This window comes from Chlorogloeopsis sp. ULAP01 (assembly GCF_030381805.1).
In the GTDB taxonomy this organism is placed as follows: Bacteria; Cyanobacteriota; Cyanobacteriia; order Cyanobacteriales; family Nostocaceae; genus Chlorogloeopsis.
This window is the reverse complement of record NZ_JAUDRH010000017.1, coordinates 173,015-230,685: the sequence shown is the minus strand read 5'-3', so window position 1 is coordinate 230,685 and position 57,671 is coordinate 173,015. Positions and strand designations below refer to the sequence as shown.

General features: G+C 42.8%; 48 protein-coding genes and 4 pseudogenes (2 of these 52 running past the window's edge). 32 read left to right on the top strand and 20 right to left on the bottom strand.

Annotation, left to right across the window (positions count from 1 at the left end; genetic code table 11):
- The 6 genes from QUB80_RS29295 to QUB80_RS29270 all read left to right on the top strand — a co-directional run.
- Positions 1–908 carry the 3' portion of an alpha/beta fold hydrolase gene (locus QUB80_RS29295; RefSeq protein WP_289792969.1) on the top strand. It extends 1 nt beyond the left edge of the window, so the window shows 908 of its 909 coding nt (coding positions 2–909); its start codon straddles the left edge of the window (only 2 of its three bases are visible, at positions 1–2); its stop codon occupies positions 906–908.
- A gap of 152 nt (positions 909–1,060) precedes the next feature.
- On the top strand, positions 1,061–2,032 hold the full coding sequence (locus tag QUB80_RS29290; RefSeq protein WP_289792968.1) for a CobW family GTP-binding protein: 972 nt from the start codon (positions 1,061–1,063) through the stop codon (positions 2,030–2,032).
- Between the two features lie 70 nt (positions 2,033–2,102).
- Complete coding sequence (locus QUB80_RS29285; RefSeq protein ID WP_289792967.1) at positions 2,103–3,152, top strand: WD40 repeat domain-containing protein; 1,050 nt, start codon at positions 2,103–2,105, stop codon at positions 3,150–3,152.
- A gap of 158 nt (positions 3,153–3,310) precedes the next feature.
- Positions 3,311–3,586 (top strand): hypothetical protein, encoded by a 276-nt coding sequence (locus QUB80_RS29280; RefSeq protein ID WP_289792966.1) that lies wholly within the window; start codon positions 3,311–3,313, stop codon positions 3,584–3,586.
- 283 nt (positions 3,587–3,869) lie between these two features.
- Complete coding sequence (locus tag QUB80_RS29275; RefSeq protein ID WP_289792965.1) at positions 3,870–4,877, top strand: metal ABC transporter solute-binding protein, Zn/Mn family; 1,008 nt, start codon at positions 3,870–3,872, stop codon at positions 4,875–4,877.
- Between the two features lie 60 nt (positions 4,878–4,937).
- Positions 4,938–5,267 (top strand): HNH endonuclease, encoded by a 330-nt coding sequence (locus tag QUB80_RS29270; RefSeq protein ID WP_289792964.1) that lies wholly within the window; start codon positions 4,938–4,940, stop codon positions 5,265–5,267.
- A 168-nt stretch (positions 5,268–5,435) separates the two neighbouring features.
- Here the strand turns inward: QUB80_RS29270 and QUB80_RS29265 are convergent, their stop codons facing one another.
- From QUB80_RS29265 to QUB80_RS29255, 3 genes are all read right to left on the bottom strand, one after another.
- Positions 5,436–6,275 carry a class I SAM-dependent methyltransferase gene (locus QUB80_RS29265; protein ID WP_289792963.1) on the bottom strand — a complete coding sequence of 280 codons (840 nt, stop codon included), beginning with the start codon at positions 6,273–6,275 and terminating at the stop codon, positions 5,436–5,438.
- A 302-nt stretch (positions 6,276–6,577) separates the two neighbouring features.
- Positions 6,578–6,742 carry a hypothetical protein gene (locus QUB80_RS29260; protein WP_289792962.1) on the bottom strand — a complete coding sequence of 55 codons (165 nt, stop codon included), beginning with the start codon at positions 6,740–6,742 and terminating at the stop codon, positions 6,578–6,580.
- Complete coding sequence (locus QUB80_RS29255) at positions 6,735–6,959, bottom strand: hypothetical protein (RefSeq protein WP_289792961.1); 225 nt, start codon at positions 6,957–6,959, stop codon at positions 6,735–6,737. The genes QUB80_RS29260 and QUB80_RS29255 overlap by 8 nt, the downstream gene beginning before the upstream one ends.
- A gap of 64 nt (positions 6,960–7,023) precedes the next feature.
- Here QUB80_RS29255 and atpH point away from each other — a divergent pair.
- The 5 genes and pseudogenes from atpH to QUB80_RS29230 form a co-directional block, all read left to right on the top strand.
- A pseudogene (gene atpH / locus QUB80_RS29250) lies at positions 7,024–7,338 on the top strand (ATP synthase F1 subunit delta); the annotation flags it as partial.
- Between the two features lie 113 nt (positions 7,339–7,451).
- Entirely contained in the window at positions 7,452–8,138 is a 687-nt protein-coding gene (locus QUB80_RS29245) for a hypothetical protein (protein WP_289792960.1), read from the top strand.
- Positions 8,139–8,280: 142 nt separating this feature from the next.
- Positions 8,281–8,871, top strand: a complete 591-nt coding sequence (locus tag QUB80_RS29240) for an AAA family ATPase (protein ID WP_289792959.1) — start codon at positions 8,281–8,283, stop codon at positions 8,869–8,871.
- Between the two features lie 62 nt (positions 8,872–8,933).
- Positions 8,934–9,311 (top strand): annotated as a pseudogene (locus QUB80_RS29235) (DUF433 domain-containing protein).
- The gene (locus QUB80_RS29230) at positions 9,308–9,460 is read left to right on the top strand and encodes a hypothetical protein (RefSeq protein WP_289792958.1); all 153 of its coding nucleotides are present in this window, start codon (positions 9,308–9,310) and stop codon (positions 9,458–9,460) included. The pseudogene QUB80_RS29235 and the gene QUB80_RS29230 overlap by 4 nt, the downstream one beginning before the upstream one ends.
- Before the next feature lie 669 nt (positions 9,461–10,129).
- Here the strand turns inward: QUB80_RS29230 and QUB80_RS29225 are convergent.
- From QUB80_RS29225 to QUB80_RS29205, 5 genes are all read right to left on the bottom strand, one after another.
- The gene (locus tag QUB80_RS29225; protein WP_289792957.1) at positions 10,130–10,330 is read right to left on the bottom strand and encodes a photosystem I reaction center subunit VIII; all 201 of its coding nucleotides are present in this window, start codon (positions 10,328–10,330) and stop codon (positions 10,130–10,132) included.
- A 62-nt stretch (positions 10,331–10,392) separates the two neighbouring features.
- Complete coding sequence (locus QUB80_RS29220) at positions 10,393–10,929, bottom strand: photosystem I reaction center subunit XI (protein ID WP_289792956.1); 537 nt, start codon at positions 10,927–10,929, stop codon at positions 10,393–10,395.
- Positions 10,930–11,210: 281 nt separating this feature from the next.
- Positions 11,211–13,436 (bottom strand): photosystem I core protein PsaB, encoded by a 2,226-nt coding sequence (gene psaB / locus QUB80_RS29215; protein WP_289792955.1) that lies wholly within the window; start codon positions 13,434–13,436, stop codon positions 11,211–11,213.
- A 92-nt stretch (positions 13,437–13,528) separates the two neighbouring features.
- Positions 13,529–15,895: a photosystem I core protein PsaA gene (psaA, locus tag QUB80_RS29210; protein WP_289792954.1), complete on the bottom strand. Its 2,367-nt coding sequence runs from the start codon at positions 15,893–15,895 to the stop codon at positions 13,529–13,531.
- A gap of 184 nt (positions 15,896–16,079) precedes the next feature.
- On the bottom strand, positions 16,080–16,463 hold the full coding sequence (locus QUB80_RS29205) for a response regulator (RefSeq protein ID WP_289792953.1): 384 nt from the start codon (positions 16,461–16,463) through the stop codon (positions 16,080–16,082).
- Positions 16,464–16,865: 402 nt separating this feature from the next.
- Between QUB80_RS29205 and QUB80_RS29200 the strand changes: the two genes are divergently transcribed.
- Positions 16,866–18,341 (top strand): GH1 family beta-glucosidase, encoded by a 1,476-nt coding sequence (locus QUB80_RS29200; RefSeq protein ID WP_289792952.1) that lies wholly within the window; start codon positions 16,866–16,868, stop codon positions 18,339–18,341.
- 61 nt (positions 18,342–18,402) lie between these two features.
- Here QUB80_RS29200 and QUB80_RS29195 read toward each other — a convergent pair whose 3' ends face one another.
- The 4 genes from QUB80_RS29195 to QUB80_RS29180 form a co-directional block, all read right to left on the bottom strand.
- On the bottom strand, positions 18,403–18,834 hold the full coding sequence (locus QUB80_RS29195) for a response regulator (protein WP_289792951.1): 432 nt from the start codon (positions 18,832–18,834) through the stop codon (positions 18,403–18,405).
- Between the two features lies 1 nt (position 18,835).
- On the bottom strand, positions 18,836–20,017 hold the full coding sequence (locus QUB80_RS29190; protein ID WP_289792950.1) for an RNA-guided endonuclease InsQ/TnpB family protein: 1,182 nt from the start codon (positions 20,015–20,017) through the stop codon (positions 18,836–18,838).
- 92 nt (positions 20,018–20,109) lie between these two features.
- Positions 20,110–22,776, bottom strand: coding sequence for an ATP-binding protein (locus tag QUB80_RS29185; RefSeq protein WP_289792985.1), 2,667 nt, complete (start codon positions 22,774–22,776; stop codon positions 20,110–20,112).
- Complete coding sequence (locus QUB80_RS29180) at positions 22,763–23,926, bottom strand: response regulator (protein WP_289792949.1); 1,164 nt, start codon at positions 23,924–23,926, stop codon at positions 22,763–22,765. Before QUB80_RS29180 ends, QUB80_RS29185 begins: the two co-directional genes overlap by 14 nt.
- A gap of 936 nt (positions 23,927–24,862) precedes the next feature.
- Between QUB80_RS29180 and QUB80_RS29175 the strand changes: the two genes are divergently transcribed.
- From QUB80_RS29175 to psbC, 9 genes are all read left to right on the top strand, one after another.
- On the top strand, positions 24,863–25,993 hold the full coding sequence (locus QUB80_RS29175) for a photosynthetic reaction center family protein (RefSeq protein WP_289792948.1): 1,131 nt from the start codon (positions 24,863–24,865) through the stop codon (positions 25,991–25,993).
- Between the two features lie 30 nt (positions 25,994–26,023).
- Positions 26,024–27,109: a photosystem II q(b) protein gene (psbA, locus tag QUB80_RS29170; RefSeq protein ID WP_289792947.1), complete on the top strand. Its 1,086-nt coding sequence runs from the start codon at positions 26,024–26,026 to the stop codon at positions 27,107–27,109.
- Between the two features lie 252 nt (positions 27,110–27,361).
- Positions 27,362–27,838, top strand: coding sequence for an allophycocyanin subunit alpha-B (gene apcD, locus QUB80_RS29165; protein WP_289792946.1), 477 nt, complete (start codon positions 27,362–27,364; stop codon positions 27,836–27,838).
- A 124-nt stretch (positions 27,839–27,962) separates the two neighbouring features.
- The gene (gene apcB / locus QUB80_RS29160) at positions 27,963–28,448 is read left to right on the top strand and encodes an allophycocyanin subunit beta (RefSeq protein ID WP_289792945.1); all 486 of its coding nucleotides are present in this window, start codon (positions 27,963–27,965) and stop codon (positions 28,446–28,448) included.
- A 142-nt stretch (positions 28,449–28,590) separates the two neighbouring features.
- Positions 28,591–29,070, top strand: coding sequence for an allophycocyanin subunit alpha-B (apcD, locus tag QUB80_RS29155; protein WP_289792944.1), 480 nt, complete (start codon positions 28,591–28,593; stop codon positions 29,068–29,070).
- A gap of 70 nt (positions 29,071–29,140) precedes the next feature.
- Positions 29,141–31,414: a phycobilisome rod-core linker polypeptide gene (locus QUB80_RS29150; RefSeq protein ID WP_289792943.1), complete on the top strand. Its 2,274-nt coding sequence runs from the start codon at positions 29,141–29,143 to the stop codon at positions 31,412–31,414.
- Positions 31,415–31,566: 152 nt separating this feature from the next.
- Entirely contained in the window at positions 31,567–32,088 is a 522-nt protein-coding gene (apcD, locus tag QUB80_RS29145; RefSeq protein ID WP_289792942.1) for an allophycocyanin subunit alpha-B, read from the top strand.
- 123 nt (positions 32,089–32,211) lie between these two features.
- A complete protein-coding gene (psbD, locus tag QUB80_RS29140) occupies positions 32,212–33,273 on the top strand; it encodes a photosystem II D2 protein (photosystem q(a) protein) (RefSeq protein WP_289792941.1) in 1,062 nt (353 codons plus the stop codon).
- A complete protein-coding gene (gene psbC / locus QUB80_RS29135; RefSeq protein ID WP_289792940.1) occupies positions 33,257–34,681 on the top strand; it encodes a photosystem II reaction center protein CP43 in 1,425 nt (474 codons plus the stop codon). Before psbD ends, psbC begins: the two co-directional genes overlap by 17 nt.
- A gap of 18 nt (positions 34,682–34,699) precedes the next feature.
- Here the strand turns inward: psbC and QUB80_RS29130 are convergent, their stop codons facing one another.
- Positions 34,700–34,867 carry a hypothetical protein gene (locus tag QUB80_RS29130; protein WP_289792939.1) on the bottom strand — a complete coding sequence of 56 codons (168 nt, stop codon included), beginning with the start codon at positions 34,865–34,867 and terminating at the stop codon, positions 34,700–34,702.
- Positions 34,868–35,046: 179 nt separating this feature from the next.
- Here QUB80_RS29130 and psbB point away from each other — a divergent pair, with 179 nt between their 5' ends.
- From psbB to QUB80_RS29080, 10 genes and pseudogenes are all read left to right on the top strand, one after another.
- Positions 35,047–36,579, top strand: coding sequence for a photosystem II chlorophyll-binding protein CP47 (gene psbB / locus QUB80_RS29125; RefSeq protein WP_289792984.1), 1,533 nt, complete (start codon positions 35,047–35,049; stop codon positions 36,577–36,579).
- 91 nt (positions 36,580–36,670) lie between these two features.
- A complete protein-coding gene (gene psbH, locus QUB80_RS29120) occupies positions 36,671–36,877 on the top strand; it encodes a photosystem II reaction center phosphoprotein PsbH (protein WP_289792938.1) in 207 nt (68 codons plus the stop codon).
- Positions 36,878–37,112: 235 nt separating this feature from the next.
- Positions 37,113–37,592 (top strand): Photosystem I reaction center subunit III, encoded by a 480-nt coding sequence (locus QUB80_RS29115; protein WP_289792937.1) that lies wholly within the window; start codon positions 37,113–37,115, stop codon positions 37,590–37,592.
- Between the two features lie 141 nt (positions 37,593–37,733).
- Positions 37,734–37,880, top strand: coding sequence for a photosystem I reaction center subunit IX (locus tag QUB80_RS29110; protein WP_289792936.1), 147 nt, complete (start codon positions 37,734–37,736; stop codon positions 37,878–37,880).
- A gap of 268 nt (positions 37,881–38,148) precedes the next feature.
- Positions 38,149–38,727 (top strand): annotated as a pseudogene (locus QUB80_RS29105) (transposase); the annotation flags it as partial.
- Between the two features lie 105 nt (positions 38,728–38,832).
- Positions 38,833–39,620: pseudogene (locus QUB80_RS29100) on the top strand (transposase family protein); the annotation flags it as partial.
- Between the two features lie 246 nt (positions 39,621–39,866).
- Positions 39,867–40,118: a UPF0175 family protein gene (locus QUB80_RS29095; RefSeq protein ID WP_289792935.1), complete on the top strand. Its 252-nt coding sequence runs from the start codon at positions 39,867–39,869 to the stop codon at positions 40,116–40,118.
- A 53-nt stretch (positions 40,119–40,171) separates the two neighbouring features.
- Positions 40,172–40,657 carry a GNAT family N-acetyltransferase gene (locus tag QUB80_RS29090; RefSeq protein ID WP_289792934.1) on the top strand — a complete coding sequence of 162 codons (486 nt, stop codon included), beginning with the start codon at positions 40,172–40,174 and terminating at the stop codon, positions 40,655–40,657.
- 9 nt (positions 40,658–40,666) lie between these two features.
- Positions 40,667–40,972 (top strand): IS1096 element passenger TnpR family protein, encoded by a 306-nt coding sequence (locus QUB80_RS29085; RefSeq protein WP_289792933.1) that lies wholly within the window; start codon positions 40,667–40,669, stop codon positions 40,970–40,972.
- Between the two features lie 148 nt (positions 40,973–41,120).
- The gene (locus QUB80_RS29080; RefSeq protein WP_289792932.1) at positions 41,121–41,438 is read left to right on the top strand and encodes a hypothetical protein; all 318 of its coding nucleotides are present in this window, start codon (positions 41,121–41,123) and stop codon (positions 41,436–41,438) included.
- 387 nt (positions 41,439–41,825) lie between these two features.
- On the opposite strand, the gene QUB80_RS29075 is transcribed toward QUB80_RS29080, so the two are convergent.
- From QUB80_RS29075 to QUB80_RS29060, 4 genes are all read right to left on the bottom strand, one after another.
- Positions 41,826–43,265, bottom strand: coding sequence for a beta-barrel domain-containing protein (locus QUB80_RS29075; protein ID WP_502875337.1), 1,440 nt, complete (start codon positions 43,263–43,265; stop codon positions 41,826–41,828).
- 395 nt (positions 43,266–43,660) lie between these two features.
- Positions 43,661–46,408, bottom strand: a complete 2,748-nt coding sequence (locus QUB80_RS29070) for a peptidase domain-containing ABC transporter (RefSeq protein WP_289792983.1) — start codon at positions 46,406–46,408, stop codon at positions 43,661–43,663.
- On the bottom strand, positions 46,360–46,872 hold the full coding sequence (locus tag QUB80_RS29065) for a cyclic nucleotide-binding domain-containing protein (protein WP_289792930.1): 513 nt from the start codon (positions 46,870–46,872) through the stop codon (positions 46,360–46,362). Before QUB80_RS29065 ends, QUB80_RS29070 begins: the two co-directional genes overlap by 49 nt.
- Positions 46,869–47,648, bottom strand: a complete 780-nt coding sequence (locus tag QUB80_RS29060) for a peptidylprolyl isomerase (RefSeq protein ID WP_289792929.1) — start codon at positions 47,646–47,648, stop codon at positions 46,869–46,871. Before QUB80_RS29060 ends, QUB80_RS29065 begins: the two co-directional genes overlap by 4 nt.
- A 381-nt stretch (positions 47,649–48,029) precedes the next feature.
- Here QUB80_RS29060 and QUB80_RS29055 point away from each other — a divergent pair, with 381 nt between their 5' ends.
- Positions 48,030–49,307 (top strand): glycosyltransferase family 2 protein, encoded by a 1,278-nt coding sequence (locus QUB80_RS29055; protein ID WP_289792928.1) that lies wholly within the window; start codon positions 48,030–48,032, stop codon positions 49,305–49,307.
- Here QUB80_RS29055 and QUB80_RS29050 read toward each other — a convergent pair.
- The 3 genes from QUB80_RS29050 to QUB80_RS29040 form a co-directional block, all read right to left on the bottom strand.
- Complete coding sequence (locus QUB80_RS29050; protein ID WP_289792927.1) at positions 49,304–50,083, bottom strand: glycosyltransferase; 780 nt, start codon at positions 50,081–50,083, stop codon at positions 49,304–49,306. The two genes, QUB80_RS29055 and QUB80_RS29050, sit on opposite strands and share 4 nt — an antisense overlap.
- A gap of 213 nt (positions 50,084–50,296) precedes the next feature.
- A complete protein-coding gene (locus QUB80_RS29045; RefSeq protein ID WP_289792926.1) occupies positions 50,297–51,010 on the bottom strand; it encodes a hypothetical protein in 714 nt (237 codons plus the stop codon).
- Positions 51,011–51,124: 114 nt separating this feature from the next.
- Positions 51,125–57,671, bottom strand: the 3' end of a protein-coding gene (locus tag QUB80_RS29040) for an FG-GAP-like repeat-containing protein (protein ID WP_289792925.1). The gene runs 8,225 nt beyond the window's last position; only the last 6,547 of its 14,772 coding nucleotides appear in the window; its start codon lies off the right edge, out of view; it ends in the stop codon at positions 51,125–51,127.

The following is a 57,671-nucleotide window of genomic DNA, read 5'->3' as shown; positions in this document are numbered from 1 at the left end:
TGTCTACCAATTTATTATCAACTCCTACAAATTTCGGTTTAGGCGGAGAAGTAAAAGAACTCTCTTGGAACTGGAAAAACCAGCAATTGCGAATTGCGTATGAAACTCTTGGCAGTGGTTCGCCACTACTGCTGCTGCCAGCTTTCAGCACAGTTTCCACACGAGAGGAAATGAGCGGAATTGCAAAGCTACTAGCTCCCTACTTTCAAGTAGTAGCAGTAGATTGGCCCGGATTTGGCGACTCTTCGCGTTTGCCTGTCAGTTATGACCCTAATTTATATCAGAATTTTCTAGAAAATTTTGTTACCTCTGTATTTAATACCCCGATCGCAATAGTTGCTGCTGGGCATAGTGCAGCTTATGTTCTGAAACTAGCCAAAGAAAATCCAACCGCAATTTCACGTATAGTTTTAGTAGCACCAACTTGGCGTGGCCCTTTACCGACAATGGGAGCTAATCGGCAGTTAGCTGGAATTTTTAGGGAAATAGTGCGATCGCCTATCCTCGGTCAAATCCTCTATAAGCTCAACACCGTACCATCTTTTTTAAGTTTTATGTACCGTCGTCACGTTTACGTTGACGCAAATAAGCTTACTCCTAGTTTCATCGAACACAAGTGGCAAAATACCCAACAGCCAGGAGGTAGATTTGCCCCTGCTGCCTTCGTAACAGGTTCTCTTGATGCCGTACACAACCAAACTGATTTTCTGGCACTAGTTCGGGATTTGTCTGTGCCATTGATGGTAGTAATTGGAGAATCTTCTCCGACTAAATCACGTGCTGACATGGATGCTTTAGCAGCTTTAAATGGAGTACAAGCAGCAGTTGTTCCTGGTTCCTTAGGAATGCATGAAGAATACCCACAAGCTGTAGCAGAGGTAATATTACCCTTTTTAGTCAATAGTTAGTGGTTAGTAGTTCTCCCCAGCCCCTCTGCTTTATTGTCCCTTTTTATCCGTTATATTCTTTAAATCATTTGTTGCCCTGCTTTTCTCTATCTGGGCATCAGTGGTTAAATTGGAAGTGATTATCATTTTGAAACGCAAGAGGCATCTGGGATATGGTCAGTGCTGCGACAATAGACGTAGTTCCAGTAACAGTTCTCACCGGCTATCTGGGAGCAGGAAAAACTACTCTGCTCAATCGCATTCTCACCTACGAACACGGTAAGAAAGTTGCTGTGATCGTGAATGAATTTGGGGAAGTAGGTATCGATAATCAATTGGTTATCGATACGGATGAAGAAATTTTTGAGATGAACAACGGCTGTATTTGCTGTACGGTGCGGGGTGATTTAATTCGCATTATCGGCAATTTGATGAAACGCCGGAATAAATTTGACCATTTAGTAATTGAAACTACTGGACTAGCAGATCCTGCACCTGTGATTCAAACATTCTTTGTTGATGAAGATATGCGGGACAAGATAGAGCTAGATGCGGTAGTTACGGTTGTGGATGCCAAGCATATCTGGGAGCATTGGGAAGCGGAGGAAGCACAAGAACAGATTGCTTTTGCCGATGTAATCCTACTAAATAAAACGGATTTGGTGACACCAGACGTGCTAGATGAGTTAGAAAGGCGGATTCGCTCAATGAATGCGATGGCAAAAATCCATCGCACTCGTAACTCTGAGGTAGAAATGGATGCTCTTTTAGGCGTGAAAGCCTTTGATTTGGATCGTGCTTTGGAAATCGATCCAAATTTCTTGAAGGAAGACGCCCACGAACATGATGAAACTGTATTTTCTGTGGCTTTAGTAGAACAAGGGGCATTAGATGGAGAGAAATTAAACAGTTGGTTAGGGGAACTACTGCGAACCCAGGGGCCTGATATTTTCCGTATGAAAGGAATTTTGAACATTGATGGAGAAGACGATCGCTTTGTTTTCCAAGGAGTGCATATGATCTTTGAAGGTAAACCCGATCGCCCTTGGAAAGCAAACGAAACCCGGAAAAACGAATTGGTGTTCATAGGGCGTAATCTTGATGAAGCCAAACTTAGAGAAGATTTTCTCGCCTGTATGGCGTAAACGAAGATAAAAAGTAAAAAGGCTTAAGCCTTTTTACTTTTTTTCTCAACATTTTAAATTTTTAATTGTTATGAATCCCTCTACTATTGACTCTAAAGAGTTTAAACAGTTATTTTCAACGACACTTTCAGATTACATCACAGCGATCGCTTGGTCACCACAAGGTAAAACTTTAGCAGCCGCTTCTGCTTTTGGAGAAGTTGTACTATGTGAAAATGAAAAGCTGACTACCCTGCAAGTTGGTAATGATGTATCTTTCAACTGCCTTGCCTTTTCCTATGATGGGCAGTTCTTAGCTGTTGGTGGGCAAGACGGACGAGTGAAAATATGGCGAAAAGGTCAATTAATCAGCACTTTAGGAAATGCTACCGCTTGGATTGACAAACTGACTTGGCACCCTACCAGCAACCAGCTAGCTTTTAGTTTGGGGCGCTACGTCCAAGTTTGGGATGCTGATTTTCGTGAGATTGTTGTTACCCTAAATTTTGAGTCGTCTTCGGCATTGGGTATTGACTGGTCTAGCGACGGGGAGTACCTTGCTATTTGCGGTCATCGAGGAGTAAAGGTATGGAATAGCCAAGATTGGTATGAGGAACCGTACATACTAGATATACCTTCTGCTTGTATTACTATGGCTTGGTCGCCAGATGGCAAGTATCTCGCTTCTGCTAATATGGATCGCACGCTGACTGTTGTTGAAACTCAGCTCTTAATCTCTGGCAAAGAACCTCAGCCTTGGGTAATGCGGGGTTTTCCTGGAAAAATTCGCCATATTGCATGGTCAAACATTAGTAACCAAAACAATGCGCCTCTTTTAGCCTGCTGTAGTGTTGATGGTATTATCGTGTGGGAAAAGTCGCCTGATGAATCACTGGGTTGGGAAGCAACGGTGTTAACTAATCATGTAGATGTAATTAATGCGATCGCTTTTGCACCCAACAGCTTGCTGCTTGCTTCTGCTGGTGCTGATGGCTGGATTTGTTTGTGGCAACAAGCCAAGCAAGTATTGCAAATTCTCACAGGCGCCTCTGAAGGCTTTTCTTGTCTAGCATGGCATCCCCAAGGCAACCAAATTGCCGCAGGTGCTGAAAATGGTGAATTGATAATTTGGTCAAAGTAAATGTATAGCAGGGAACAGTAAAAATTCCACTTTTATTCTTGACGATGAAACTTGTTTCATCGAGACAGCCTTTTTTAAACTAGCGGGAACAACAGCAACTAATGACCAATCAGTAATAATTGGGTATGCTGTAATGCTATAGTGTCTTTTTTTCAACTATGAAAATAATCAAACTAATTTTGCTGGCTTTTCCTGTAGTCACTGCCTCTATACTGCTAATTGCCAGTCCCGCAGTTGCATCAGGTTTCCAATCTACAACTGTTACACCCCATGTCACCTTGAGTTCAACACAACCAATTCACCAATTAGTTGCGTCCAAGGTGTCTAGTGATTCCAAATCAATCATGGATCAACTCGGTTGTAATTGTGCTAGTTGTGTTAGAGCTAAACTCCAAATGGAAGGTCAACTGACACTTAAAAGCTTTTTATATTAACCCTAATCGAGAGTGCTTTTAAACTTTTCTATAAAAAAGGTGAGGAGTTACTTTTTAGTTAACTCCTCATTTTCTCATTTTCAATATTTATTGCTAAATTCATTTATTAATAATCACCAATTTTTCTCATAGTCTAAATTTTGATTCGGAATAAATAGTAATATTTATAAAATATCCTACTACTAAACAATAATATATCTATTAATAAGCAAATTTGGCTTTCAGGCAACGCCCACTATTTTTTCTACCCCTAACTCCTAATTCAACTGTTAATCGGGGTTTTATGTCAAAAACATTACAACATAACCAACTTCTACGTCTGATATTCATTACTTTAACTGCTGGATGTGTTGGCTGTAGTAATGTCAGTAATTTGCTCAACACTTCTTCTACAACTACTGTTACCTCGGATGAATTAAACAGTAATTTACCTAGAGTTGTTGCAACTACTAGTGTTCTCTGTGATTTAATCAAACAGGTGGCAGCACAGACTGTAGCTCTTACCTGCTTAATTCCTCCTGAGATTAATCCTCATCTTTATCAACCAAAAACGGAAGACCGTCAAGCTCTCAATGAAGCAAATATTATTTTCTTTAATGGATATAATTTTGAACCAAATTTATTCAAAGTTATAAAAGCAAGTAAAAATGGTGCAGCAAAAATCGCAGTTGCTCAACGTGCTGTCCCCAAACCATTGCAATATAGAAAAGATGGAAGAATAGTACCCGATCCTCATGTTTGGCACAATCCCAAAAATGGGATGAGGATGGTAGAAGTAATTAGCGCTAATCTTAGTAAAGTGTCTCCTGAGCATACATCTATCTACAAAAGTAACACTCAAAAAATCAAACAAGAACTAACACAACTGGATACCTGGATTAAATCGAGAATAGCTAGTATTCCTCCCAAAAACCGTGAGTTAATTACTGTCCACAACACAATGGGTTATTATGCAAAAGCTTATAATCTTTCATGGACAAGTGTTTTGCAAAGTGTTAATAATCAAGAACAAATTCCAGCTACGAGAGTTAAAACACTAGTTCAAACTATTAAACAAGCAAGAGTGCCACGAATTTTTATAGAGACTACAACCAATCCTAGTATATTGAACCCTGTTACTCAAAAAGCAAAAGTAAAAGTCTCTAAAAGGCAATTATTTGCTGATAATTTAGGAGAATTAGGAACTGATGGAGATACCTATCAAAAAATGCTTACTGCTAACACCCGCACAATTGTAGAAGGGCTAGGCGGAACATATCTCATTTTTGAACCACATACAGTCAAAAATTAAATCATAAATTTTAAATCAAATCTAAAATTTATGTAATATCAAATTGGCATAGCAAGTTTTGTGTCAAAATTCTGGAATAGCCTATTAATCAATAGTTTTAATCCAAAATTTAAAATTGGTATGACTTGTGAATTATGTGAAAGAGAAGTGAAATGCCTGACTGTTCATCACTTGATTCCTAGACAGAAAAAAGGTCATCATGGGCCGAAAATAAATATATGTTCTGCCTGTCATAGGCAAATTCACAATTTGTTTGATAATACCCGTCTGGCACAAGAGTTAAATTCAGTAGAAAAGTTAAAAAATGAACCAAAAATGCAGAAATTTATAGCTTGGGTAAGGAAGCAAAATCCTGATAAACGTGTCAAGGTTAATCGCCATAAAGGATAAATATTAAAGCTTATATAGTTTCATTGTTTGTAATACTACAGAATTATTCTGTATATATAATTTGTGCATAAACATCTAGGAAATTTTTGTATAAGATTCTATTAAGGGGCGACTATTAATCTAGAACTCAGCAGTAGAAAACTTTGCCAGCCTGCTCCAAAAGACTTTTTAGTTGGTTGGTATAGGATGTAAGCCTAATTGAGCAATAGCGTAAAGATGACTCCCAGTAATTCGATTAAACAATATTGACAACAAACCCTTAGTTCCACCAATTTCACTCATAATAGAAAATTCATCTATTAACTCAAACCGCTCACTCCATTCAATAACTTCCTGAATATTGCTTATTCCCCATCTAAACTTGGCAGACGTTTTATGAATATACTTTGACTTATTTGCAACTCTAACTAGTAAAGGATGAACATAATCAAAAATAATTTGTGTTTGTGTCATAAAATGCTTTGCAACCATTTGGAAAAAATTTTTAACTTCTGTCGGTTCAATAAAGTTGAGAACACCCTCGCAAATAATAATTACTGGCTCATTAATAGACCAAAAAACTATATTTAACCACTTTGGATCAGTCAAGGAACATCCGTACAAATGGTAGCGATTATTCTGCGGAAGAAGAGTAGACTTAACCTTAATTACTTCTGATAAATCAATATCGAACCACTTCAAATGACCATTATCTACCCGATAAAACTGTGTCGATAAACCCGCTCCTAAGCTAATTACTGTTGCATCTGGATAAGCATCCAAGAACAGCCGCAATTGTCGGTCAAAAATACGTCCTCGAACAATATTTTTTCGGAGTGAATCTGTATCAAGCGGCAAAGTGGAGAAATCAATATTTAATTTAGGCAAAATGTCTTCTGCGATCGCGTCTTGAAATTGGAGATCTGGGAAAAGAGTAGATGCCTGCGCGCGTGCTATAAACGGAATTAAAAGCGTTTCTGATACGCCTTGTAAACAAGACACGTCAATATAATCACCTGTCTTGCCCATAAAATCTCACTCATACTTATTGCAACGTAACGATTCTAGCTGAAATTTCACAAACAATTACAGACTTGAACTACACCCACCAATAAGCTCAAAATTAGCACTCGCCCCCACAAAAATGGAGCCAGTTAGCTACAATTCATCTTTTATATTATATTTGGGCAACCTATGTGTAACATAGATTACAGGCGAAAATGATTCTCTTACACCCAACATATATAAGCAAACTTTGTGCGTAAGTTCTGACTGGATTAAGCCCCCAAACAGCGATCAATTGCCCAAAATATCAGATAACTCTTGCTACTCTAAGGATCTACTTGTTTAGTTTCAGTAGGCGGATGTTTAATCTCTCCCTCACTGTAACCTAGTTCATACATACTCGCAGCTTGAGAATCTTGTTCTGGTGGCACTTTAGGTTTTCCAGCCCAAGCATCAGATTTCCCTAAGTTAAACCAATCTTCGTCAGTCATTCCAGAGCCAAATGTATTCTGTGTTGTTTGGTTCATAGTCAGCATCCCTACTTTTGTTAAACACGTTAGTTTCTTGCACAACTATCGGGAACGCTACGCTGGCAGTTATTAAGTTACGCGATCGCCAGCCTATCTCGGAAGTATGTATAAATGTATTCATGACTGTATTAACTTTACGGATACAGTGGAGATTGGCTGGGTGTTTGGCAGCGCTCATAATTTACGATAATTGCACTACTGTTTAACAAAATTCTTATACCGTTGGTAAGAACAAGAGAATTAATTTTTTAATGCTTTTAGTAGATCGTTGCCGGATCTTGTGGTTACAAGGTATTTGCCAAGAATACCAACGTTTGTTACGTGAATTAAACCAGATCGTACTAGCTGAAGCGATCGCCACCATTGAACTCACGGAAAAACAACAGCAGGCGATCGCCGAAAAAGTCAAAGAAATGACAGGGGCTAAACAAGTTGAACTCAAAACCCGTATTGATCCAAATATACTTGGTGGTCTCGTCGTTAAAGTTGGCTCTCAAGTGATAGATATTAGTCTGAGAGAGCAACTTCGTCGCCTTGCAAATTCTTTGATGAAATAATGCTGAACCGTTTGCGGTTACAGAGCAACTCGGTTTTAGATCCTTGAGTTACTCGTGAAGAATCTGGGAAATATAGGTCTATTGTGAGTAGCTATTAGGATAAGGAGTCTTCAGTGAGCGACTTATATGAGCTAGGGTTTACGCTTGAGTTGAAGCCAGATTTATCGCAAGAAGTGATTGATACATTGCTTTATATGACTCGATCGGGTGGTGTCAGTGCTCAAGCACCTCGACTGGAACATCCATTTTTTCACATCCAAGGGTTCAGCACAGAATGGACAAACCTGATCTCCAATCCACGGGAAGATGATGAAGAGATACTGGGTGGAGCTTGTGGTAGCATTCTCACCAATAACCGTTTGACATTTCGAGGTCTTATTCACGAACATCCTTTTTGGAATACTTGGGAGCAATTCAAAGACTGGTTATCGTCGATTAGTTCAACAACTGGACTAATTGGTTATTATCGAAATATCAACTATGATGACCAAGTTACTTTGATTTCATTCCAATCGGAAGGGGTTTGTGAGATAGATTGTGATGAGCTCTCAGAACTTGAAGAATTGCAGAATCAGATAATTGGCAATTTAGAGAACTCAGTTTTTGAATCTCCTGTAATTCGGGAAACACAAAGCCTGGGAGAGTTAGCAAAAGCGAAGGGCTATTTAGTCATGCGTGTTCCAGGATTAGGAATAATAGAGCTATTGCGACCCTCTCAAGATGATCCCACACAGATGGTATCAGTTGCGCGATCGAGTTCCGAAGAGGAAATTAGACAAGCGATTGAACAGGAGCTGTAGCTTCCTGGCGTCTATCTAACAAATGCGTTACAGCAGACTGGCTCAAGCTCATGTATTGTGAAGGATGCTTGCAGGACTGGAACGAGATACCCACTTGCTAAAGTGATAGATTGTAGTCGCTCTAACAAAATCGCTGCCACTAATGATAATTTGGTTAAATGGAGCCTTTGGTATCGGCAAAACCCAGACTGCCTTTGAGTTACACAGTCGCATTCCTGGTAGTTTTGTGTTCGATCCTGAGCAAATTGGCTTTTTCCTCCGCAAAATTGTACCGTCAGAAGTTCGTGTAGGAGACTTTCAAAATCATTTGATATGGCGCGAATTTACCTATCAAGGGCTACGATATGTTGCTGAGAACTTTACAGGAACAATCATCGTTCCCATGACTGTAGTTGATCATCTCTACTACGATCAAACTGTCGGTGCATTGAGACGTGAGGGTTTACAGGTACATCATTTTACTTTGCTTGCTTCTCGTGATACGATTCTTCGTCGATTGTGGCGACGTGGTGATGGCAGCAACTCTTGGAATGCACGTCAACTTGATCGTTGCTTGATGTCTTTGTCGGATGAGAAGTTTGCAGTTCACCTCAACACGGAAGGCAAAGCAATTGAGGCTGTTGCAGAGGAAATCGCACAGTATATTGATGTTGATCTCAAACCTCCAACTTGGCATCCAATCTTGCGTCCTTTAAAACGAATGATTGTGCAGGTACGCCATGTTCGTTTATAGTCAGTTGGTTGTAGCGATACTATAAAGGTAAATTCCAAGAGAAATTCTCTGAGGCTATGGGTATGGCTCCAATATCCAATGAGCAGTCAAGTATCATTCGTACCGAACGCAGACTGACGATCGCAGGCACTCGCATCAGTCTCTACGATGTAATGGATTTTTTGAAAGCTCAATACCCACCTAAATTAATCCGCGACAAGTTCAACCTGACGGATGCACAGATCAATGCTGCCTTGTCTTACATTCAGGCAAATCAAACTCAAGTAGAAGCCGAATATCAAGATGTGCTGAAAACTAGAGAATAAATTCGCCAATATTGGGAAGAGCGCAACCGCGAACGCTTGGCTAAGATCAAAACTATGCCACGCAAACCCGATCGAGAAGCTCTCTGGGCAAAACTTGAGGAGCAAAAAGCCAAACGTGTCACCCAAAAAGCATGATTTTTCTGGTTGATTACAATCTTGACGGATATGCTCTTGTTTTGCTGGGTATTTTGACAAAGCGTGGTTGGCTGAAGTTGCTGTCTATCGACTTTGTTAATTTTAAAGAAGCTGGATTGTCTATGGATGGTAGCGATCGCATTGTTTAGCGTTATGCTCAATTCAACCAAATGATGATCCTTATATGATGTCCGCCAAATCACCCATAATAAACAGTTTGTAGTAAGGACTTCAGTCCCGGTTTGAGGACTAAAGTCCTCACTACGAGCAAACATTTTTATTCAGTTTGATTAATCGGACATGATATTACAGCCAACCGAAATATGAAAGGAAAGGATTCATTAGAACAGGTAATAATTAAAGCGATCGCGTCAAACACGCCCTAATACCAATTCTCGAAAAGAAGGCAACAGATGATGATGCGGGGACGTGGAGACTAGGAGACGCGGAGGTTGATGTGTAGCCAGATTTTAGAGAAAGAGTATAAATTCTGCTTGGAAACACTTGAAAAAAAAAAGCAAAGTCACAGTATTGGATTTACGGGCAGCAAATGCGGGGTGGGGTTCCGACTGTATTGCAACGAAGTGAGAATCGCTATATATGAAGCTCAATAAACCACCTCCTAATACCATTTTGAAAAAAGAATGCGACAAATAGTAAAGACGCGCTGTTTGAAGCGTCTCTACATCAGGATGTGTTGCAAACATTTATTAAATCGGTATGAGATGAGGAGGGGGTTTTTTTAGACCTATTTACTTCTGTTTATTTAACATTCAACATTTCTGATTTTGGCGAAGATATGGTCAACAGATACTCTTTTACAGATTAGGTGCTTCAAATTCCCCAACTTGTGCAGGATTACTATCTGTTTCTTGAGTTTGCTCTGAGTCTTCTTTTTGAATCCATAAAAATAGTATAGCAAACACGGGAAAAGGCAAAATATAAAAAATTAGGGGAATCATGATCCAGGGTAACCATGAAGCAGCATAGTCACCTGTGAGTTGTGTCATATCTACCATGATGTACTCCTCTCAAATTCAAAATTTAAAATTCAAATTTATCCTATGCAAAATCAGTGGAATTAAAACGGCAGGCAGCTAACATTAACTGCTCCTCTAAGGATGGCATCCAAGGAGTCAAAATTTTCGAGCAGTAAATATGCAAATACTGCACCACCCATTGCACCAAGAAAAATTCCACCGTTTAATTGGCTCCATTCTTCACGATTTCTCAATGGTCTTAATGAGTCTGTGGAATAAGCACTATAAGAACCTTTCGGATTCCCTTGGAATGTTGTAATCGCAAAAATGGAAATTCCCAAACAAGCAGATACAGCTATATATATGGCAGTGATTAATCCACTGAGATTTGCTCCATGTGCTGATTCCCGTAAAGGCCCAATAACAACCTCCGGCCCGACAAGAAAATACCCGTGAGCCATACCAATTTCGAGTCCCCGCATGAAAGGAGTTAACCCTTTACGATAGGCAGGTAAATTATTAATGAAAGCTCTAGCTAAAGGAGAATCATTAATAGGGGTTGATAAATTACCAAGACAAGGATCGCCTTTGAAGGGTTTTATTATATCTGTATCAACCGTATCAACTGTATTAGACATTATTATTACCTTTTGGATTGAACAGGTTTATTTTGATCTTCATTTTCAATATATCAATTCTTGATTTTTTAAAATATGTTTTTAGAAATTTTTAATAATAAATTAAACACTCATGCAAACACAAATAGGAAAGTCTCTTGCTCAGTCAAGCAAGAGAGGAGGTCGAAACTTTATATTTTTAATAATTGAATTTCTGAAATAAAAATAACAAAGTATAACCTTGAAAACTGAGATTGATTTGTTAACTGTTGACAGTCAAAAGTTAACTGCCAACAGTTGATTCATTGACCAAACTTACTTGCCGTTGACGCAATTAAAAAGGCTCCGTAGGTAGCGATATAACCAACAGTAAAGTGAGTTAAGCCGACTAAACGAGCCTGAACAATTGACAAAGCAACGGGTTTATCTCTCCAGTAGCCAAAGGATAGAGGCGTCTGTTCGTGTGCCCAAGCAAGAGTTTCGATTAACTCTTGCCAGTAACCCCGCCATGTAATTAGGAACATAAAGCTAACAGCCCAAGCTAAGTGTCCAAACAGGAACATCCAAGCCCAAACAGCTAAGTTACTAGTTCCATAAGGGTTATAGCCATTAATCAACTGGGCGGAGTTTGCCCAAAGGTAATCTCGGAACCAACCCATGAGATAGGTAGAAGATTCGTTGAATTGAGCGACATTCCCTTGCCAAATAGATAGATGCTTCCAATGCCAGTAGAAGGTTACCCAACCCAGAGTATTCAGCATCCAGAAGACGGCAAGGTAAGATGCATCCCAAGCTGAGATATCACAAGTACCACCCCTACCAGGCCCATCGCAAGGAAAGGCATAGCCAAAGTCTTTTTTATCGGGCATGAGCTTGGAACCACGAGCATCCAACGCACCTTTTACTAATATCAAGGTGGTGACGTGCAAACCAAGAGCGATCGCGTGATGAACATAAAAGTCACCCGGCCCAATTGTCAAGAACAATGAGTTAGTCCCGTTGTTGATTGCATCCAACCATCCCGGTAACCAGACATTGGCATGGTTAGGCCATGCCGTGAAAGCAATACTATCTGGGTTTGATAGTAGTGTGTTAAATCCATACAAAACCTTACCGTTAGCCGACTGGATAAACTGAGCAAAGACTGGCTCAATCAAGATTTGCTTATCAGCCGCGCCAAAGGCTACTTCTACATCGTTGTGGACGTACAGACCCAAGGTGTGGAAGCCTAAGAATAGGCATACCCAACTTAGATGAGCAATAATCGCTTCTTTGTGCTTCAACACTCGCTCTAAGACATTACCTTTATTCTGTTCTGGGTCGTAATCTTTAATCCAGAAGATGGCTGCATGGGAAAATGCCCCCACCATTAAGAACCCGGCAATATACTGATGATGTGTGTATAACGCCGCCATCGTGGTAAAGTCCTTGGCAATAAAAGCATAAGGCGGCATGGAATACATATGCTGTGCTGTCAAAGAGCTGGCAACGCCCAGACAAGCTAGTGCCAAAGAGAGTTGAAAATGCAGAGAATTATTTACTGTTTCGTACAGACCTTGGTGGGGTAGATTAAATGGCCCTTCAACTTTTCTACCAAAGAAAGTCTGAGCGTCCATCATCTGTTTGATGTTGTGACCGATACCCCAGTTAGTGCGGTACATATGACCCGCAACAATTAACAAGACTGCGATCGCTAAATGATGGTGTGCCATATCCGTCAGCCACAGGGATTGCGTCTGGGGATGGAAACCACCTAAGAATGTGAGAATTGCTGTGCCTGCACCTTGAGAGGTATTAAATATATGCTGGGCGGTATCAGGATTTTGAGCGTATGCTGCCCAATGACCCGTGAAAAATGGCCACAAACCAGCGGGATGGGGTGGAGTAAACAAAAAGTTATCCCAACCAACGTGTTGACCGCGAGATTCCGGGATAGCAACGTGTACTAAATGACCAGCCCAAGCTAGGCAGCTAACACCGAACAAACCTGCTAAATGGTGATTTAAGCGAGCTTCTGAATTTTTGAACCAACCCAGATTCGGGCGAAATCTAGGTTGTAAATGCAACCATCCTGCAAACAACCAAACTGCCGCTAGCAGAATTAGGAACAATGCACCAACATACAATTCAGTATTTGTCCGCAACCCGATAGTGTACCACCAGTGGTAGACGCCAGAATAGCAGATATCTACAGGGTTTCTCGCTCCTGCTTGGGTAAAAGCTTCAATCGCTCCCGGCCCAAATTGAGCATCCCAAATCGCGTGGGCAATAGGACGCACATGCACAGGATCTTTAATCCAGACCTCAAAATTACCTTGCCAAGCAACGTGGAACAAAATCCCCGACGCCCACAGAAAGATAATTGCTAGATGACCAAAGTGAGAGGCAAAAATCCTTTGATAAAGATTTTCCTCGGTCATCCCATCATGACTTTCAAAATCGTGAGCAGTGGCGATCGCATAGAAAATACGCCGCGTTGTCGGATCGCTAGCAAGGTCTTGGCTAAATTTTGGGAATTTAGTAGCCATAGTTTAGATAGCCGTTTTGCTTGTCAATTTATTGTTTTTGTCATTAGTCATTAGTTCTTTGTCATTTGCGAATCACTAATGACTAATAACTACTATCCAAGTGCTGTCATTCGTGCTAGGAAGAAAGCCCAAGTAGTAACAATTCCTCCTAAAAGGTAATGAGCAACTCCTACAGCCCGACCGTGAACGATGCTCAAAGCACGAGGTTGAATAGCTGGGGCAACTTTCAACTTATTGTGCGCCCAAACTATCGATTCAATCAGTTCTTGCCAGTAGCCACGACCACTGAATAAGAACATCAGACTAAAGCCAAAGACGAAGTGTCCGCCCAGGAACATTAAACCGTAAGCCGAAAGTGATGTATTGTACGATGTGATCACCTGTTGTGATTGCGCCCAAAGAAAATCACGCAACCAGCCGTTATTCGTAATTGACGAAGTCGCAAAGTTGCCACCAGTGATGTGAGTAACCACCCCATCTGCTCCCACCGTCCCCCAGACATCTGACTGCATCTTCCAGAAGAAGTGGAAAATCACCATACTCAGAGAGTTGTACATCCAAAATAGACCCAGGAAGACATGATCCCAAGCCGATACCTGACAAGTACCACCCCGTCCCGGCCCGTCGCAGGGGAAGCGGAAGCCTAAATTAGCTTTATCTGGAACTAAACGAGAACTGCGGGCAAATAAAACCCCTTTCAGCAGTACGAGAACAGTGACGTGAATTGTGAAGGCGTGAATGTGGTGAATTAAGAAATCTGCTGTACCCAAGGTAATGGGCATCATTGCCACTTTCCCAGCCACAGCCACTACACCACCACCGAAAGCATAGCTGACAGGCTCGTGCAAATTAGGAGCTGCGGTTCCCAATCCTGTTAGTTCCAGATTTCGCAAGCCGCCGAAAGCATGACCCAAAGGTGCAGCAACTTGAAGAGCTGGATTACCTATAGTCATTGTATGGATGTGTTGCAACCACTGGGCAAATACTGGCTGTAGTTGAATTCCCGTATCCGAGAACATATCTTGAGGACGACCAAAAGCCCGCATCGTGTCATTGTGACAATACATAGCAAAGCTATGGAAGCCAAGGAACTGACACACCCAAACCAGGTGAGAAATAATTGCATCCCGATGGCGTAGTACCCGATCCAGCACATTATTGTAATTTTCTTCTGGTTCGTAGTCCCGTACCATGTAAATCGCTGCGTGGGCTGCCGCCCCAACTATCAGGAAACCCCCAATCCACACATGATGAGTGAACAGAGATACCACAGTTGCATAGTCGGTTGCCAAATAGGGATAGGGCGGCATCGCATACATATGATGGGCGATGATAATGCTCAAAGAACCCAACATTGCCAAATTAATTGACAGTTGAGCGTGCCAGGAAGTCGTCAGAACTTCAAATAGACCCTTATGACCGACAGGCCCGATAAAGCTCAAGAATGGCAGCATATTAGGAGTTCTGGCATCATCCAGCATTTCTTTGATGCTGTGACCGATACCCCAATTGGTACGATACATATGACCGGCAACGATGAACATTACCGCGATCGCCAAATGATGATGTGCAACATCTGTTAACCACAAGCCGCCTGTGACAGGGTTAAGACCACCCTTAAAAGTGAGGAAGTCAGCAAAATGCCCCCACTGCAAGGTGAAGAAAGGCAATACACCCTTCACAAAGCCCCAATCTACACGGGGATACAACTCGTTCATCAAACTGGGATTCAAGATGAACTCGTGCGGCAAGGGAATATCCTCAAGAGCTACTCCAGCATCCAACAGCTTGTTAGTTGGTAAAGAAACATGAATGAGGTGTCCCGTCCAGCCCAACGAACCCAAACCCAAAAGCCCAGCTAAGTGATGATTTAACATCGACTGGGTATTTTGGAACCATTCCAGTTTGGGAGCACGTTTGTGATAGTGGAACCAACCAGCAAACAGCATCAGCGCTGCCATTACCAAGCCACCAATTGCAGTGCAATACAACTGGAATGTATTAGTAAAACCAGCAGCACGCCACATTTGGAAAAGCCCAGATGTGATTTGAATGCCGTAGAAACCACCACCCATATCTCCATTCAAAATTTCTTGGCCAAATATGGGCCAAACAACTTGAGCGCTGGGTTTAATACTAGTTGGGTTTGTCATCCAAGCCTCAAAATTGGAAAAGCGAGCACCATGAAAATACATCCCGCTTAACCAAAGAAATACCACCGCTAGATGTCCAAAATGGGCAGCAAAAATCTTGCGCGATATATCTTCTAAATCGCTAGTATGAGTATCGAAATCGTGGGCGTTAGCATGTAAGTTCCAAATCCAGGTTGTGGTTTTGGCACCTTTGGCAAGGGTGCGGTCAAAGTGTCCTGGTTGCGACCACTTCTGAAAAGAAGTTGCTACTGGATCGTTATCAACTACAACCCTCGCCTCTTGCTCTCGCTCTGGCGTAAGAGTCATTGAACTCTCCCTCTTCTATTAAAGAAATGAGAACTTTGCTCTACTCAAAGTAGTTGTATTTAAGTTTGTTGTTAGTTGTTCGTTGGGGGATTAACTATTAGCTACATAACCCTTGGAGTAGAGAATAAGCAAAAAAAATGAAGAACTGATGAAGGAAGCTAGTTTTTAACAAAATATTACATTTTTAATATTTCCAATTTAGTATTTCAGCTACTTGTTGAGCCAGAGTCATTAAATCAAAAGGTTTAGCGATCGCAGCCCTCACCCCAAGTTTTACCATCTGGGATATCTCTCCATTCACTAACGTTGTTAATAAAATTACAGGGATATGATAGGTTACAGGGTTGCTCTGCAACTGTTGCAAGGTTACAGATAAATCCTGTTCGCAGACGAATGCGTCCACATCCATGAGGATGACATCGAGTTTCTCTGTCTCAGTTTTAACAATCGCTTCATAACTGGATGCTGTTGTCAGCACTTCCCAACCTGCCTCTGTTTCTAAGCAAAGCTGGGTTAACTCCCGAATAACGTTTTCATTTTCAATTAGTAAAATGCGCCGGGTTATCACTGCTAAGATTTACCTTTCTGCCTCAAATTAGCTGGCAGATATACAATTCCAGCTTCTTGTAGAGTAGGCAAAAAATCTGAATAATCAATGAAGAGAGTCAGCCTTTTGGAGCATTTACCTATAGAAATTTAGTTTCACACCAACCTTGCCAAAATCTGTACAATAAATGGTTGGGTCTGCAATTAAAAGTTTTTACTCGTTGGAGACAAAAAACATGACCCCGTTAGAATTTCAGGATTTCCACGTTGCAACTAAGTGTATAACAAAACATCTGCTTATACAGGGTAAGTACCGAGAATACTTTGTAATCACTGAGACTATTGACAACATTGATTGCAACATAACATTAGCACCTAAATCTGATACCAAACTTCAGGTAAGTTATGCACAGGAGATGTTTTTATGAATAGGCGGCAACTGATGCAGACTGCGTTGGGCGGTTTAGCCGCCGCAATTCCAGTGAAAGTGGCGGGTGAGGAAGGGAGCGGGGTATTAAAGACTGTAAAGCCCAAACCTGCCACTGCAAACGACGCCCGCAGTTTTCCGAAAGGATTTGTCTGGGGAACCGCTACCTCAGCCTACCAGATTGAAGGCGCTGTTAAGGAAGATGGTCGCGGCGTATCTATTTGGGATCGGTTTGCACACACACCTGGCAAGATATTTGATGGAAGTAACGCGGATGTTGCCGTAGACCACTATCATCGGTACAAAGAAGACGTGCAGTTGATGAAGGCGATGGGGACGAAGGCGTACCGCTTTTCCATCGCCTGGCCCCGTATATTCCCAGAGGGCAGGGGCAAGGTGAATCCAAAGGGTCTCGATTTTTACAATCGTCTCGTAGATGAACTACTCGCCAACGGTATCGAACCATTTCCGTCCCTCTATCACTGGGATTTGCCTCAGACTTTGCAAGAGCGATATGGTGGTTGGGAATCTCGCGAAACTGCTCTGGCGTTTGCCGATTACGCGGGTTACGTCACCGAAAAACTGAGCGATCGCGTCCAACGCTTTTTCACACTCAACGAAATCCGCACGTTCGTAGATCGGGGACACGAATCCGGCATCCTCGCACCAGGATTTAAACTGCCGCCTGCCCGATTGAATCAGGTTAGGCATCATGCAATTCTCGCCCATGGTCTCGCAGTTCAGGCGATTCGCGCCAAGGCGCGTCGGGGAACCAAAGTGGGGCCAGCAGAAAACATCTTCGCTGTCGTACCCATCATTGAGACACCAGAACATATCAAGGCGACCGAGATTGCCATGCGCGAGCTGAATGCAGGTTATTTGACCGCCATGCTAGAAGGTCGTTATACCGATGCGTATCTCAAAGCGGCAGGAGCGGATGCACCCAAATTCACCTCCGAAGACTTGAAAGCCATCGCTTCCCCGATAGATTTCGTCGGCATCAATATCTATACGCCGGATTATTACATCAGTGCTAGTAACAAACCTCCTGGTTATCAATCCCTTCCGTTCAACAAATCTCACCCACGAATGGTTTCGTCCTGGCATCGGCTCGGCCCGGAAACGCTATATTGGGCACCACGTCTTTTGCAGAAACTGTGGAATGTGAAGGAAATTTACATCACCGAGAATGGATGCGCTACCAGCGACGAAGTGGCTAAAGACGGCCAAGTATATGATAGCGATCGCATTATGTTCTTGCGTAGTTACTTGACGCAACTGCAACGTGCAACCTCTGAAGGAGCGCCCGTGCGCGGCTATTTCCTCTGGAGTTTGCTGGACAACTTTGAGTGGGTTGCTGGTTACGCCCAACGCTTCGGAGCGATCTATGTGGATTATACGACGCTGAAACGCACGCCGAAATTAAGCGCATCGTTCTATCGAGAAGTAATCGCTCGAAACAGTGTGATGTAACGGGTGCAGTTTCCGACGTCAGGAAGGTTGGCAACGTTACTAGCTACTACACGCAATAAACTCACACCGACTTACCAACCAATGCCTGTAGCACTTGATCGGATAAGGTAAAAGGATCGTAGGGCTTGGTAATGACTGCCGCGATCTTGAGTTGAGTAAACTGACGTTGTTCGGCAGCTTGTGCTTTTGCTGTGAGCAAAATTACCGGAATATTCTTAGTTTGAGGATTTTTCTGGAGGTTTTGCAAGGTTGTCAACCCATCCATATCTGGCATCATTACATCTAAGAGAATGACATCAGGTTGTTCGGCAGCAGCTTTGATTAAACCTTCTCTACCGGAAACTGCTGTTAGAACTTCCCATTCGCCAGCTATCTCCAAACACATCTGTGTAGTTTCTCGGATATCCTGTTCATCATCAATAATCAAAATACGTTTTTTGACAACTCCTCGTCCGATTGGATCGGGGATTCTTGGTTCATCGGGATAACTCATGCTACTTGCCCTCCCCAAAATTCACTGCGATGTGCCCCACCGCTGTATACCCACGTTGCAAAACTACCTGAGCAGCAGCTACATCTCGATTGGTTTCATACCCGCATTCAGGGCATTTGTGAACACGCTCTGACAATAATTTCTTACCAGTATGTGTTTGACACCGTGGGCAGGTTTGACTCGTCCCATTTGCATCCACTTTGGCAAAGAACTTATCTCGCTTCAAACAAACATGGCTGAGAATACTGAGGAACTGCCCAAACCCTGCATCAAGCGTGTGTTTGCATAGTATCCCGGCTGACATTGCTTTCAGGTTCAAATCTTCAGCAAATATCATTCCAGCGCGATCGCACAATTGATGGGCAGTTTTAAAATGAAAGTCTTTACGTGTATTCGAGATGTATTCGTGGTGTTTGGCAATCCGGTGTTGCAATTGATGCGATTTCCTGGAACCCTTGTTTTTACGCTTCAGTTGACGCTGCAGCAATTTCAGCTTGCGTTGCCCATCCACAAAAAATCGAGGTCTAGCAATCAATTGTCCATCGGAAGTTGCTAAAAAATGTCCCAGCCCTAAATCAATTCCCAATCCATGCCCAGAAGGTGAAGGTTGAGGCACATCAACATCAAGCTGCAAAGTGAGCATGGCGTAGTATCCAGACGCTCTTTTGACAACACGAATTTGCTTGACTTCAAACCCTTCAGGAATAGAACGCGATAGATGCAGTTTTACCCACCCAATCTTAGGTAGGTTGACTTCATCGTTCCCGTCATCTCTGCGCATCACCTCCAAGTTCAATTGAGGAAACACTATGGAGCGCATCCGCTTCTTGAAGCGAGGGAATCCATGCCCACGTTCCCACATCGCAACAAACGTCGCTTCTAATTGCCGTAGCACTTGCTGCAATACATGGGTGTGAGGCAGTTTTAATTCAGGAGATTTCTTCTTTGCTTGAGCTAATGACTTGCATTGCCGCGCAAAGGTTGGTCGTGGTGTATCAGGAGAAATAATATACTCGTGCTTGATACTGCACGAATTGAGTTCGCACTTACGAGAATTACCCCAATCCTTTCGCTCACGTAACGCAAAGTTGTAAACCTTGCAACAAATCTTTAGCCAAAGGTCTAGTGTTTCGCGTTGCGCGTCGGTGGGAATGAGCTTGTACTCATAAGTTAGATTCAGCATACAACCATGATAAAACCAGTCTGAATAAATAGGTATGCGTTTATTCAAAAAAATCCATGTTGAAGAAAAGCCGATCATTTAACTACTAATCGCTAACTAATAGGTAAGGTGAAATAGAAGGTGCTACCCTTCCCTAAACTGCTCTCTGCCCAGATTTTGCCTCCATGCTGTTGGATGATACTGCGACAAATCGCCAATCCCAAACCAGTACCGCCTTGATGACGAGAGTTAGAAGCATCGACTTGCTGAAAGCGGTCAAAAATTGTCTCTAGTTTATCTTCAGGAATACCTCGCCCTTGGTCTTTGATTTGGAATAACAAATAGGAGCTAGCAGAAGTAGTAAATTTATTTTCTTCCCCACCCCCCGCTTTCCTCTCTTCTCCTTCTTGTTGAAGTTCAACACTCAGCCATACAGTGCTACCTGGAGGCGAAAATTTAATGGCGTTGCTGAGTAAGTTAGTAATTGTCTGGATGATGCGGTCTGGATCTGCCCATAATTGCACCGATGCTGGTGTCAGTTCTAGATGAATTTCTGCTTTCTCAGCCATTGCTCGCATTTCATCCACAGCCTGAATCATCAAGTCTGCGGCGTTACAAGTCTGTTTGTGCATCGTCACTTTGCCTGAATTGATGCGCTCAATATCAAGGATGTCATTGATCAAACGCACTAAACGGTTGGTGTTATCAAAGGCAATTTCTAACATCCGCTGACTTTTTTCGGGTTGATTGTTTAAGGAACCTCGCGCCAACAAACCTAAAGCACTGCGAATTGAAGTTAGAGGTGTTCGCAATTCATGGCTAACAACAGAGACAAATTCATCCTTCATCCGTTCTATTATTTGTCGTTCGGTAATATCCTTAAAAATAACTACAGCACCGACAATTGTTTTTTGTTCTCGAATCGGTGTAGAGACATACTCGACTGGAAATTTTGAGCCATCGCGACGGTAAAATATATCGTCAGTAATATGTTGTACTGTCCCATCTTGTAAGGTGGCATAGATGGGATTGTCTTCAAAAAAATAACGGATACCGTCGGGTCGAGAATGCTTAACAATTTCGTGCATAAACAGATTAATTAGTTCTTTGACTGTATATCCCAGCATTCTTGCTGCTGCTGGATTGACGAAAGTGATTTTGCCCTGACAATTTAAACCGTAAATTCCCTCGCCAGCTGAATTTAAAATTAACTCGCTTTGCCGACTGAGGCGTTCTAGTGAGGCTTGTGTTTGCTTGCGATCGCGAAGTGCGCGTTCTCGTTCGCTAATTTCTTGCAACAATCGCCGATTGGCTCTTCGTAACTCTGCTGTTCGTTCGTGGACTCGTTGCTCTAATTCGGCATTCAATGCAGAAATTTTTTTCTCAGCCTGCTTGCGCTCTTCGATATCGCACTGCAAGTCAGCATTGAGAGCATGAACTTGCTGATACAGTTGATATTGATGAATTGCCATGGCAAAGTGGCTAGCCAAAGCTTGGGCAAGTTCAATTTCTGTGGCTTGCCATGGTTGGGCTTGACCCCGCTTCAATTCTCGCCATGTCTCAAAGGATATAATCGGATACAGATGTCTTTGATCGTTGCGGTCTGGTCGTCGCGCCCAGATAGTTTCTATGTCAATTTCATCACGAAAAATACTTAAGTAACCCAAAAAATGCTGTCGATACTGCAAGCCAATAATCAGTAAACTGCGAATTCCAGCCCCCAAAAACATCTGCGCTAAATCTGATTGCAGTGCCGCTTGATACAAATCATCAACAGCCCAAACTTGCTTTCCCTCTGCAGCAGTTGCTTCCATTCTTAACCATTCTCGCCAGCTAGGATGTTCTTCGAGGAAATCGGGAACTGGAGAAGCGGGAAAAGATGAAGAATTGATTGCTTCCCTTTGTTGTGCTTGTTCCTTTCTCTTGTTGTTGTCTTTAACAGCAGAAATCGGCTGTTTACCAGTAGTGAACAACTGTGTTTTCTCAGCAGGGTTTTGGGGTGTGATACAAATTCTGCCGCCCGCACCTTGTAGGGCTGATACAGTTAACTCTAGTGCTTGTTGCAGTTGCATCTCAGTCATAGAGTGTAGCAGCTTGGCAACACGATTAATTGTGGCTTCTTGTTGGGCTTGAAGGCGGCTTTGCTCTAAGAGGATGGCTTGAGCGATCGCTATTGATAATTGATCTGCTACTAGCTGCACTACCTGTAATTCTTGCTCTGTGACTTGACGTGGCAAACTATGATGGGAAACTAACAAACCCCATAAATGCTCACGATGCAAAATTGGCACAACTAAAGAAGATTGCACTCCCATTGAGGTGAGGTATTTTACATGACAAGAATCTACTGCTCGAAACCGAATGTCATGTTTGAGTTCGATAGATTCTTCAGCTTCTGGAACCGGACTCAGTCCAATTTGTTGCGCTGCTACATCTACAATTGAACGCTGACGAGCCAACACAAATAACTCACGAGCTTCAGATGGGATATCCTCAGCCGGGAAGTGTTGCCCTAACAAGGATGGTAAGCGTTCTTCGTTCACAGACTCTGCTACAACTTCACCACTACCATCTGTATCAAATCGATATATTTTAACGCGGTCAGTCTCCAAAAATCCACGGATTTCGGCAACAGTTACTGACAGTATTGCTGGCAATTCTACAGATTGACGAATGCGATTCATCATCCGATGTAGCAAAACTTCCAAGGAAGTGATTTGCTTTTCACCAGCATTGCTAGTGTCATTTAACGCCTTTGAATGGGGATTATTCGATGGCATCATCTAAAACATCATGGCGAAGTATTTTCTCTAGTTCTGCAAACGCAGGCTGCTGTATTTCTTGCTTCAAGGCTATAACCAAATCGCACAAATGTAGCACTTGATTTTGATTAATGCTCATTTGCGATCGCAACATCAGTTCAACTTCAAAAGCCAAACGCGAACCTTTGCTAAAACCAAAGATGCCCAAAGCTCCCGCCAGTTTATGTGCTGCTTGTTGTGCTTTTTGTCTTAATTCGTCTCCCAGGTTGTTTTCTAGTAATGCTGCGGTGGCTTGCTCTAAAATCATGATGCGATCGCAACTCTTAACTTTTAGCTTCTCCCATAATTTAGTTAAGGCTGCTTTTGTTTGTTGTATACCATTATGTAAATCTTGAGTCTCATAACATAAATCTCCTGCCTGTTGTTTTGTATTCGATTTCGCGCCATTTAATCTGTGATTTTCTTTTGTCTTTTGTGACAATTTTTGAGAAGATGTAAATACTTTCAAGCGATAACCTAAACCATACACCGTTTCAATAAAATCACTTTCCGCTCCTGCTTGTTTAAGTTTTTGACGCAAACCTTTGATATGAGCCGTAACTGTATCCTCTTGGGGGGCTTCTTCTGTGGCCCACAAGTGTTCTAAAATGTCGCTGCGGCTAAAAACTTGATGTCCGTTGCGAAGAAAAAGCTCTAGCAAACGATATTCCTTGGGAGTTAAATTGAGGAGATTAGTGTTATAACTAACTTCACATTTACTAGGATCGAGACGCAGGTTTTCCCATTCCAAAACCGTTTGGATAGGTGAATTCCGCCGTCGCAATAAAACCCGAATTCGAGCTAATAATTCTGACATATCAAAAGGTTTAACAAGATAATCATCCGCTCCAGCATCTAATCCCATCACTTTATGAGTGCTAGAATTTTGCGCTGTTAATAGCAGCACAGGAGCCTGATAATTATGAGAACGTAACCTTTGACAAAGCTGAATACCGTCCAACTTCGGTAGCATCACATCCAATAAAATTAAGTCATAGTTGAAAGCTTCTACAAGCTCCCAGCCCAATTCTCCATCATTTGCAATATCGACAACATAATGGTGATTCCCAAGGATCTTTTCTAGAGTATCCGCAATGCACTCGTCATCTTCTACTAGTAAAAGTCTCATGAAATATCGCCCTATTAGTAATCGGAATATATGGAATTACACGCTTGGGTTTTTGACTTTAACAGTTACCAGTTATCAGTTACCAGTTATCAATTTTTTCACTTTTTCACTGTTTACTGATTTAACAATTTCTACGCCGATTGCTCAAGCGTGATATTCGCAATTAATTCAGTTGACTTTTCTGTTCATTTTGTGATGATGTTAAATAAAGAATTGAAGAGAAAGATAAACAGGGAATACTCACCTTTTTATCTTTCATTTTTTAACAAGCAGCGTTTCAGAATTGCCATGCGATCGCTCCACAATCTTTGGAAAAGCGAGGACTACAAAATGAAAGTATGTTGTTAAAATGCGTCAGCTACAAATTGATTCGGAGATAACCGCCAAAAAATCAAAATTAGGGGAATCAAAAAATTTGGTTAATAAAAAAATAACTGATTGCTCACAACAAATGTTACTAGCATTGTCCCATTCTAGAAGAACTGAGCGACTAAGTGTATTTTGTTTGAGATTAACACTCATTATTAACAGATATCTCATAAACTTAGTTACTTAGCTTTAATATTTTTTACTTTTCTTTACTTATTTTTATAAATTCTAGAGTACTTTTTTACAGTTCCCCGACTTCTCTAAGAAGTCGGGGAACTCGTTTTCTAGCGTGTCAAGGCAAAGTCACCACTAAGGTTCTGATTGCGAACCACTATCTAAAACCTGCTCAAATTAACTTATCGACAAGTAGTTAGTAAAGTTTTGTAAAGATTACTTATTTCTTCATTAGTTCTTCATGTTTTTTCACTATTGTGCTTTTCATAAATCTTGAACAATATTTTCGTCGTAGCTGATGAAGGTTTGACTGCAAACATATAGCCCATCGCCTCCAGTGTGAGAGTGCGCTGCGATGGAAACTCCTGCCCATTCCGTAAGGATGTATTAAGTATGAAGCTAGAGTCAGATCATGTAATTGCAACCTCAGATAGTAGCGATTACACTTCTGAGCCAACAGCAAACAAACTCTCAAAAAGACGCAAAAAAGTTAATTATTGGGAAAAATTTTGTTCATGGGTTACCAGCACAGAAAACAGATTATACGTTGGCTGGTTTGGTGTGTTGATGATTCCTTGCGTCTTAACAGCAGCGACTGTTTTTATCATCGCCATCATCGCCGCTCCTCCTGTAGACATGGATGGAATAGGTGCGCCAATTTCCGGTTCAATACTTTCTGGAAATAACATTATCACTGCTGCTGTTGTACCAACATCGGCTGCAATTGGTCTGCATTTTTATCCTATTTGGGAAGCTGCTTCTATAGATGAGTGGCTTTACAATGGCGGGCCATATCAACTGATTGTGCTGCATTTTTTGATTGGCATCATCGCCTATCAAGATCGGGAATGGGAATTGAGTTACCGTTTGGGAATGCGTCCGTGGGTTTCTTTAGCATTTACCGCCCCCGTCGCCGCATCCGTTTCAGTGCTGTTAATTTATCCAGTTGGACAAGGTAGTTTATCTGCGGGAATGCCTTTAGGAATATCTGGCACATTTCACTTTATGTTGCAGTTTCAAGCAGACCACAACATCTTGATGAGTCCTTTGCATCAGTTAGGAGTGATTGGGGTTTTAGGTGGTGCTTTTGCAGCTGCAATGCATGGTTCCTTAGTCACATCTACCCTAATTCGCAGTCACAATCACAGCGAGTCTGAATCAATTAACAAAGGATATAAACTTGGTCAACAACACCCAACCTATAGTTTTAGGTCTGCCCAAGTTTACCTATGGCACTTGATATGGCAGCGTGTTAGTTTTCCTAACTCTCGCAAATTGCACTTCTTTTTGGCAGCTTTACCAGTAGCAGGAATTTGGTCTGCGGCTTTAGGTGTAGACATCGCTGCCTTTGACTTTGACTACTTGCAATTTCATCAGCCTGAGCTCAAAAGCCAAGGGCAGATTATTCACACTTGGGCAGACACAATTGATTGGGCTTCTTTAGGGATAAAAATTTTAGATGAACGCCATATTTATGACTTCCCTGAAAACTTAACAGCAGGTGAAGTAGTGCCTTGGAAGTAGGCATCTTGAATTTTCAATTTGGAATTTTTTATGACTACTATTTCCACACGACCAACAAGCCGTTTCCCAACTTGGGAAAGGTTCTGCAACTGGGTCACCAGTACCGAAAATCGCCTGTATATTGGCTGGTTCGGTGTCTTGATGATTCCCCTGCTAGGTGTTTCGATCTGCGTCTTTACGATCGCCTTTATTGCTGCTCCTCCAGTGGATATTGACGGCATCCGCGAACCAGTATCCGGTTCACTACTCTACGGCAACAATATCATTACCGCCGCCGTAGTTCCCATGTCCAACGCGATTGGATTGCACTTTTACCCCATTTGGGAAGCAGCTTCTATGGACGAATGGCTCTACAATGGCGGGCCATACCAGATGATAGGTTTCCATTACATTCCAGCCCTTGCTTGCTACATGGGGCGTGAGTGGGAATTATCATACCGTCTGGGAATGCGTCCTTGGATTGCGGTTGCCTACAGCGCTCCTCTTGCTGCGACAACTTCAGTATTCTTGATTTACCCAATTGGACAAGGTAGCTTCTCTGATGGACTGCCTATGGGTATTAGCGGCACTTTCAATTTTATGTTTGTGTTCCAAGCCGAACATAACATTCTCATGCATCCCTTACACATGATTGGAGTCGCTGGAGTCTTGGGAGGTTCGCTGTTCTGTGCAATGCACGGTTCGCTAGTGACATCTAGTCTCATTCGTGAAACCACAGAATTAGAATCGCAGAACTACGGTTACAAATTTGGTCAAGAACAAGAGACCTATAATATTGTTGCAGCGCATGGTTACTTTGGTCGCCTAATTTTCCAGTACGCCAGCTTTAACAATAGCCGTTCCTTGCACTTTTTCCTTGCAGCTTGGCCGGTGATTTGTATTTGGGGTACTGCTATAGGCATCAGCACAATGGCGTTTAACCTGAATGGCTTCAACTTTAATAATTCCATCCTTGATTCCCAGGGACGCGTACTTCCCAGTTGGGCTGATGTTTTGAATCGGGCAAACTTAGGTTTTGAAGTGATGCACGAACGGAATGCTCATAATTTCCCACTAGATCTTGCCTGTGGTGAAGCTATTCCTGTAGCAATCACAGCACCTTCCATCACTGCCTAGTTGGTTTTCAGTTGTCAGTTTGATTCCTCCCTGGCAACTGAACCATTTCCTAATCAATTTGTTGTTGGTTGTTAGTTGGTTGTTATTTATAACCTACTAACCACTAACTACTAATCACTGTACGGGCGAGTTTAAAAGATAAATTGTCGGTTTTAACCCAAAAATCATCAACAAAACCGCACGGCAGTCGCTACAACGCGCTGCCTCCCCTACTAACTACTAACCACTAACTAAAAAAATCAGGAGTAATTTATGAGCGTTGTCACCGAATTAATTCTCAATGCTGACAGTGAATCTCGCTATCCTGCTCCTAAAGAGCTAAGAATTTTTCAAGACTTTGTCAAAACAGGAGAGCAACGCATTCGGATTGCAAAAATATTGGCAGAAAATGAACAACTAATTGTGCAACGTGGCAGCCAGAGATTCTGGGAACGTTGCCCGAATACTCCTAGTAATAGTGGTAACGAACGGAAAACCGCTTCCTGTCAACGCGATCAAGGTTGGTATGTTCGCTTAGTTGCTTACTCAGTCTTGGCGGGCAGTGAGAAACCCTTGGAAGAAATAGGCACTGTTGGCATTAAAGAAATGTATAACAATTTAGAGATTCCACTCAGAAATATAGTCGAAGCAATGCGCTGTATTAAAGAAGAAGCTGTATCCATGATGAGTGAGGAAGATGCTGTTGAAGTAGGGCCATATTTCGATTACATAATTAGAGCTTTGTCATAGAAATGATAAGCCAATGAAGAATGAAGTATGAAAAATAAAAGATAAATTTATACTTCATTTTTCGTCTTTTCTTAAAAATTTATTACTCCGATTACTTGAAGACTCAAATTAAGGACACAAGGTTATGCAAGACGCCATTACTTCTTTGATTAATTCTTCTGATGTTCAAGGCAAATACCTGGATAATAATTCTTTAGATAAGCTACAACATTACTATCACACTGGTGATATGCGAGCGCGTGCTGCTACTACGATTAGTGCAAATGCTAAAACTATCGTTACTAAAGCAGTAGCTAAATCTCTGCTTTATACAGACATCACCGCTCCTGGTGGCAATATGTATACCTGTCGTCGTTATGCTGCTTGTGTTCGAGACTTAGATTACTTTTTACGCTATGCTACCTACGCCATGTTGGCTGGTGATCCCTCAATTCTAGACGAGCGTATTCTGAATGGTTTGAGGGAAACTTATAACTCTTTGGGCGTTCCCATTGGTGCAACTATACGAGCAGTGCAAGCAATGAAGGAAGTAACTAATAGCATGATAGGTGTTGATGCAGGTAAGGAAATGGGTGTCTATTTCGATTACATCGCCTCTGGCTTGAGTTAAAAAGCAAGGAATGGGGAATAGAGATTCAGTATGAAAGGAGGTAAAGGTTTAAAATCTCGCCCCTTGTGGACGACCTACTTTTCCCCCAACCCTGTTCCCTGTTCCCTTTTATCTATTACCAATTAACAATTCTCTATTACCAATGAGCATTATTATAAAATCAATTGTGAATGCCGATCGCGAAGCTCGATATCTCAACGCTGGTGAGTTACGCGCCATTCAAGAATTTTATGAAAATGGAGTTTCTCGGCTGAATTTTGCCGTGACTCTGACGGAAAATGAAAAAACAATTGTAGAAAAGGCAAGTCTAAAATTTTGGGAACGCTGTCCAAATACGCCTAGTAATAGCGGCAATAGAATGTATCGGAATTCGTGCTTGCGCGACCAAAGTTGGTACATTCGTTTGATTACTTATGCTTTGGTAGTGGGAGATGTAGAGCCTCTAGCAGAAATTGGCACTATTGGAGTCAAAGAAATGTACGAATCACTAGAAATTCCCCTACCCAATCTAGTGGAAGCAATTCGTTGCCTCAAAGAAGTATCTTTAGACTTATTTACTTTAGAAGATGCTGCCGAAGTAGCACCTTATTTTGACTATTTGATTAAGAGTTTGATGCCTTGATTGGGCATTGGTCACTAGTCATTAGTCATTGGTCATTTGACAGAGGACAAATAACAAAGGACAAAGTTAAATGAGTGCTAAAGCAAGTAGTAATAGTTCAGTTGCTCATCCACAACAATATCAAACTGTACCTATTGCAGTTATTTCACAAGCAGAACAACAAGACCGCTGTTTAAAGCGTACTGAACTTCAAGAACTCAATTCATTTTTTAGTTCTGGTAATAAGCGTTTAGAAATTGTAGAAACGCTAACTAAAAATGCAGACGAAATTGTATCTGTGGGGGCAAATCGGATTTTTGTTGGTGGTTTTCCAATGGATTACTTGGAAAAACCCCAAGATCCTTTAGGATTGCCTGGTTCTGGTTACTATGTGGGTGAGGATTATCTAAGTGCAGCCCGCAGAAATGGTTATGTTCCGGATCGGGAACGGGTAAATTTATTACCAACGCCAAGGTTTTTCAATCCTTTAAGCGCTTGGTGGGAACAAGCGCGTACCCTCTTCACTGATAGAGAACCGCTTCCAGAGGGTTTCCGTTTTATCAATATTTCTCGCTACGGGCCGACGAGAATGAAACGGTCTATGCGAGACTTAGCATGGTTTTTACGGTATATAACTTTTGCAATTGTTGCTGGTGATACTAGTATTTTGTCAGCTAATGCTAGAGGATTGCGCGGAGTTATCCCAGAAGATGTAACAGATGCTACTGTAGTTGCTCTGAAGGAAATGCAACGTCAATCTCTCAGCTACTTTGCAAATGATCCTGAGGCGCAGGAAATTATTAAGCACAATTTTGAAGTATTGATATCGGAATATCTTGTTGAAAAACCTCCAGCCCAACTTAGAATTGGCGTTTCCAACGAACAGCAGGGTTTGGTATTGCCCCAAAGTTATGCGATCGCCTCCCAAGTACGACTCAAATATGTAATGAAGTCAGTTTTACTAGAGACGGAAAAGCAAGCCGTAATTAAAGCTGCCTATCGCCAAGTTTTTGAGTGCGATGTTACTGCTACTTATGGTTTCGCTGTAGATGAATTGGAGTCTCAAGTTAAGGGTGGACAAATTTCCATGAAGGAGTTTGTTCGTCGTTTAGGTAAATCTCGCCTCTACCGCAGACTTTTCTGGGAGCCATACACCATCAGCCGCGTAATTGAACTGGCAATGCGTCACTTTTTGGGAAGGGGATTGAGTTCTCTCGAAGAATTCCAAGCAGACTTTGCTGTAGTTACCAAAGGTGGTTTACCTAAACTAGTTGATACTTTGGTAGATTCCCAAGAATACGCTGACTACTTTGGCGAGGAAACAGTACCATATCTGCGTGGCTTGGGACAAGAAGCTCAGGAGTGCCGTAATTGGGGGCCGCAGATAGATTTGTTTAAGTACAGCGCTGCTGTTCACAAAGTACCCCAATTTGTGACACTGTTTGGCAAATATACCAAACCCTTACCCAATCAGCATCCTTATGGTTCTGGTAACGACCCTCTCGAAATTCAATTTGGTGCAATTTTTCCTGTAGATACTTTACCCGCAACGACTCTCCACAGTCCTGCACCCTTTGGTAAAGATAACCGCCGCATTCTGATTAGTTCTGATGGTTTGGGACAAGTTCCAGGCACTTTGGGAAGGGTAATTAAGTTAGATCATCCAGAGAAATTACACACAACATCTCTGGTGAATGGCAAACAAGCACCACCCAATGTCAGCCTTACGAAAAATTCTTTGCCCGCAGTGATTCAGGGAGCTTATCGGCAGGTATTTGGGCGTGATGTCTTTGAAGGTCAGCGTATAACAGTCGCAGAATCAGCCTTACTAAGTGGTGCAATTACAATGCGGGAGTTTATCCGCCAGTTAGCCAAATCTAAATTATTCCGCAGTATGTTTTGGGAACCACTGTACGTAACCAAGGCGATTGAATACATCCATCGGCGCTTGTTGGGTCGTCCTACCTACGGGCGACAAGAAATGAATCATTACTACGACATCTCTGCAAATCAAGGCTTTTATGCACTGATTGATGAAATGATCGATAGCCCAGAATATATGCAAACTTTTGGGGAAGATACGGTTCCTTATGAACGTTATGTTACACCCAGAGGTTTTGCAATGCGATCGCCTAAATCATCTTACGCTGTAAATCTATCGGCAAAATCTTTGCTGTCGTCAACATCAGAATTAGACAGGTTTGTTCCCAACCACCGCAACGGACAAACACAAACTTTGTCAGAGTTAGTAAACGGGTGTGAGACTAACGTCCAAGAACAAAAACTGGAACCAGAATTAACATACGCGCAAGCTGCTCCAGTGATTGAGTCTGAAAGTGCAGACAGCTATGTCAATCCTGCCTGATTGGAAAAGATTTGGTTTTGGTGATAGCTCGGAGGCAGCAGCCCACCATCTCGTTACCAGGTTCAACCTGGCAGGTGAAAACTAGAGCCTCTGGCTCTTATAGAGAAAGGAGACGAGATTAATAACCAGTAAATCTAAAATCCAAAATAGATATGAGTCTCGTAAAGCAAGTAATTGAGAACGCTGACGAACAAATGCGCTATCCTACTCCCGGAGAAATCCGCATGATTCAAAATTTTTGCCATTCGGGAGATAAACGGATTCGCATTGCTACAGCTTTGGCTAGTAACCAAAATAGGCTTGTAGAAAAAGCTAGTCAAAAATTCTGGAAGCGGTGTCCGGTAACACCCAGTAATAGCGGCAATATGAGGAAAACAGCTTCCTGTCAACGCGATCAAGGTTGGTATATCCGTTTAGTTGCCTATTGTGTTTTGGCAGGGAGCGAGCAGCCTCTAACAGAAATTGGCACAGTAGGAATGCAACAAATGTATGAATCTTTAGGAATTCCACTTTCTAATTGGGTTGAGGCAGTGCGCTGTATTAAAGAAGAAGCTCAAGCACTGCTTGGTGATGAAGATGCTGCGGAAGTCACCCCTTATTTCGACCATATTATCCAAACCCTCTCCTTTCCAGGCGCTCCTTATTTTATGAATGATGGTCGGTTGGATTGGTGATTGGGGATCGGGGGACAAGGGAGAGGGGGAGACGCGGGGACGCGGAGAAAAACTAATGACCAATTCCCAATGCCCAATTCCCGATCCCTAGTTCAAAGTTTTTTAGCAAAAGGATAATTGATTATGACCATTGCAATTAGACCCTCGCAGACAAGGGGGTTTGAATGGTTTTATGTCCTCGATGACTGGCTGAAACGCGATCGCTTTGTTTTTATCGGCTGGTCGGGTTTGTTGCTCTTCCCCTGCGCTTACATGGCGATTGGGGGTTGGTTTACTGGCACGACTTTTGTTACTTCTTGGTACACTCACGGTGTCGTGAGTTCTTACTTAGAAGGCTGTAACTTCCTGACTGCGGCTGTTTCCACTCCTGCTGATAGCATGGGACATTCCCTATTGTTCCTGTGGGGGCCTGAGGCGCAGTGGGACTTTGTCCGTTGGTGTCAAATTGGTGGTTTGTGGACTTTTGTCGCCCTGCATGGTGTCTTTGGTTTAATCGGCTTCATGCTGCGCCAATTTGAGATTGCTCGAACAGTCGGCATTCGACCCTATAATGCGATCGCTTTTTCTGCTCCCATTTCTGTATTTGTTTCTGTCTTCCTCATTTATCCATTAGGACAATCTTCTTGGTTTTTTGCACCTTCATTTGGGGTTGCTGCTATTTTCCGTTTCTTACTATTCTTCCAAGCTTTCCACAACTATACGCTGAACCCGTTTCACATGATGGGAGTCGCCGGTGTATTAGGAGGGGCGCTGTTGTGTGCTATTCACGGTGCAACAGTGGAAAATACTTTGTTTAGAGACACCAGAGGCTTTAACACTTTTAGGGGATTTTCTCCTACTCAAGCAGAAGAAACCTATTCGTTTGTAACTGCAAACCGCTACTGGTCACAGATTTTCGGGATTGCCTTTTCTAACAAGCGATGGTTGCATTTCTTTATGTTGTTTGTGCCAGTTACAGGCTTGTGGATGAGTTCTATTGGCATGGTGGGTTTAGCTTTTAACCTCCGGGCTTATGACTTTGTGTCTCAAGAAATACGCGCAGCAGAAGACCCGGAATTTGAAACATTCTATACCAAGAATATCCTACTCAATGAAGGTGCCAGAGCGTGGATGGCGGCTCAAGATCAGCCCCATGAAAAGTTTGAATTCCCTGAAGAGGTAATGCCCCGTGGAAACGCCCTTTGATTCTAAAGTTGCAAAACCAAAAGACGAGGTTCAAAAACCTGCTTATATCGTGAATTCACCAAGCGAAGGTCGTGATGAAGCCTCGACTGGATATGCTTGGTGGGCTGGTAACGCTCGTTTTATTAACCAATCTGGTCGGTTTTTGGGTGCTCATGTTGCCCATGCAGGGCTGATTGCCTTTTGGGCAGGAGCGATGTTGCTGTTTGAAGTCGCTCACTATGTCCCGGAAAAACCGATGTATGACCAGGGTCTGATCTTAATGCCTCACATTGCCGCCCTTGGTTTTGGTGTGGGGCCAGGAGGTCAGGTAGTAGATATCTTTCCATTTTTTGCGATCGCTGTATTTCACCTGATTGGCTCTGCTGTTTTAGGTTTTGGTGGCATTTATCACTCCCTCAAAGGGCCGCAAAAACTTCCTGGTTTCTTCAATTTCGATTGGAGCGATAAAGATAAAGTCACCAGCATTTTGGGATATCACCTGATTGCTTTGGGTGTTGCCGCCTTCTTACTTGTTGGTAAGGCGATGTTGTGGGGCGGGTTGTATGACACCTGGGCGCCCGGAGGTGGCGATGTACGCCTTGTTACTAATCCTACTCTTGACCCCAGAATCATCTTTGGTTATCTGTTCAAAGGTTTTACAGGTGGAGCAGGTAATATTGCTAGTGTTGACAATCTAGAAGATTTAGTCGGCGGTCATATTTGGATCGGTTCGCTGCTGATACTTGGTGGTATTTGGCACATTGTTACCAAGCCTTTTAAATGGACTCACAAAGCCTTTATTTGGTCGGGAGAGGCTTACCTTTCGCAAAGTTTGGGCAATGTAGCCGGACAAGCATTTATTGCTACGATGTTTATTTGGTTTAACAACACTGCCTATCCCAGCGAATTTTACGGGCCGACAGTTGCCGAATCTTCCAATGCTCAGGCGCTAGTATTTCTCGTGCGCGACCAAAAGTTAGGAGCGAATGTCGCTTCCGCACAAGGGCCAACAGGTCTGGGTAAATATTTGATGCGATCGCCAACCGGAGAAATTATCTTTGGTGGGGAAACCATGCGCTTTTGGGATGTCAAAGCTCCCTGGCTAGAGCCTCTGCGTGGCCCAAACGGTCTAGATATTGACAAACTTCAGCATGATGTCCAGCCTTGGCAAATTCGCCGTGCTGCTGAGTACATGACTCATGCGCCCATTGGTTCCCTGAATTCTGTCGGCGGCTTGGCAACCGAACTCAACTCCTTTAACTTTGTCGGCCCTCGTGCGTGGCTAGCTTCTGCACATTTTGTCTTTGCTCTGCTTTTCTTAGTTGGTCATCTCTGGCACGCCGGTCGTGCCAGAGCAGCCGCAGCAGGCTTTGAAAGAGGTATAGACCGAGAAGATGAGCCAGTTCTATCCATGCCTCCATTAGATTAGTAGGCGATCAGAAGGGGACTAGGGACTCGGTACTAGGAAAAAAGCTCCAGGAGCAGAGGGGCAAAAACATGATTCACGATTCTCCGTGTCCCCGTGTCCCTCCGTCCCCGTGTCCTCTTCTTCCCAATCCCCATTCTGACTATGCAGTATTTGCTCAAAAATCAAATCATTGACTCCGTAGTTCACATAACTTTGTTGATGTTTTTTTGTGGAATTTTGTTTGTTTTGAAAAATTTTTTTCCTGATTCAGCATCGGGTACATACTTACGACTTTTGTTCTAAATAGATGCGTGTTTATTGCATTGATCGCACTTGTACAGACGCGATCGCATCTCTATCGACTTTTGACTAAGGAAGAACAATCAATGGGATTACCTTGGTATAGAGTTCATACAGTGGTCTTAAATGACCCAGGACGACTGATTGCTGTACATCTAATGCACAATGCTCTTTGTGCAGGCTTTGCTGGTTCGATGCTTTTGTTTGAACTAGCTTTGTACGATCCTAGCGATCCAGTACTCAATCCCATGTGGCGGCAGGGATGTTTTTTAATGCCGTTCGTGGCACGCTTGGGAGTGACGAATTCCTGGCAAGGCTGGAGCGTCACAGGTGAAAACTTCGCAGATCCTGGTTTTTGGACGTTTGAAACTGTCGCCATCGCTCACATCATCTTTTCAGGTCTTCAGTTTCTGGCTGCTTGCTGGCACTGGTTTTACTGGGATCTCGCCACATTCTTCGACTCCAAAACGGGCGAACCAACTTTAGATTTGCCCAAAATTTTTGGCATTCACCTATTCTTAGCTGGTTTACTCTGCTTTGGATTTGGTGCTTTTCATCTCACCGGTATTTTTGGCCCTGGTATGTGGGTTTCTGACCCATACGGGCTAACTGGTCATGTTCAAGGAGTTGCACCAGTATGGGGGCCAGAGGGTTTTAATCCTCAAAATCCTGGTGGAGTTGTTGCCCATCACATTGCAGCGGGCATTGTGGGGATTATTGGCGGACTTTTCCATATAGTTGTTCGACCCCCCGAAGTGTTGTACAGGGGGCTAAGGATGGGAAATATTGAAACCGTCCTTGCCAGTGCGCTGGCCACTTTCTTTTTTGCAGGCTTTGTGGCTGCTGGCAGTATGTGGTATGGAACTGCCACCACACCAATTGAACTATGGGGGCCAACTCGTTATCAGTGGGATCAAAACTACTTTAAACAAGAGATTGATAGGCGGGTGCAAGCTGGTTTAGACCAGGGTAAAACTCTCTCACAAGCTTGGTCAGCTATCCCAGAAAAACTAGCTTTCTATGACTATGTTGGCAATAATCCTGCCAAGGGTGGTTTATTCCGAGTCGGTCGAATGGTTGATGGCGATGGAGTGGCTCGGAGTTGGCTTGGCCATCCAGTATTCCAAGACCGTGAAGGGCGGGAATTGACAGTTCGTCGAATGCCCACTTTCTTTGAAACCTTCCCAGTCGTTCTGACTGACAAAGATGGTGTAGTGCGTGCAGATATTCCCTTCCAGCGAGCCGAGGCAAAATATGGCTTTGAGCAAACTGGCGTGAATGTCAGTTTCTTTGGCGGGATACTTGATGGTCAAACATTTACAGACCCAATGACGGTGAAGAAGTACGCACGTCAAGCCCAACTGGGTGAACCTTTTGAATTTGACCGTACAATCCACAATTCTGATGGAGTTTTCCGAACTAGTAATCGGGGATTTTTTGCCTTTTTCCACACTTGCTTTGCCTTGGTGTGGTTTTTCGGACACATCTGGCACGGTTCTCGTGCCATCTACCGAGATGTATTTGCTGGTATCGATCCAGAGCTTGATGAACAGGTAGAGTTTGGTGTTTTCCAGAAAGTGGGAGATACAACCACACGCAAGAAGCAAGCAGTTGTCTAGTTTCTTAAGTTTGTAGTGAGCGCTTAAGCGCTTACTACGAGCAAAACTGAATGTTTACGAAAAATACCATCAAAAATAGGCGGAGGAATCCATGCAAGCACAAAAGTTTCAACCCAAAAAAGTCGCACCTGTACAATATTTACTCAAATCATTAAATACTGAGGCAGGGAAGGTTACCCCTGGTTGGGGTACTACACCACTCATGGCTAGCTTGATGCTGCTGTTGTTTGTTTTCTTGTTAATGATTTTAGAGATTGTCAATTCCTCAATCTTACTTGAAGGAATCAATATAAATTGAACAAGTTTGGGTAACTAATCAATGGAGGTCTTGAAATGCAACACATATTTTTAGGATATGGTGAAGGACAATTTGCCTCAACTGCAACTGGAGTTCTTTTTGGTTTGATAACAACTGTCTCATTTTGCGCTCTCATAATAATTTATGCAGCCAACACTTATCCAGCAAACCGAAGGTAATTGTCTAAAGTCTAAAAAATTAATCACTAATAACTAAAAATCAACAATCAAAAAATATGAAAAGAATATTTGCTCTGATTCTCACCATTTTTATTTGGTTTGGTGCTGTTTCTACTGCATTGGCAGAAAATACTACATTGGTGCCTTGTTACAAATCAGCTGCCTTTGTAGAAAGGATGAAAACTGCTCCTGACAGTTATTACACTACAAAGCCATTAAAAGCTTATTCGCAGTTACTTTGTGGTGATGATGGTTTACCTCGAATCGCTCTTGATCGCCTGAGTTTTGCTGTTGATGCAGCAATTCCGATCGCCATATTTTTGTACACTGCTGGTTTTATTGGCTGGAGCGGACGGTCTTATCTACAAGCAATTAAAAAACAAGAGAAAGCAGAAGAAAAAGAAGTGTTTATTGATGTACCGTTGTTCATCGTTTGTATGGTGATGGCTTTATTTTGGCCTGCGGCAGCAATCAAAGAATTACTAGCTGGTGAATTAGTTGCTAAGGATGAAGAAATTCCTATTTCAGTTCGCTGAAATAACGCTGAGAGGATATCTGAAAAGTTTGTGATAGATGCCAAATGGTTGAGACAAAACAATTTATATTTCAATAGATATCCTCTCAACAGTCCGAATAAAAATATTAATTTCGCTTTAATTGATTTTGGAGAAATCATCATGGAAGCACGTTATTTATTCAGATATCTTTCCACTGCTCCTGTAGTTACTACACTAGCATTGATTATTATTTCTGTGATTTTAATTGTATTGAATTATCTATTTCCTGGTTTGCAATACGGTACTTTTTTCCATTCTTTACCATAAAACCAATAGAAATTACAGAAAGCTCTTCTTGATCACGGCACTGCCAGAAGTGCTTTCTTTTCATTTTTGCCTTCCTGCCTACCTCAAAAATTCTCAATCCATCTATTAACCACCCAAGCAAAGTCTTCAAAGTCAATGATCACCTGAAGGCGATAATTATTGAAGCAAATCATAGAAGAGGGTAGAGTTGTTCTAGAACTCCTAACCCTCTTGTGTGACTATCGCGGTAGTATAAGAATGTACAAAGCCTAGAACGAAGACACAGAGGATGGTAGAGCCTCGTCCACCCAAACAAACCATCAAATTTGTGGACGAATATTGCCAGTGGTATAAAAAGCTCTTTTCAGATGTGAGGAATTTTGAAGCGTTTAAGTATCTACATATAGGATGCATTTCTGATTTAAAACGAAAAAGTCTACCAGAAATAGCAAAAATTGTCGGATTAGAGAACTATCAAGGGCTACACCATTTCTTAACTACACCATCTTGGGAAGTAGAACAGTTAAGAACTTTAAGATTAGAGCTAATTCTACAAGTACTCAAAGGTAGGCCAATCATTTTAATTATTGATGAAACCGGAGATAAGAAGAAAGGTTCTACTACAGATTATGTGAAACGGCAGTATATAGGCAATTTGGGAAAAGTAGAGAATGGAGTTGTGGCAGTCACAGCCTATGGTGTGTTTTGTGGAATGACATTCCCACTACTATTTGAAGTATACAAGCCACGGGAAAAACTAAAGCCAGGAGATAAGTATCTTACCAAGCCTCAAATCGGGGCAATGCTAATACGAAAGCTACAATTAATGGGTTTTAAATTCAATTTGGTACTGGCGGATAGCTTATATGGTGAGCAGCGCGTTGGGCGGCTACCCTCCGGGAAGCCGCTTCGCGTCTAGTGCCGACTTGAAGCGACTGCGTTCGCCGGAGGCGTTCCCGAAGGGTACCCGAAGGGAGAGAGTGGCACAAATTTTGTATCTATATTAGATGAACTAGGTTTAAATTATCTAGTAGTAATTTGCTCAAACCATTCGTTAGGCTTGCTTAAAGGGCAGTACACTCAATACTTAAAGTGGCAGAAATTCAAACGAGTATTCTCTGACCTAAGTAGTGAGAATCGGTTTATTAGAGAAATAATTCACGGAAAACGTGGAGAACATAGATATTGGCAAATTACCACAGATTGGGAAACACTACCAGTAAACTCTACCTGGTATGTAATGAGTAAATATCCGGAAATTACACCTAGAGAGGTTGGTAATTTTTATGGATTAAGAACATGGGTTGAATATGGCTTAAAGCAAAGTAAAAATGAATTGGGTTGGGCTGATTATCGTTTCACTCGCTATCAGGATATTGAGCGATGGTGAGCCAGCGCGTTGCGGGGGTTCCCCCCGTTGTAGCGACTGGCGAACCCGAAGGGTGGGAAATTGTTTGTAGTGCTTACCTGATGGTTAGTCTTCACTCAGAATCTCTGCGTCCTTCTCCACCAGATTCTCAATCTCAATTTGCTTCCCATCCCTGGTGGGACAACGGTAAGGGCTGGAAGAATATTTTGAACAATCTGCGTTTAGTTATTCAACCTTTTATTTTATTTAACCTCATATACCCCTGGTTAACAGTTTTTCCTATTCCTCAACTGTCTTTGGGTTTTTCTAAGCTTCAAGCCATCGTTTATAGGCTCACTTCCCCAATTTTTATCTTTCTGGCTCACCCTGAATTCTATTTTTCTTCTGCCTAAAGTGACACAACAGGGATAATCCACAAGAGCATGAGTGGATTTCCCAAACAGTGAAATATGTAGCTAGGGAGCATATTCCTCAGTATCTTAAGGGTGAGTAATTCTTGTTTGACAAGTATTAAGGTAGTTGGAGGCGATCGCATCAAATATGCCCTGAATTACGCTTGGAAACACCTAACGAAAATTTCATGTAGTACGATGGAGACAATATCGTTTGGAAAGTACCCACTCAGGGAGAATAGTTAAATGCAAATTATAATCGAACTTCCCGACGATATCGCCAATCAACTACAACCCGCTAACTTTTCCCGCAGAATTTTAGAACTCATTGTGGCTGACAATTATCGCCAAGGTCGTATTGGAGCGGCTAAAGTCTACCGAATGCTCAATTTTTCCTCCCGTTGGGAAACTTATGAATTCCTTAAGCGCGAAAAAGCCTATCTACCCTACACTGAAGACTATTTAGAACAAGATATTCAATCGATTCGTAACTTTTAAGGTTAATTTTTGATACGCATCAACTTTGTGAACGGATACCACTGGAGTTCCCGATGATACGACCGACGACACCCGATGATTCGGTGGCACTGATCGCGCTGGCTGTGGCGGCAGGGATGTTTCCCGCTAACGAAACCGAGGCGCTGGGCAAAGTGCTGGCGGACTACTTCGGTGGCAACCTCGACGACGGCCACGTGTGGATCACCGACGAGGAAGAGGGTGAACCGTGCGGAGTTGCCTACTACGCGCCTGCTCTGATGGCGGATCGGACGTGGTATTTGTACATGATTGCTGTGCATCCCGACTGTCAAAGACAGGGGCGCGGAGCGGCGCTGCTGCGGTATGTGGAAAATGCATTGCTCTCAAGCGGGCAGCGGCTGTTGTTGGTCGAGACGTCGGGGTTGCCGAGCTACGATCGCGCGCGGGCATTCTATGCAAAGTGCGGCTACGAAGAGGAGGCGCGTATCCGCGACTTCTACACGGCGGGCGATGATGGAGAGCGAAAAATTTCGGGGGAGATGAGGGACACGACGCGGTAAGATGACTCAATGATTGATCCGGCTGAAAGAGTCATATATCAGTTAAAGGTAGTGCTGTTGGGCATTAGCCCAATGATTTGGCGACGGGTAAAAGTTAGTAGCGACAGCACAATAGAAGATTTACATTACACGATCCAGCTAGCAATGGGGTGGGAAGATATTCACCAAAAGACGACGGGGAAGCCCGTTCCTTTAAGGGGCGCTCAGAATCGTCGTCCGTCGTCTTGGGGCAAGGGGCATTCATGCATTGGCCAATGCCCAATTCCCAATTCACTTCGGCCCGCTTTCATCCCCCAGACTTCAGTCGGGGGATGAGCTTAACTGCACCATTTCATCATCCACGGTAAGTATTATGGGATTACCCAACCAGGTGGAACCATTTTTAGCGATCGCTTCTTTCAAGATTAGTAGAGGCGATCGCTTTTGTTGTCTAGTAACTATAGAATATAAAATCTGTTAAATTATGGCAATTACTGGTAGACAAAAAATCATTATGTTGGATACAAAATACGTTGCGTCTATTTACTGGGATCAAGAACTAGGTGAACGGCTAAAAGCTTTGCGAGGAGCTAATTCTGTCCGTTCTATTTCTGAAAAAACCGCCCAGCTTGGGGAACGGATATCTCATCAATACATTCATATGCTTGAAGAACCTGAAAGGTACGAAAATTCAGCCGCTACGGTATCTTTTCCGAAAATCTCTGTCTTGCTCAAAGCCTTAGACAGCAGTATTGAAGAATTTCTTAGTACAGCAGTAACAATTGTGTCTATTCCCTCTTGATAATTGTCTGATGTTACTAGACAATGGAGTTAATAAAACAAAAGACGACCGCCCGTCCTGAGAAACTTGTGCGATCGCTTCTGTAGTGCGGAACAAAATTTTCTGTGCCGAGTTTAAGAAGGTAGACGGAGCCAAGGGTACGTATAATCCCCCAACAACCGTCGTCCAGTTCTCCACTCAATGATGCTAATTACCACTTGTTTACTGGCGAGAAAAGAAAACCGCTCAAGCATAAATCTTCTTTGGATGGGCATACTTAATTTCCAAGCGTGTGCATCTTTGACTTCCTCCCCACCCTAAACCTTGCACCCTGCTTACTCCAAAATTCGCTTCGCTCTTTCTCCGTTCGCTGAGGATGGGGTTTTACGGCGCTCTTGATAAAAAGCCTTAACGCACAGTTTTCAAGCTCTCCACAGAAGAGCTAAACATATCAGTGAAAATCGACATCACCGTGCGCTCCCTGAGCTTAATATTGGCACCTATGGACATCCCCGATTGCAACGGTATCTTGCGTCCATTCACCAAAAGCGACTGCTGTTCCAACTGCACTTTGGCAGGGAATCTGTAAAACGGATAAATCTGATCCGGTGGCAAGGCATCAGAGCCAATCCACACTAACTTACCTTTGATATCCCCAAACTCGCTCTTAGGAAACGAATCAATCCTTACATCTACCGTCATTCCCTCTTTCACAAAACCAATATCTTTGTTAGTGATAAACACTTTGGCAATCAGCACATCAGTAGGTACAACCTTAAGAATTGGTTCGCTGACTGTAACTACAAATCCTGGAGTATGTGCCTTGAGTTCAAAAATTGTACCTGCAACTGGTGCTACAATTTCCTGATACTTCAGATTCAGCCTTGTTTGGGCCAGTTGGCTGTCAATCTCAGCGATGCGTTTATTATTTTCTACTATGGCTTTCGTCAGTTGAGAGTCAATTTCTGCTATACGTTTATTGTTTTCTGCAATTTGATTGAGCCAATCTCTACGAGAAAGAGCAACAGTGTTTTGTAATTTCGCTACTCCTTGTGCTATGGCTGATTGCAAACGTGCCTTTTCTTGAATCAGTTGGTCAATTTCTGATAGTGCATTGCGGACTTCTTGTTCTTGTTTGAGGTACTGAATTTTAGAAATCGCTCCAGATTGCATGAGTGGGGTAACGTTATCCAAAATCCCTTGATTCATTGCCAAGGTCTCTTTAGTTGTAGCCAGTTTAATTTCAGCTTGTTGGAGTTGGCGTTTTGATTGGTCAATTTCCAACCCGGCAGCAGCGACACGGGCATTTAATTCGATTTGATTGGATAAAAAGCGTTCTTTTTGTTCTAGTGTGAGGCGAACTTTAGATAAATTATCATCTAATTGGGTGCGATACACTTGGTTTTCTGCAACCAATGCGGCTCGACTTTTAGTCAAATCAAGCATCTCTTTGGGGACTGAAAGAGTGAGAGAGTGAGGGAGTGTAGACGCGGTCGCGGCTTCCCGCAGGGTGGGAGCGAGGGTATTTTCTCTCCCTCTGTTGCTCCTTCCCTCTCTCATTCCTTCTGTTAATTGTGTTTGATAAAACCGATTTTCTTGCATCAAGGAAGAGCGTATTTTTTGTAACGAATCTAACTGAGCTAATGCAGTAGTGGAGTCAAGACTTACAAGACGTTGCCCTTGTTTGACTTGCTTACCATCTTCAACAAAAATTTCTTTGACGACTCCACCGACAGGTGCTTGTACTTCTTTGGTTGCACCCGATGCTTCCAATTTACCTGTAGCTGATACTGCTTCTTCAATAGTGGCTATGTTTGCCCAAATAATTGCCCCTGCTGTCGAAAGCATTAATCCCCATAAAATTGCTCTTGACCAAGTACGAGGTTGTTTCAATATTACTGGTTGGTCAAACTTAGGAACATAACGCGGTGTATTTGAAGGTGGTTTTGGTTGGATGTCAGAAGTTTGAGGAGTTTGGGATGCTATTTGTTCTAATTGTTGGATAGAACCTGCTTCTGGTATTGATGAATGAGTATGACCATTTTCATTGCTACTATGACTTGAATATTTCCCATTTCCATTTGTGCCATTTCCATTATTAGTATTCATAAATAATTTTGATTAGGTTGAAAATTTTAAGTAGTTAGTTGTTAGTAAGATAAGTATTAGTTCAGGATTAACTGCGGAAATTAATTTAGATATTTAAATAGGAAATTCATTGAATTTTTATCAATAGCCACCATCTATGCAGCAGCAGCTTCCTGTTGTTGATAAAGGCAATAGTACAATCCTTTCATTGCTATTAATTCAGCATGAGTCCCCTGTTCTGCTACTTGTCCTTGATTCATCATCAAAATAATATCGGCATTACGGATAGTTGCTAATCTATGGGTAATAAAAAGTACTGTTCTTCCTTTAAATGCAGCTGCTAAATTTAAACAACAGGAGCGTTCGGTGGCATAATCCAAAGCACTGGTAGCCTCATCTAGTATGAGCAATAGTGGATTTTGCAGCACAGTACGAGCGATCGCTATCCTTTGTCTTTGTCCCCCAGATAAAGCAGCACCTCTTTCACCAACACGAGTTTCATAACCATTCGGTAGGTTCATAATAAAATCGTGGGCGCAAGCAATTTTGGCTGCTTCGACAATTTCTTCTGGCGTCGCATCAGGCATTGTCAGGGCAATATTTTCTTGCACTGTGGTATCAAACAGGAGAGTATCTTGCAGCACCATGCCAATTTGTTGCCGCAAGGAGTAGAGTTCGACTTTGCTGATATCATAGCCATCAATGAGGATGCGACCAGAGTCTAACTCGTACAAACGCGGTATTAATTTTGTCAGGGTACTTTTGCCAGCACCGCTTTGTCCAACTACTCCCACAAATGCACCACTAGGAATGTCAAGACAAATGTTGTTAAGTTGTGGGTTAGGACTCTTGCCGAAGCTGAAGGTAACGTTTTCATACTTAAGCTGCCCCTCAATTGCAGGCATAGGGATTTGGGAAGAGGGGGAGAGGGGGCGAGGGGGTGAGGGGGGGAATTTCTTTCTTTCTCCCACTCTCCCACTCTCCCACTCCCCCCCTCCTAGTTCGGTTTCCTGTGGAGTATCGAGAATATCGGCTAATCTTTCTAATGAAAGTGCTGTTTCTTGGAAATTCTGCCACAGTTGAATTAACCTCAATAGAGGACTGGTAACATAACCTGCAATGATACGGAAAGCAATTAATTCTCCTAAGGTCAGTTGCTTTTGTAGTACCAAATATGCGCCAACCCATAACAATAGCAAACTGGAGAGTTTGTTGAGAAAATTGCTAAAGGAACTGACGGTATTGGAAGTGAGGACATTTTGAAAGCTGGCGCTAATGTAACGTGCGTAGCGTGTTTGCCATTGCCATCTGGAATTAAGTTCGATATTTTGGGCTTTAACGGTTTGGATACCAGAGACAACTTCTACTAAATATGATTGAGTTTCGGCATTTCTTTCGGCTTTGGTTCTAGTTTGTTGACGGATAATAGGAGCGAATATAAAAGTTAATAAGGCAAATAGTGGTACAGTTGCTAGTGCCACGATAGTCAGCAACCAGCTATACCAAATCATTACCGCGATGTAGATGACAGAGAATATGGCGTCCAGGACAACAGTAAGGGCAGTACCTGTAAGGAAAGAACGAATATTCTCCAGTTCGTTGATGCGGCTGGATATTTCTCCTACAGGACGTTTTTCAAAATAACGTAGTGGTAATCTTAGTAAGTGGTCGATAACTTCTGCACCCAAACTTAAGTCAATACGGTTAGTGGTATCAACAAATAAGTTGGTACGCAGCCAAGTAATCACACCTTCTACAACAGCTATTGCAATTAACAGAAAACCCAGAACATGAAGGGTATTGATGCCATTTTGAATAATAACTTTATCGATAATTACCTGGGTAATTAAGGGATTAGCAAGTCCTAATAGCTGTACAAATAATGAAGCGATGAAGACTTCAATTAAGGCTGTGCGATGCTTTTTAATAGCAGGAATAAACCAACTTAAATCAAAGCGACGTTTTGGAGTTTCTTTAGTTGGTTGCAGTAGCAGTACTTGACCTGATTCACCCCAAGCTTCAACAAAATCTGCTGGCTTTTTATGGGTAATGCCCTGTTCGGGGATGGCAAGTACCAATTCTTTTTCTGATGCTTTGTAAAGAATAGCAAAACCCTCAAGCCAAGGCAGCAGTACGGGTGTGGGGAGTTTAGAGATGGCGACTGCGGGAATGTTAACGAGTTGAGATTTCAGTCCCAGGAGTTCAGCTATGCCACCGCAAAGTTCAATTGATATTTTGCCAGTGCGTTGATAGTTGTTGACTAAGGCACGACGCAGTACATCTCGTTTCCACGGCATTCCTAAATGTTGGGAAAGCATTTGAAAACAAGCAAGGGTACTATCAACTGGCCCTCTACCGTGAACGTAGGGATATTTTACTCTTTGGAGTTGAGCGGGGTCTAGAGCTTCTTCTGGGTGTTCTGGAGCGTAGGGTGCGCTGTCCCAAATGGAAGAAGGAGGGAGTGAGGGAGAGAGGGAGTGAGAAAGTGAGAAAGTGGGGTCAGTAAAACCTACTAGGCGTACTCCCCTTGAACTTTCTACTTTAATGTAAGTTTGTGACCCTTGATTATCGTTATGAGGAGTTAGGGAAGAAGAGTGAGAGAAACTTTTCCCTCCCTCCCTGGTTCCCTCACTCCCTCTCTCCTCCAATGAAATGCGATCGCCCACAGCATAATTAGAACCATTGCTGCTAACTAACCACAGTAAATTCGGGTCTAACTGTTGGAGCGGTGTTTGCCCTGAAGGTAGGTTGAGGATAGTCGCTGATTTGCTAGAAGTGATCGCTTTTTCTAATAAATCATCGCAAGCCTTTCCCCGGCGTTGTAGTTCTGCTCCCAACAAGTCGTAGATTTCAATTAGGCTACAGTGGTTGCGGAAATAGACAGCGAATGATGGTGAGGGGATGGGGTGAAATTATTCTCCCCACTTCTCAATCTCCCCACCTGTGCATTGTCGCGAAGCAACTCTTTCTCCCTATCTCCCCACCTCCTCACCTCCTCATCTTCCTCCAGCAGTGCTAAAAAATCCGTCGCTTTCAGGGTGAGGCAAAGAGTTTCATCACAAGCGATCGCTGTTTCGCAAGCAACGCCACGCACTAAGCTTGTCCAACCTAAGATTTCTCCTGGTTTTAGTAGTTGCAGCGTTTCTGGAGCAGCAGCACCTGGTGCGTAACCCAACAAACGTGCTTGTCCGGTGTGGAGGATGGCAATTCTTGCAGGTAGGGTTTCTTTCACCAAAATGGCTTGTCCCATCCGGTAGCGCAATGGTTCTAGTTTTGCAGCCATGCGCTCAATCACACCGCCCTCAAGCCTGTCAAAGGGGGAGATGCTAGCTAAGAATTCCTCAAAGGTGCTGGTGTTGGAGGTCATTGCGTTACTAAGCTTGGGGTAGGTGCGTCAGTTGTTAGAGAAATTTGTGTATTGTTTAATTCTTCAGTTAGCCAAGTTTCAAACAAATGATTGAGCAGTGTAATGCGTGTAGCATCATCTAACTGGGCTGGAATTAACTTTTCCAGTCGTATAATTACCACCCAGTTTTCCAATTGCATTGGCGGCCACAACTGTCCTGGTTGAGAAATGGCAAGTTTTTGTGCAATTGCTGGGTGAGGTTGAGAAAGACCAACTGGGCCAACTAGTCCTCCTGTTTGCGCTTCTTGTCCTTGCGAGTAAAGGCTTGCACATTCAGCAAAAGTCTGTTCTCCTGCTTTAATCCGAAAGTAAAGTTCTTGGGCTGCTTCTGCGTCAGATGTACGTAATAGGGAGTAGACAACTTTATCGAGTTGGGGCTTGTATTGCAGAAAGTAGGATTCAACCTTTGACCCCCAAATGGCTTGCTTAAATTTTTCAATCCTCAGTTCTCGTGTAGCCAATGACTCCAATTGTTCACCACTCATGCCATAATGCTTCAACCAAGCTTCCCTTTGTGCTGGTGTTGTTAATTGATTATTCTCGTAGTACTGCTCTATGGCGCTAGTTTTCTCTTCTGACAGCAGAAGTATAGGTGCGTTAGCGGAGCTTAACGAAGTTATCGCTTGATCAATAATCAGGAAACGGCATAATTGCGGAAGCATTTGATAACCAGCCAGCAGCTTTAATGCTTCTGCGGCAGTGATTGTCTGGTTGCCAAATTGGAGAACTGGAGTCATGGTAATATTTCAAGCTTTAGAAGCAGCTTAGGTAGAAATTTTTGCAGAAAACAGATATATAAGCTTTTACACATCTCACGTGTTAATTTAGGTTGAGGGAGAGAAGGGGAAAGGTTTGTCAAGTTTACTTAAAGCTTACTGAATCGAATTATGGCTGACAGATTGTAAATCTGGCAACTATGAACATACGCAATTTGGCAACAAACTGAACCACATGAAGTGTAAAAATACTAATTGCAGGCACAGTTGCAAGATTGCTACTTCAAGACTTTGTGTATTTACCTCTATACAATATTTGTAATTAGCTTGACAAGAATGCGAGCCGCATTCTTGTCAAGCTAGGCATGATCGCTTGTTTTGACTGAGGTAGTTGTCAGTTGCATGTCAAAAACACCCCTAGTTTCGATTATTATTCCCTGTTATAACGCTGCTGCAAGACTTGAGGCTTGTTTGCAAAGCTGCTTGCGGCAGACATATCCCGATCTAGAGATAATTGTGGTGGATAACAACTCCACTGATGGATCTTTAGAAATTGCTTATAGTTTGGCATCAACAACTTCTAATCAAGTGCGTGTATTGCAAGAAAAGCAACAGGGAGTAAACTATGCTCGCAACTGTGGGCTTTTGCAATCCCAAGGAGACTACATTCAATGGTTGGATGCTGATGATGAGCTTACACCCAATAAAATTGCCTTACTCTTAGCTGCACTGGAACAAGACCGCCAGTTCGACATTGCCTACGGAGACTGGGAGTGGTGTTTTTATCAGAACGAGCAGTGTCAACATAGATTACTATTTAATTCCCAGCAGCTAGACGATCCATTACGGTATTTTTTGCTCCACTACTGGCACCCGCCTCATGCTTACTTGTTACGTCGAAGTGCTGCTCAATGCTTAAATCAAGAGCAAGCATGGCATCCTCAAAGGCAGGTGAACACCGACTTGGAGTACTTTACTTTAGCAGCAATTTTGGGGTTGCGGTTTCTTTATGTGCCAGGAGCAACTGTCTGTTACAACCATTGGTCTGATAAACAAACCAGTCGTTCTACTTCTTACTGGCAAAGAGTTCAAAGCACTAAGCAGATGGCTGTGCGCTTTGAATATTATGCCAAACAGCAACAATTCCGACAATTGTCGCCGGAACATTGGTTTTTGCTAAGGCTAAACTGGGATTTTTGGAAGCTAGCACCTACGCAGTTGTTTCAAGAAGCAGAGCAGTGTTTTTGGTTGCAGCACCGCTTTAATAATATTGGTATGACCCTAACACCTGCCGAAGCTAGAATTGTGCTGGTGATGAATCAGTTAGGTAGCGTTGATACACTGATGGGACATACCAATCAAATCATTCGTTTTTTATGGAAGCAAGCAGTGTTGCAACCCTCTATTAATCAAACAAGTGTTGCAGAAGTACTTTCATTGTGGGTGGGTCTGTTGCCAGATTCCCAGCCGATCTCGCTAATTGAAAAACCTTTGGTGTCTGCTTCACAACAAGTAGCGAAATTGCATTCTCTGATTAGTGCCGTGCCACTACATGCACCTCTATTTACACAACAGCGAGCAGCGATTCTCCGATTGCTCTCCAAACTGCAAGTAACTGGGTTGTTAAAGCAGGTAATGCCTAAAACCTCACAAAATATGGCTGCTGACAATCCGATCTAACCGTTGGCGCAGTCATTTATATTTTTGCGTTGCAAATAGTAGTGACCGACAATTTCTACTTTGATTTCGTAGCGTTCAGCCAGTCCCCGGCGTTGCAGTGCACGTGCGATCGCATCCTTGGAACTGAGAATTAGTTCTAGAGTATGTTGATGGGTGATGCTTTGTGGATGTTGGCGGTAGTAATATAGGGGTTGCTGGAGATGCTGCACTTGTGTGACCTCTGAAAGTCGCAAGCATATGTCATAGTCCTGAACGAGTTGGCATGACTCATCAATCCCACCTGCTTGCTCAAAAACAGAACGCCGAATCAACCGAAAGTGGAAGGTCATAAAGTCAACTAGGATTCGGTCTTTGCAGTAAGGTATTTTGCAACGCTTTCCGGAAGCGATAACTTTGTTATTCTCGTCGATAACAATATAGTCGGTGTAAACAAGTCCGATTTCGGGATTCGCATCTAAAACGGCAGCAGTTTCTAAGAGTGCAGTTGGTGCTAGAATGTCATCGCTATCTACCCACCCTACGTAGGTTCCAGTTGTCATTGAAAATGCATCTTTCAATGAGCGCGTTGCTCCCTGATGCTCTGCTGCTACAACTCGTACACGCCGATCTTGTTTAGCATAATGACGGGCTATATCTACAGAGTTGTCTGTTGAGCCATCGTCCCATATTATTAGCTCAAAGTCATGTCGAGTTTGCTGAAGGACACTTTCAATGGCTGCATTAAGATAGCGCGAGCGGTTGTAAACTGTGATGACGATGGAGATGGTGGGGGGCATGGGGACAAGAGAGAAAAAGTTTTATTGGCAAGTAAGATTTAAATGTATCTATTCATACATATAAACCACAATACTTTTATTTCTCGAAAGCCCACAAAATTATTCCTGTGCTATCTATGAGTCATTCTTTGTTGTTTGACAATTTAATTGCATCAACATTAGGCATTATGGCACTGTACTAACAATACTCACTTTTAGAAGGTTCAATTAAATTCAATCAAATGCAGGGTCTTTATACCATTGTCGAAATTCCCAGTACCATTCGTTAGCTTGGTCATTTGCCTCAATCCACTCGGGTGAAGTATCTGAGTCTATAGACCACTCATTGTGACTACCCTGAAAACGCACTCTGTATCCTTTAGGTAAATTCTTCCAGTAAGTAGCTTGCCAAGGCTCCAGCACATCCCAAACTTCTGTTCCTGGCACATGAACCACAGCAGATACATAGCAATTTATAGAGAGAAACTTTTCTACAAATTGCTTAGAGGGGCATATTACTTGTGATTCTGCTATTTCTCCAGATTCATTAAAACCAATATTCACCACGCAATACCGATCCCAATCTGGATGAGCTACACTTTCCCAACGTGCCCCTCCTTGAGAAGTTAAGTAGTACAAAGCTCCAAGTTCTCCATCTAAATTTGCTTCAATTTGAGACGGAGTTAATACTATTAATTTTTCTACTTCAAATATGGGAGTTAACAGAGTTGAGAGATGTTTCTCTGATTTAACTTGCTCGGCTATTAAATCACCTAAAATTTTGTCTTCAACATTTCTCATCTCTGCCAGTATATTTCCATTTTGGAATAAGTTATTTGCTGAAATAACCACTTCAGTACGAGATATATTATAATCTTTTGCCACATTTATAAGAGCTTCGGGAAACTCTAAAGCAGATTTAAGAATCAGGTACTCTACTTTATTCATTTTGATGATCCAACAATTTAGTAAAGAACTTATACCGTTTTACTTTAAGGTTGATACATGAGTACGACAGTTACTCATCCTACTAAGTCTAACTCAGTTACTACTCATATCTCATTAAGGGTATAGTCCGGCTCTCTCTTTATCTAAGTTATCTGGAGGTCCCGCGAGTGAAGGTTGATAAATTTTCGTTCCTTGGTTATTCTTAATATTCAAAACGCCATATTTATCTAATAACGTTGGTTTTGTATAACCATCTCTATAGTCAACACAAACCCTGCATTTTGCTAGCGAACCTGCGCTGTTGTTTCGCTGGTCAAGCACATTATAGTGAACCGCAAGATTTTTCTTTCCAGGAGGAACTTTGCATGGCACAGTTTCATCTGAGCTACCCTCTGCGCCAAATCGCAAATTCGTACTCAACATTCTTTCTTCCCTTTCATCTTTGAGTCGAGTCAAAGCTTTGTTTAGAGAGCTATATCTATAACCTCCAAAGTACCAAGGTTTTCCGGAGCCATCCGGATAAGGTGCGGGATAAGTTACCTCAGACCAACGGCTGTATAAAGGAAATTTCTGTTCGCATGTTTCACAGTTATTAGGATCTTCAGGTCGAGGCGGGTTAGTTGGCACAGGAATAGGCGTTGAAGTTGGACGTGGCGTAGGTCTTCGGAGTGGAGGCGGAGTTGGTGTAGGCGTAGCTGTTGGTGTTGGGGTAGCTGTTGGTGTTTGGGTAAAGGGTTTGGGAGTAGTATCAAAAAAGTCAGAAGGATTTGGTAAACGTCTGGGAAGCTCTTTTATAACCTCTTGAGCCTTTGGATTGCTGAGAATATAGGCCGCACCAATCCCCAACAATAATAACCCACCTCCTACAGTAATAACTATTGCATTGTTTCCAGAAGGGTCGTTAAAGTTGGTAGGTGAGTTGAAGACATACCTGTATAAATTCGCATCTCCACCAGCAAAACCAATAGGGTCTTCACTAATAAACCGTCCAACATATGCATCATAATATCTAGCTCTGTAATAATACTGCCCCGTCTCTTCATCAAACTCCCTTCCGGTATACCCAAATCGGAAATCTAGCGTTGGATTACTCTCCCCAGTCACTCCACCAAAGCTATCGTAGATAATATGATTGACAACCGTCCCACTGGAATCAACCACATCGCGTACAGTCCCTTGATTATCTGTCAACGCCCACAACACTTGCCCAGCAGCATTCTCATCCGCTATAACCTGATCAACCACAGGGCCGTGCAAGTAACGGTGAGTTTGCGTGCCATTACCATCAAAAGTTAAGGCAATATGGTCACCATCATAAACAAAACGCTCAAGAGTAGCTGATGCGCTGCCTGCACCATCTGCGTCTACTGCTTTAGCAATGCGGCGGTAGGATACGTCGTAAATGTAATCGACTTCCTTAATGATGTTACCACTGGCATCTTTGACAAAAACTTGCGTTAAACGATCGCGATAATCCCAGCGATATTCAGTAACTTCACCTGTAGCAATTTCAGTCCGCTTGGTACGGTTGCCTTCATTGTCGTACTCGTAATTGTATTTACCATCAGTTTGCAGGCGGTTATCAATACCAGTCTGATAGCCTGTATTAATACGGTTGCCGTTAGCATCATAGCTATAAGTTTCGTCCGCTTGGAAGTTGTGGTCGGTTCCCGTTAGCTGGTTGGTATCGTCATAGCTGTAGTTACTAGTGCCATCAGGAGAAGTAAATTGAGTAATTCGGTTTGCTGCGTCGTAATCGAAGGTATAACCTGCTAAAGTTGTCAAGCCACGTTTGTGGGTTAAGTTTTTCAACCGACTTGCCAAATCGTAGGTGTAGCTGCTGTCAGCAACTAGTTGCGTTCCAGCTAAATCAGAATAGCGGGTTATAGTCTTTAACTGACTAGTTTTGTCATAGCTCATATCCACACGCTTGTTGGTCACTCCAGTACCGCTTTGGGTAATTCGAGCAACACGGTTCAACGCATCATAGGTGAATTCCTCCGTACCATGCACCTGAGAGTTAATCGTGTCAGTAACCGTTTTCAGATTACCAACAGCGTCGTAAGTGTAGTTCAAAATAACTCTGGGTACCAGTGGTGTACCAGCGTTATCCACTGAAGCGAGTCGTCCAACTGCATCGTAGGTATAGCTGTAGGTTGAGTCAGGGTCACTTGCAGTGGCAAGCTGACTATCGGCATAATAAGTGTAGTTAATCGTGCGGATTGTATTGCCATTAGCATCGAGCCATTGTTCTTCTTTCTGGCGATTCAACTCATCGTAGGTGAAGGCTCGCTTGCGTTCATTGCGGTCTTTTGCGGCAATCCGGTTACCTACAGCATCATACTCATAGGAACGAGTTTTGCCCAGTTGATTCTCCTCACCAATCAAACGATTAAGCGCATCGTAAGTGTAAGTAGTAGTATTGCGTAGCGAGTCAGTAATGGTACGAACATTGCCAACAGCATCGTAAGTAGTGGTGGTTGTTTGGTTGCGTGCGTCTGTAACTGTTGTTTGCCGATTCAGGGCATCGTAACCATAACGGGTTGTGTGTCCCAGGGCATCCGTAAGCGCAATCAAATTGCCATTATCATCGTATTCTCGGATCGTCTTATGCTCTAGGGGGTCGATAGTCTCGATCAAACGGTTGTTCTTGTCGTAGGTAAACTGAGTTGTACGTTCTAATTCGTCGGTAACTGCAATGACATTTCCTACTGCGTCATAGGTAGTAGTGCTAATATCTCCTAAAGCATTTGTGATACTGATACGGCGGTTGAGTTCGTCATAACCATATTGTGTTGTACGGTTAAGCGCATCAGTCACTGCGATCAGGTTATCTTCTGCATCGTAGACATAAGTGGTAGTATGATTTAATGGGTCGGTAATGCTAATTTGACGATTTAAAGCATCGTAGGTAAACTGAGTTTTACGTTGTAATTGGTCAGTAGTAGCAGTAATGTTGCCGACTGCATCGTACTCAGTTGTCGCTGTATAGTTGAGAGCGTCTTTCGTGACTCTAAGGCGATCGCGATTGTCGTAGGTGTAGCGAGTAGTGTGTCCTAGTGCGTCAGTTTCAACAATGACGTTACCAACTTTGTCATATTCTGTTTTGGTTACCTGACCCAAGGCATCAATTACTTCAATTTGCCTACCCAAGTCATCATACTTATACTGCGTTTTATGATTGTTGGCATCAATTGTGGCTATTAGCTGATTGGCAGCGTCGTACTCATACCGAGTTACTTTTCCAAGCGGGTCAATCTCTCGAATCAACCGACCACGAGCATCATAAACCTTGTTACTCGGATTGCCGTTGGCATCAATAGTTGAAGTCTGGTTATTGTCGAAGTCATACCGAGATTTTTCGCTTGTGCCATCAGGACGAATAGTTGCAGTCAAGCGATCGCGGGCATCGTAAATAGACTTAGTTTCGCGCCCCAACGGATCAATTACGGAAACTTGGTTACCTGCCTTATCATAACCATAGGTCGTCACACCACCCAGAGCATCAATTGTCTTGATTAACCGCCCCATACTGTCATATTCGCTCTTTGTGACATTGCCGCGAGCATCAGTAATTGTCTGTTGATTGCCATCTGCGTAGTAAGTATAAGTAGTTATCGGCGATGTTAACGAACCAGCACCATCCGGGTCAGCTTCTATGACTTGGAACAGTTGGTTCATGGCATCATACTTAAACTCTGTCCGATGCCTGTTTTCATCAATTATTGCCGTTTGGTTTCCAGCAGCATCATACTCATACTGCTGTGACGCTTCATCTACCGTTCCCTTGGCATAAATTACCTTCAAGAGCCTGCCAAAAGCATCGTAGTCGTAGTCTGTCACCCGTCCCAAGGCATCCGTAATCATATCAACTTGTCCCTTGGCAGTGTAAGTATAGCGGGTAACTACATCGTCATCACCACCCACTGCACCTACTACTTTGGTGGTGGAAAGCAGATTTCCGGTAAGTGAGTCAATTTCATACAGCGTCTTTCTACCCAATTCGTCACTTTCACTCGTCACCTGGTAAAAAATTGGGTCGTAGGTATAGCGGCGATCGCTTGTTCCCCTATTAACTTCTATTTGAACCGCATTGTTCAGTATGACAGAGACCGTGTTATTGTATCTGTTTGTCGTGGCTAAATCGAGGTATCCATCGCTATTGAAGTCGCTCAAAGCAATCGAGTCTGTATAATCACTTAAAGCAAAATCTTGACGGTTTCTACCATCAAAAGAACCAGAGCCATTACCTAGTAGAACTGTCAAGCTTTGATCGTAATCATTCCCACCCACAGTTATCAGGTCAAGGTAGCCATCCTTGTTTACATCTCCTATAGTAAGAAAAACCAGGGTAGTTCCAACCACATAGTCGGTTTTGGCTGAAAAGGTGCCATCGCCATTGCCCAACAGTACCGAAACAGTTCTGTCACTATAGTTTGCGGTCAGCAGATCGAGACGACCATCCCCATCTACATCTCCTAAAGAGACAGATTCAGGTCTGCTTCCAACAATATAATCAGTTTTGCCTCCAAAAGTGCCATTGCTATTATTTAACAGCACTGACACTATACTGCTGTCAGAGTTCGCGCTGACTAGATCAAGGCGACCATCCCCGTTTACATCTCCCAGTACGACAGAGTAGGAGTACCCTCCAAGTGCATAGTCAGTTCTTTGTGCAAAAGTGCCGTTACCATTGTTTAACAGTACTGAAACGTTTTTGTCACTATAGTTTGCAGTTACGATGTCAAGGCGACTGTCACCGTTCACATCTGCCAAAGTAACATAGTGGGGGTTAATCCAAACCCCATACTCATAGTAGGTGTTAACTCCAAAGGAACCGTTACCATTGCCAAACAATACAGACACAGCGTTGCTGTAATTGTTAGTAGCTACTATGTCAAGGTGATTGTCACCGTTCACATCTCCTAACGCTACAGATAAAGGATAACTTCCAACTATATAGTCGGTTTTGGTGCCAACAGTACCATCACCCTTGCCCAACAGTACCGATATGCTACCACTATAGTAGTAGTTCGCAGTTACCAAGTCGGGAATACCGTCAGAGTTTACATCTCCTGCCACTACAGAAATAGGGAAACGTCCAACACCATAGTTAGTAGTATTAGTAGTGGGAGGCTCCGTCTTAGTTCTAAAAGAGCCATCACCATTGCCAAACAGCATCGACACATTGCCATCACCGTAGTTTGCAGTTACCAAGTCGGGAATACCGTCAGAGTTTACATCTCCTGCCACTACAGAAATAGGGTAATGTCCAACTGCATAATCAGTATTGGCTCCAAAGCCGCCGTTGCCATTATTTAATAGCACCGATACTCCGTTGCTATTGGAGTTAGCAGTTACGATGTCAGAATGGCCGTCCCCATTCAGATCTGTTAAGCTGACAGAAATAGGATTATCTCCAACTGCATAATCAGTATTGGCTCCAAAGCTGCCGTTGCCATTATTTAATAGCACCGATACTCCGTTGCTATTGGAGTTAGCAGTTACGATGTCAAAGCGACCATCACCGTTGACATCTCCTAGTGCTATAGAATTTAGGTTAAAACCAACTGTGTAGTCAGTTTTGGTGCCAAAGGTGCCGTCACCCTTGCCCAACAGTACTGATACATTACTATTGTCGTTCGCGCTTACTAGGTCAAGTTTATCGTCCCCGTTTAAATCTGCTAAAGCAATAGATAGAGGGCTGGCTGCCAGGTTGTAGTCAGTTTTGGCAGCAAAAGTACCATTGCCATTGTTTAACAACAGCGATACTTCTTGACCATAACCAAAACCCTTTGCAACGACGATATCAAGGTTGCCGTCATTATTTAAATCACCTAAAGTAACGAAGTTAGGGCTGCCTTGCACGATCAAGCTGATGGAAGAACTAAATTTTCCATCCCCATTTCCCAACAGCACAGATACACTGCTGCTATAAGAGTTGGCGACTGCTAAGTCAAGGATGCCATCTCCATTCAAATCTCCAACAGCAACAGATTCAGGTCTTCTTTCTACAGCAAAGTTCATTGGACCAACAAAGGAACCTTGCCCATCACCAAGTAGCACGGATACGCTATCGTTATCATAATTAGCAGTTATCAAGTCGGGATGACTATCCCCATTTAGGTCAGCTGTTGTAATTTGCCGGGGATGGGTTCCCGTCTTGTAAACGCGATTGGCAAATAAGGAGTTCGTTGTTACAGGTGCGTATGAAATTTCATCTTTAATGCTAAGGATATTGCCCCTGTCATCATAGGTGTAATTAGTTACATAACCTCTGGCACTTGTAGATTTTGTCACCATGTTGTTGGCATCCCGCTCGACAGAGGGCATAAACCCAGCACCATCCATTGAGGAGATAGTTTGACCTGCCTGGTCAAGTAGCGCCCGAATCACATTACCATTACCATCAACATAACTGGCTTCTGCGGAACCAAGGGCTTTTGCAACAGGGGCTGAGAACGGATTAAGCGTTTGTTCCGGACGATATAACCCTTGCGTTTGCACTGGATTTACTTGCACCACTGAGCCATCAGGACGAACGGCACTTCGGACTCGACCGGCAAAGTCATAAAAGTCCTCTCCGCGATTGCCCATTTTGTCCACGGCGGCAGTCATGCGATGTTCGCTATCGTACTCCCAACTTCTCGAAGAATTATCA

What these genes read in the sequence shown, in the direction of transcription:
- QUB80_RS29055 (WP_289792928.1), top strand. Translation starts at nt 48,030, where the DNA reads ATGTCAAAAACACCCCTAGTTTCGATTATTATTCCCTGTTATAACGCT.
- QUB80_RS29180 (WP_289792949.1), bottom strand. Translation starts at nt 23,926, where the DNA reads ATGAGACTTTTACTAGTAGAAGATGACGAGTGCATTGCGGATACTCTA.
- QUB80_RS29185 (WP_289792985.1), bottom strand. Translation starts at nt 22,776, where the DNA reads ATGCCATCGAATAATCCCCATTCAAAGGCGTTAAATGACACTAGCAAT.
- apcD (WP_289792942.1), top strand. Translation starts at nt 31,567, where the DNA reads ATGAGTCTCGTAAAGCAAGTAATTGAGAACGCTGACGAACAAATGCGC.
- QUB80_RS29075 (WP_502875337.1), bottom strand. Translation starts at nt 43,265, where the DNA reads ATGCTTTCGACAGCAGGGGCAATTATTTGGGCAAACATAGCCACTATT.
- QUB80_RS29275 (WP_289792965.1), top strand. Translation starts at nt 3,870, where the DNA reads ATGTCAAAAACATTACAACATAACCAACTTCTACGTCTGATATTCATT.
- QUB80_RS29045 (WP_289792926.1), bottom strand. Translation starts at nt 51,010, where the DNA reads ATGAATAAAGTAGAGTACCTGATTCTTAAATCTGCTTTAGAGTTTCCC.
- apcD (WP_289792946.1), top strand. Translation starts at nt 27,362, where the DNA reads ATGAGCGTTGTCACCGAATTAATTCTCAATGCTGACAGTGAATCTCGC.
- QUB80_RS29255 (WP_289792961.1), bottom strand. Translation starts at nt 6,959, where the DNA reads ATGAGCGCTGCCAAACACCCAGCCAATCTCCACTGTATCCGTAAAGTT.
- QUB80_RS29200 (WP_289792952.1), top strand. Translation starts at nt 16,866, where the DNA reads ATGAATAGGCGGCAACTGATGCAGACTGCGTTGGGCGGTTTAGCCGCC.
- psaA (WP_289792954.1), bottom strand. Translation starts at nt 15,895, where the DNA reads ATGACTCTTACGCCAGAGCGAGAGCAAGAGGCGAGGGTTGTAGTTGAT.
- QUB80_RS29190 (WP_289792950.1), bottom strand. Translation starts at nt 20,017, where the DNA reads ATGCTGAATCTAACTTATGAGTACAAGCTCATTCCCACCGACGCGCAA.
- QUB80_RS29265 (WP_289792963.1), bottom strand. Translation starts at nt 6,275, where the DNA reads ATGGGCAAGACAGGTGATTATATTGACGTGTCTTGTTTACAAGGCGTA.
- QUB80_RS29225 (WP_289792957.1), bottom strand. Translation starts at nt 10,330, where the DNA reads ATGGTAGATATGACACAACTCACAGGTGACTATGCTGCTTCATGGTTA.
- apcB (WP_289792945.1), top strand. Translation starts at nt 27,963, where the DNA reads ATGCAAGACGCCATTACTTCTTTGATTAATTCTTCTGATGTTCAAGGC.
- QUB80_RS29095 (WP_289792935.1), top strand. Translation starts at nt 39,867, where the DNA reads ATGCAAATTATAATCGAACTTCCCGACGATATCGCCAATCAACTACAA.
- psaB (WP_289792955.1), bottom strand. Translation starts at nt 13,436, where the DNA reads ATGGCTACTAAATTCCCAAAATTTAGCCAAGACCTTGCTAGCGATCCG.
- QUB80_RS29060 (WP_289792929.1), bottom strand. Translation starts at nt 47,648, where the DNA reads ATGACTCCAGTTCTCCAATTTGGCAACCAGACAATCACTGCCGCAGAA.
- QUB80_RS29175 (WP_289792948.1), top strand. Translation starts at nt 24,863, where the DNA reads ATGAAGCTAGAGTCAGATCATGTAATTGCAACCTCAGATAGTAGCGAT.
- QUB80_RS29090 (WP_289792934.1), top strand. Translation starts at nt 40,172, where the DNA reads ATGATACGACCGACGACACCCGATGATTCGGTGGCACTGATCGCGCTG.
- psbD (WP_289792941.1), top strand. Translation starts at nt 32,212, where the DNA reads ATGACCATTGCAATTAGACCCTCGCAGACAAGGGGGTTTGAATGGTTT.
- psbB (WP_289792984.1), top strand. Translation starts at nt 35,047, where the DNA reads ATGGGATTACCTTGGTATAGAGTTCATACAGTGGTCTTAAATGACCCA.
- QUB80_RS29050 (WP_289792927.1), bottom strand. Translation starts at nt 50,083, where the DNA reads ATGCCCCCCACCATCTCCATCGTCATCACAGTTTACAACCGCTCGCGC.
- psbA (WP_289792947.1), top strand. Translation starts at nt 26,024, where the DNA reads ATGACTACTATTTCCACACGACCAACAAGCCGTTTCCCAACTTGGGAA.
- QUB80_RS29085 (WP_289792933.1), top strand. Translation starts at nt 40,667, where the DNA reads ATGATTGATCCGGCTGAAAGAGTCATATATCAGTTAAAGGTAGTGCTG.
- QUB80_RS29115 (WP_289792937.1), top strand. Translation starts at nt 37,113, where the DNA reads ATGAAAAGAATATTTGCTCTGATTCTCACCATTTTTATTTGGTTTGGT.
- QUB80_RS29290 (WP_289792968.1), top strand. Translation starts at nt 1,061, where the DNA reads ATGGTCAGTGCTGCGACAATAGACGTAGTTCCAGTAACAGTTCTCACC.
- QUB80_RS29285 (WP_289792967.1), top strand. Translation starts at nt 2,103, where the DNA reads ATGAATCCCTCTACTATTGACTCTAAAGAGTTTAAACAGTTATTTTCA.
- QUB80_RS29195 (WP_289792951.1), bottom strand. Translation starts at nt 18,834, where the DNA reads ATGAGTTATCCCGATGAACCAAGAATCCCCGATCCAATCGGACGAGGA.
- QUB80_RS29150 (WP_289792943.1), top strand. Translation starts at nt 29,141, where the DNA reads ATGAGTGCTAAAGCAAGTAGTAATAGTTCAGTTGCTCATCCACAACAA.
- QUB80_RS29280 (WP_289792966.1), top strand. Translation starts at nt 3,311, where the DNA reads ATGAAAATAATCAAACTAATTTTGCTGGCTTTTCCTGTAGTCACTGCC.
- apcD (WP_289792944.1), top strand. Translation starts at nt 28,591, where the DNA reads ATGAGCATTATTATAAAATCAATTGTGAATGCCGATCGCGAAGCTCGA.
- QUB80_RS29240 (WP_289792959.1), top strand. Translation starts at nt 8,281, where the DNA reads ATGATAATTTGGTTAAATGGAGCCTTTGGTATCGGCAAAACCCAGACT.
- QUB80_RS29220 (WP_289792956.1), bottom strand. Translation starts at nt 10,929, where the DNA reads ATGTCTAATACAGTTGATACGGTTGATACAGATATAATAAAACCCTTC.
- QUB80_RS29065 (WP_289792930.1), bottom strand. Translation starts at nt 46,872, where the DNA reads ATGACCTCCAACACCAGCACCTTTGAGGAATTCTTAGCTAGCATCTCC.
- QUB80_RS29110 (WP_289792936.1), top strand. Translation starts at nt 37,734, where the DNA reads ATGGAAGCACGTTATTTATTCAGATATCTTTCCACTGCTCCTGTAGTT.
- psbH (WP_289792938.1), top strand. Translation starts at nt 36,671, where the DNA reads ATGCAAGCACAAAAGTTTCAACCCAAAAAAGTCGCACCTGTACAATAT.
- QUB80_RS29260 (WP_289792962.1), bottom strand. Translation starts at nt 6,742, where the DNA reads ATGACTGACGAAGATTGGTTTAACTTAGGGAAATCTGATGCTTGGGCT.
- QUB80_RS29080 (WP_289792932.1), top strand. Translation starts at nt 41,121, where the DNA reads ATGGCAATTACTGGTAGACAAAAAATCATTATGTTGGATACAAAATAC.
- QUB80_RS29230 (WP_289792958.1), top strand. Translation starts at nt 9,308, where the DNA reads ATGATTTTTCTGGTTGATTACAATCTTGACGGATATGCTCTTGTTTTG.